The following is a 55,165-nucleotide window of genomic DNA, read 5'->3' as shown; positions in this document are numbered from 1 at the left end:
GGCGTTAGTGCAGGGGTCAGCATGTCCCATACTGTCCTGGAGGTCATGCAGGGTGGAGCCAGCGTCCAGCGCGATAGTGGCTAACGTGTGCCGCAGAATGTGCGGACTGATCTGCCCCTCAATCCCCGCCAGCTTTGCCATCCGTTGTACGGTGCGGAATGCCGGCATCCTCAATCAGCGATTGCCGTTCATAGGCAAGGCCCAAGTAGTAGCGCTTTGTAGCGTTTGGCAGGATCCAAATCGGCGGCCATCTGGAAATAGCCAGTGGCTCCCTGAACACTAGTCTCGATGACTGATGACCGGCTGAGACGGCCGCCGGGCAGCGCGTGTAGCCGTTGCCGCCCGACATGTTGCGGCGGCCCCCAAAGGGGGCGCCCGGGCCTCACCGCAACTCCCGGTTTTCTCATTGCCCCCGAGCCGCCGTCGACGGTCGCCATAGGAAACTGGCGGCGGAAGGCGGCCACGGCGAAGCTTAGAGTTTGTGTGGCGACTTTGTTGCCGTCACGGATCAGGCGGCGGGAACTCTCGCGTCCGGCATCGTGCTGCTGACCAAGCAACGCGCACGTTTCCACGGTTCGAGCTGGATGCGAACTTGCTGCGAACCGCCGACGTTGGGGCTCCCCTAAAGAATCGCAGGATCAGCTGGATGACTGCTGGACCCACCGCCCGGCGTTCCATCGCGTAGGCTGCGGCTCGCCAGGAGTCGGGCGATATGATCGCTGAATGCCACCGCTACCCTGGTCCACGAACCAGCTCAAGAAGCTTGGAATCCGCATCCGGGACGGAGAGACGGTGCCAGACTCTTTACCGGGGTACAACGAGGTCATGTTCTACTTCAACGATGTGGCAGCGGAGACACAAGCGAGAATCGCTGCGTTGGACTGGAGTTCCCTTCTTGAGGACCGAGTGCCGGAGGTGACATCGCGTCCGAAGACGATAGACACGCTCCGTCAAAAGCTCCAGCGTGACAGGGCGACGCCTCTTCCAAGTGTCCAGGACATAGCCGGCGTGCGTTTCGAGGCCGAGATGACACTTGATGAACAGGACGCAGTGGCCCACGCGATTGCAGGCGCTTTCGAGCATGATAGAGAAGGCTGTGAGCGAGACCTCCGTAACAACGCTCACAGCGGCTATCGCGCCGTACATTTGTGGCTGCGGCTCCCCGCTCGCGTGGAAGTCCAAATCAGGACACATCTACAGGGCCAATGGGCCAACACCTATGAGGCAGCGGCGGATGTTCTCGGCCGTGAAATCCGGTATGGTGAACTGCCCGGAGACCGTGCAGGACGTCGTCTCGTTGAATCCCTCCAAGAAGTATCTACAGTAGAGATCCGCGATCTGGAGGAAGGCCGCAACAGGATCCGACGGATGACTCAGCGACTAAGAGAGAGCGACCTGTCGACGCCGGTCGAGCTAGAGACGATCGAGGCCCAGATGGACTCCATGGAGGCTGTGGTTCAACAGATGCTCGGTGAGATCAAGGATCGTTTTGATAAGATGCGAGTTAAGAGAAAGGGGTGAACACATGCCTGGATACGTAATCGAGTACAACCGGATAACCGGCGATCGCGTGGTTATGGAGTTTCCCGGATCGAACGGGCACCGCGAAGCCCTTCTGGAACGGCTGAAGCTTGAGCAGGCGCGGCCGAGTACAGATTGGGAAATCGTCTCACTCAACAGCGATTCTCTAGACACCGTGAAAAAGACCCATTCGCGTTACTTCACTGGTCACACGGTTCCAGCTTTGAGCGCTTAACTCATTTCAAGTTCGCGCATCGGCCCACGATTCCTCGTCCGCGAGGCGTGGGCCGAAATATTCTGAAAGTCTTATGTCGCGCGCCCAAGCTGCGGTCAGGTCACTTCGGTGATTCTCGGCGACCGAAGTCGGTGCATGGGGATATGAGAGCGGCTCACGTCGGCCGTCACTGTGTGTGTTCCGCGGAACCTCAATCAATTTCGTCACTGATTTGGCGCAATCTGCTTATATCCTCCGACGACCAGCCGAGTGGACTGTACATCTGCGGACCGGCGGCCACTCCGCTGAAGTCCAGCCGCCAGAAGTCCTCCAAGATGCGGAAGCAATAGTCTTCACCCCGGCGTCCGCTCGGGAGCCAGGCCGGAGCCGCGGCCGGCTGCTATCTCGTCGATCAGGTTGACCAGTTCGTCTGTGCTTAGCCGCTTCGGGCCTTCGTTGTGCTCGGCCATGGCCATCTTTCTCTCGTGTCCGCTTGTCGACGTTCATCATCTCAACAGCGGGCAAATCGGACGGCCAGGCCGTGACACTAAGCGCGCCTGTCGCCGTAGGCATGTGTCGTGGCGATAACGTCATGGCATGAGCACGTTCAGGATTCCCGCCGACAAGCAGATCGACCCGTCCAAACTGAAGGCGTGGATCCAGATGAACGCGCTCCAGAGGGCGGTCCACTCTCCCGGGCCCGCGTTCGTCTACATCAAGGACATCGAACCAGAGACCGCAGGGCCGGTGGTTGATCCAGTCCGGCTCCAGTCGCTGATCGAGGAGAAGGCTGTCAGGAAAGGCGACCCGACCGCCGGCATTCCGTTCATCCACCTGGACGACCTAATGGATGGTTGTCGGGGGACCAGGCTGGAGCCGGATGAAGTCATCCATGCCGCGGCGATGGAGCGCCACAAGCAGGAGCAGCTGCGCCAACAAAAGTAGCGGACTAAGTGCCCCGCGCAGTATCCCGGCCAGACCGTGAGGGCCGGCGGCACTTACCCGTTGCCCGTAGGCTCGGGGGACCCGCCCCTCGAGGGGCGGCTGAGCTGCAGACCCAGCCGAACCTCGAGGGGCGGGCTGAAGACGTGCACGGAATTGCCAATGCAGATCCGGCAGCGTCTTCTATAAACCGTGCCAGAGCACCCGTCGGTGATGGCGGCCATCCCGTCGGCGACCACCGCGACTCTAACATCTGAGCTACGGAGGCGAACGGTGCACTGGGCGCCTTCGAGCGGGAGACGAGGTTCGAACTCGCGACATTCACTTTGGAAGAGTGACGCTCTACCAGCTGAGCTACTCCCGCATTGGTACTTCGGCGACGGGTCTCGAACCCGCGACGGCAGACTGGCAGACTGCTGTGTTTCCTTCTACACCACGCCAACAGTGCAGGGGTTAGGACCTTAGCGGTGCCCGACACCTGCCCAGGATCACGTTCCTGTGGACGACCGCATGCCTGGGCAGGTTTTCCCTCATCGGTATTGGGGCGCCGTTTCTCCGCACCGGCACAGCACGTCTGCTCTTTAGCCTCATCGCAGCAACGAGAAGGGACGCTACTCCCTTAGTGGCTACTCCCAGGATCGAACTGGGGGCCTCGCGATTTTCAGTCGCGCGCTCTACCAACTGAGCTAAGAAGCCGCGGACACGGGCCTCGGTTGAGGGCCCTGGCGGATCTGTTGCCTGCCCGCCGGCCGACGGCTTCCAGCGTGCCGAAACCTGGGCGCTATGCTCGATGGATCGTCGATTAATGGGGAAGACATGGACAAAATTGAGAAGGCCGTCTGGACAGGAATGGCTGCCCTGTTCGCAGTGGTAGCGGGCTCGTTCCTGAAGAGCGCATGGGATGACGCCGAGAAACAGGCCGAGGAGGCCGCCAACCCGCGGCAGCCGTGGACTGACAAGAACCGCTGGGAAGACTAACAACCCACTCAAGCGACTCCCGTCGGGATGACAGGATTTGAACCTGCGACCCCCTGACCCCCAGTCAGGTGCGCTACCAAGCTGCGCTACATCCCGTTGGCCGGCACAGACCGCGATCCGTGCCGGGTACTGCTCGAGGCGCCAGGTCAGGCCCTTGCCGAGGCGGATGGTGACCTTACCCCGGCTGTTCACTGTGACGGGCCCTGCCTTGCGTGACGCCGAGATCCCCGACTTGGAAACGTTCTGGCGCGTCTTCTTGCCGAGCTTGATGGTCTTGCGGAAACTGAGGCCCACGGGCTGCCCCTTGATAGTTGGTACTGCTAAGTCAACCTCACATGTGCGGCTGGAGGGAGATTTGAACCCACGGCCCGGTTGCCCGGGCGACTGTTTTCGAGGCAGTTGCTCGACCGCTATGCCCTCCCGCCATTGTGTCTGCATCTCTGCAGAGTCGGAGTAACAGGATTTGAACCTCCGACCTCATCGTCCCGAACCACGCGTGCTACCAAACTGCCGTGGTTCGAGACGGCCGTGTGGACGCGTCATGGAGTCCGTTGTGGGCGTTTGCGGCTGGCCGACCGACGACCCTGCAGCTCTGCACAAAGCCCCCGGCAGCATTCTTGAAGTACACGCTTTTTCGTACATGTGCCATCAGTAATCAACTAAAGCGCTACACGGTCAGCCCAAGCCTTCACGCGAAATAGTGATTGAGCTGGCCATCAGGAAGGCCAACGAAACAATAGTGATTCGCTGGCCCCTGACGGGCTATTCGGCTGCCCACAGGCCTACTCAGCATCCAATAGCTTCGTGTGTGCGGTATGGTGAGCGCCGCTCCCCGCCGCAGTTCGTGGGCCGGTATAAGCTCAATCTGGCGCGGACCCGGCCGGGGTCTACACGGGAGAGGGGGATGCATCGTGGGCATTTGGGACAGACTGAAACAGGTCATCAGCGGGGTGGCGGCGAAGACTTCCGAATGGCCGCCTGAGCAAAGCCCTGAGCCACCGGCACAGGCTGTCCCCCAAGGACCGGCTGCCGGTGAGCCCGACCCCATGCAGGGCTACTCTGAGATCTGGGCGAGCGAACTCATCGACGGCGACACCTGCAAGAACTGCGCCTCCCACGACGGCCACGAGTACACATCGATGGCGGACGCCCGGGTCGACTATCCGGAGGGCGAATACCCTGCCGGCGGCTACAAGCGCTGCACGAGCGAGTCGGGCTGCCGCGGAACCCTCGTGATGATCCACAGCGCCTGAGACAGCCAGGCCTACCCGCGTGGCCAGGCGGCATCGCCAGGCGCACTGAAGCTTGAGAGCATCGCCGGGGATGCCGGAGCTTCGCGCGGGGCGGAGAGCTGAGAGGCCCTGTTCGAAGAAAGGACGCCGACATCGCCGGATGGGAAGTGTAAGTCCCTCGTCTCCCCGTGGCCCCACTATCCGGTTTTATCGCCTCGATACGGGACCTACCCCGGCACCCCCGAAAGATGTCCGGTCCGACGGCTTTCAGTCTGTAGGATCACGAAGTGCCAACCGCCTCGTCGGCATTTCCGGCCCGCGGTCGCAACTACTCACACTCCTGGAGAAGCATGCTTTTGAACGTTCCCCCGGTAACGCGAAGTTCCACGTCGCCGAGCCCTGCAGAGACACACATAAGCGGCCAGGGACTGGCGTCGCTGGTGCTGGGTACCTTTGCTGTTGCCGTTTCATTTATCCCGGTTTTGGGCCTGCCGGCTCTGGTCCTGGGGCCGCTTGCCATCATTCTGGCCTACTTCGCTCGCACCGGGCAGCCGCGGGACAGAGTAACAGCCACCGCGGGGCTGATTCTCGGGATCACCGGGACCGTCATCGCCCTGATCGTCGCCGCGATCACCGCCTACGGAATCGCCCAGTACACCGAAAAAATCCGTAACTTCCCCTTCGCCGCGACGACACAAACTCCTGCCGCCTCAGCCACGACGGGAGCGACGGGACCAGGTCGAACAGCGGCAGCCTCTGCGCCGACGCCCCAGGCAGTGCCTTCCGCGCCCGCACCACAGGCAGTGCCTTCCGCGCCCACAACGGGTCAGCCGCCGGGAAAGAATTGCGGTTCGTCCGGCTCTGTCGGAACGAAGGGCGGGCAACCGGTGACATTCATTGTTGAAGGGGAACCCGGAAAGACTTTCAACGTCGATTACGGAACACCCATGGAATACGGCTGCGTCGAAGGCGCAAGCGGCCGGTGGGAGGCCACCATGCTGATGAGTGACCCGAAAGGCGCCGGCATCACGATGTGGTACGACGGCGGCAGCGGGAGTCCCACCTGCCAGATCATCATCGACGGACAAACCGTTGCGCGGGGCCAGGACGGCGGATGCCTCGCCTAGTTCGCCCTAGGGGTTAAGGCGAGGTCTGGAAGCAGCTCCGCCCGGTGCTCTACACCTACTGGGCCTGGGCCCCACGACGGGGAGACCCACTCAGCCGTCCGCACACATACGCGGCATGTCACTTCGCATCCGAAAAGTCCTGGGCTACGCACTGACCGACGTCGTCCCGTCCAACCCCGCATCAACTGGCTTTCACCCCTGCTGACGCCCTTGGAAGACACTGACCTTCGGCGACTTCGTACGCCATCTGGAAGCCACTGGGCCGTTCGACGACCCCGATCTGGAAAACTTGACATGGTGCGGGCCGGGATCGGCGACCAGCTCCCCTACCGCCTCGGCTCCTGCGTCGTGCACTCCTTCGACTACGGACTGCCCAACGTCATGGCCCTCGTCCCGCCCTCCTACGCCTCCACCTGGATCCAGCACGACAACCTCTTCGACTACGTGGAGGCGCACCTCCGTAGTGGGGCCGACACCGGCCCTGCCCTGCACGACGCCCCGGAATAGACCCCTACGACGGGCGGTGGATGGACAAGGAAACCGGGCTGGAGCTGAACCACAACTACGTCCGCGGCTACCGCCGCGCCCTGGCCCTCAACAGCGACACCGGGCAGCACGGCGTGGCCGCGCAGCGCATCTCCGTGGCCGGCCGCCCCCGACCGGAGGAGCCACTGTTCCCCGATGCGGCCACCGCTGCGGAGCGGCTGACCCGGCTGGTGCCCGGCGAGGTTCGGGAACTCGCCCGGCTCGGCAACCTGTTCACCGATCCGTGCACCTGGACGTCCCTTCGGCCGGTCCTCTACACGTACTGGTCGTAGCCAGCAGGCGGCCTTCGCATTTACGATTCTGCCAAGGCGCGCCGCGCACCATCACTGGTTGGGGGTAGTAATGGCAGGTTCGTTCGGGCGCATCGGCCTAGGTGCCGTCGTGGCGGCATTTGCTATCGCATCTTCCGGCTGTGCACCGGCAGCTTCCTTCGCGGGACTGAGCAATGAACGGATGATTGACCTGTTCCCGACGGCGGACGAGATCGAGCAGGTGTACGGACCCGGCGCCCATGTGGGCAGGCCAGTCGTCGCCCCTCCGGCCATCGGCACGGCCTCCCCCGCGCCGACCCTCGCCCCTGGACTACCGGAGGAATGCCGTTCCGCCTACCTCGGTAACGACGAGTCACGCTCCATCGTCATCACCCGCGGCCTCCGGATGATCGGCGACGCCCCGGACCCGACCCGCGTCCTTTTCTGGACACTGGCGCAGATCTCGTCAGCGGACGAGGCCAAGCGAAGCGTGGCCATTACGCGAAGCGCCTATGCACCGTGCCCGGTCGCCAAATCCTTCGACCTCGGCACCGAAAACGGGTTCGGCGCCACAATCCCCCTGGCTGACGGGCACATCTTTTCCGTCGGTCTCCTCGCCGTCGGTGACATAACCATGACCGTCTCGATCCGGGCTGGCGAGGAGCACCAGGACAAGGTCCGGAGGATGTCCGCCATCGTGGAGCGCCACCTCAAAAACGCCAGCAAGTAGCCCGGGGAGGGAATCCGCCCCTCCCGCACACATATGACGAAGCGCAGCCAGCGCCACCGACCTACCCGGGAGCCCCACCATGTTCGCCCTCAGACTCAGCTTCGTCCTCCGCTACCAGCAGGATGTTCCTCGCAGCGCCATCGTCCCGCTGGAGATGCTTCCAGACATCAACCTCGCCGGGGAAGACGTCGCTGAGAAGGTCCTGGTTGCCATCTCTGACGACAACAGCCTCATGCTGGAGCTCTTCGGGGACTTCCTCGACAAGTACCGGGACATGGTCGCCCGCGCTGACATCTACTGGAAAGATTTGATGCGCTTCCGCGAGGAACTCGTAGTACACACGCCAGGCCCTGCGGATCGCCGAGCAACTGCGTGGTAGTCAGCCAGTGTGTCGTCTTCAAGGCTGCGCTCAACGGCCGAATCCAGTTCGCTGACCAGTTTCGGGTCCTGGATGTGCGCCATGCGCAGCGACTCCGGGACGTGCCGGTTCGACGTCGCGGGCGCGGACCGGCGGCCGGTCAGGGACGGGACGGCGTCGCTGTGGCCGTAGGCCTTGAACTCGCCGCCGGCGGGGGTGCCGGCGTCCTGGCGGGGGCGGGTGAACGCTGAAGTGGTCATGCCCGTCTGTGTGCGGCACCGGGCGGGGGATGACGAAAGCCCCGGATCCGTGGAGGAGCCGGGGCTTACGTCATTTGCTGGACTGCGTCAGCGACGTGCTTTCTCCAGGACAATGACGAGAACGGCCAACACGGTTGCTGCGAGAGCAAAAGGCAGGGTGATAACGGGCGCGCCGGGAAGGCCTGTGGTGTGGGAGCTCATGAATCCCAAGCACGCGATCACAACGAGCGCCGCGAAGGAAGCAACAAGCCAGGGCGTTGCCCCGCCGCGCTTGCGCTGCTTGGCAAGGATGACGATGCCGGTGACCAGGGAGCCGACGGATCCGACGATGAGGAAGAAGTTCATCCACCCGTTGAACGGCGTGCTGGCGCCGTACGCGCTCTTCTGGAAGAGGAATGCGCAGGCGAAGAGGATACCCACGACGGCGAGAACGATGGCGACGACACCGGTGCCGACGCGCATTCCGGAAGCTTTCGGCTTCTGCGGGTAGCCGTACCCCGGGTAAGGGTGGGTGCCGTATGCGGCATCTGTGCCGGGATTGGCCGGCGGGCTCATGGGGCCTTCAGTGTTCATGGTTCTCCTGCGGTGCGAGTGACGGATCGGTTGGCGGCCGCGCTGATGCGGACAGGACGGATCGCCGGTGTCAGCTTATGTGGTGCCCCCGCAATCCGGGCCCTGTGACGCGAAGCCCGGGACAGCCCCGGAACGGGCTGTCCTGGGGCTGCTGTGTGCGGCGGGTCCTAATAGTCGATGGCCTTCTGCGCGCCGCCGGATTTCAGGGCCGCGAGGCGGGCTTCGATCTCGGTCTGCTCCCCGAGGTCTTCGAGCGAATCGGACTGGGGCTCCAACGATGACGCGGCGAGTTCCTGCTGGCCGCGGACGGTGGCTTCCTCGCGGCGGATGCGCTCCTCGAACCGGCCCAGCGTGGAGGTCGGGTCGGCGGCGTTCAGGGACTTGAGCGCATCGTTCACCTGGATCTGGGTCGCGGCGACCCGGGCACGCCGGACGATTCGCGGCGGGCGTTGTTCACCGGCGGTGATGCGCAGATCAGGGTCGACGACCGGCAACGACAAAGCGCCCGGCACCGAAACCGGTGCGGGGCGCTTTACGGAGGCTGGTCTACTTCTTGGTGATGAGTTCCCCGCCGAGCAACTTGTGGGCGGAGGCTGCATCTACGCCGGACAAGACCCAGTTCTTGCCGATTACCGCGCTGATGCCCAGCTTCTTGAATAACCCGGTTGTCGTGTCCATGTTCTTAGAGTCCTCATACACGCCGAGGGCGAAGTCGTCGCCACAGGAACCTGACGTTGTCGCCAAGGACGTCTTGTTGTGGGCCTCCCAGTTGTCGCATTTGCCGCCGGCCTTCACTAAAGCCTCCTTGAGCTCCGTGGCGGTCTTGTACGAGCCGCCGTCCGCCGGCGCTCCTCCGCCGCAGCCACTGAGCAGGACGCTAGCCAGGGCCGCGGAGGCCAGAATTGTCGTGGCACGGGAAATCTTCATGGGTGCTGCTTTCTCTCGGAGTGTGTAGGTCCGACGAGTGCTCGCGGTCCCCCGCGCATGAACTTACACGACACCGGGGCGATTACTTGCAGGTGGTGAGGATGCCGGCGATTGCGTCGTGCTCGGCGGGCGTCATCTAGAGCTTGTACTTGGCCTTCACCGCTGGCCCGGTTCGAGCAGGTGCTTGGCGCCGGGCATGTCCAGTTGGTCAAGGACGAAATCCTGTTCCTCCCGGGGCAGCGTTTCGTAGTCCTTGGCGCGGCGGTCGAGTTCGACCATCACCTCGGGCATTGGCGGCCATGGCTGGTCCCTCCTCGCCCCCTTGTCCTGGCGCCGCTGTCAGGTGCCGATCTCCATGCTGGAGCGGGCCCGAACCAGCATGGAGATCGGCACCTGCTGCGGTCTCGTCCAGCGGGGACGACTCCCGGGTCAGGGTGGTGACGCCGGCGGGCTCCGAGTGGATTTCGGGGGTGAAGCGGCTGGCAAAACGGCCGGTCCCGACGCGGTTGCGGTTTTCTACGTTAGTCATGTCAGGCATGTGTACGGCGAATCGAAAACGCAACACGTCGCCGCTCCGCCCGACTAGGACTTACCGGCACCTCTGTCCCGATGGACGCGGGTTCCGCGTCACCATTAGCCGCCCAGTCGCAGGTAGCTCCACCTAAGTTCTTCGCCCTTTGGTAAATCTTTCGACCATAGAGGTTGCCCCCGCCGCGTGTATTCCCGTGCAATGGCATTTCCGGTCAGAGCTGCGCCGACCTCTTCCGTCGTCAGAGCGAATTTCCAGCCACTGTCGCGGATTCGAACCCAGACATCGAACTCCTCGTCGTTGCAGCCGAGGACGAGCGGCTCTCTGTCATAGACCGTGGCGTTGCCTCCGCAGTGTTGCTGGCCGGTAAAAAGGTGACCCTCCAGAGTCCACGTCAGCAGGAGCGAACAGCCCCACCCAAACTCGCGGCCTTCTTCGTTTGTCCATGCCTTGTACGTGGTGTCGAAGATGTCGATCTCAGGCGTATCCGGGTCATTGAAGTCGAAAATTTTTCATCCAGTTCCGGGCTTCCTGGAAAGCGCGTTGGGCGGTGTGCTCCCGGGCTGCACTTTCCACAGTCCCGCTCCTTCCCAGCCACACCGCCCTTGCGGCCTCTTCCGACGCAGCGTTTTCATGCGCTGTACTGACCGTTTTGTCGAAGATACCCATGTAGCCCCTCGATTTGATCGCCGGAATGTCGCAGGGCGAATTCCTCTATGGTGCTCCGAGCGGGACGCATGGACAAGGATCACTCCAGACATATGCGTAACCACAGGCGGCCACCAGCGAAAGTGGCGTGCGCCCCATGGCCGGCCATCGCGGCACACAGACAGGCAAAGAGATCAGAAAGGAAGCCGTCATGGGCCACTGGGAAACCGAACACGGGAGATCATCCTCCCGTCCGCCGAATTCGCCGCCGTCCGCCAGGCCGTGCAGTGGAGCGTGCAAGACCACAAGGCCCGCGTCTTCGGGGAAACCCAGGAGTTCTGGAAGGGCCTGACCGCAAAGAACAGACCTACCCGGCCGCTTACACGGAGGCGCTGCGCAAAGACACGAAGGCCAAGTGGGATGAGCTGTACGCCCACCAGGACCGGCCCTGTCGGAGCCGGGCGGCGAAGCCGGCGTTCACCGAGGAGTTCCTTGACGACGTCGATGGCGGCTCGGACTCCCCCGCGCCGGCAAGCCGTCCGGGTACTGAAGGCGAACCTGCCTTTCCCGCCCAACCGCACCACCAGCTTTCCGGCCGGCGAGGGGTCCGTGGTGTTCGACAAAGACTTCAACACGGTCCGGTTGGAGCACCAGCGAGAACCGCGGTGCCGTGGACCGGGCGCACGCCTCAGTGGCCGGCACCGCCTTCTTCGACCGGCTCAAGACCGTGAACCCGGAACACCGGCGGCGTCATCATGGGCACCAACGAATACGCCCAGGAGGAAGACGTGGAACCATCCTGGCACGTCGCCTACGGCCCGATCGGCGCCATGCAGGAACCGTCCCACTGCCAGGAGTACACCGACTCGAAAGGCAACCGGGTCGGTCAGGCCGAGCTCTCCAGGCTCCAGCAGGAGCTGTGGAATGCCCAGCGGAAACTGCAGCAACGGATGGCTAAGGCCACCGCGGCCACCGGCCGGTGCAAGACCACGGCGGCGTCTGACCGGGCAGCTTCGCCGCCTACTGGCACAGCGAGCCCTCCTTCCGGCTTTACTGACCGGGCACCAGAAAGGCCCCGGTCCGTTCGAACGCGGATCGGGGCCTTTCGTGTGTCAGGGTTCAGCTCGCGCGCATCTCCCGCGACAGGCCCATGCTCATGACGACGATGACGGGGGTCGCCAGGATGACTGTGAACAAGAAAATAGCTCCGCCGGCGAACGGAATCGCCAGGAGGGCCGTCAGCAGTCCGAAACCGGCGAAGCTGATCGAGGTGATGGGGGCGCCGCGGGTCGTGCCTCGTTGCATGGCTAGCAGGACGATGCCTGCCGTGATGTTGCCCGTGGCAGCCACGAGCAAGAGGAACCCGGCAATTACGTTGCCCGAGAATCCAGGCCCGGGCGCGAGCAGAATGAAGAAGCCCAGAACGATGCCGACGATGCCCGCAGCGAGCCGGTAGCCGGAGGACTTCGGTCGTGGCGGCTGGCCCCACTGCGGGGCGGACGGATAGGGCGGATAGTGCGCGTACTGCGGCTGTCCGTACGATTGCTGGCCGTATGGCTGCTGCGTGTGCGGCTGAGGCGGGCCATACGGCGGCTGATTGCCCGGGACGGGACCGTAAGAACCATGGGACGGGTAATTGCCCTGGGCGGGCTGAGGCCAGTTGGCGTGCGGGTGCTCCGGAGCCGGCGGTACCGGGGGATGTTCTCGGTCAAGGTTCCCCAAAGGTAGAAGTGTCGAAGCCAGATTACATGCGCCACGCCGCAAAAACCGTGGCTTCCAATAGCGGCACGTTCCTTTGGCCTGGAACCCCGCCGTAACTAGCTCGTGGCCGCCATGAGGAGGCGGCGGTCAGGGCGGACAAGACGGGTGCGCTCCATGCCGTACTTGGTCGAGAACGTCACGGCCAGCATGTTGTTCTCGGCGGGCTCGATCGCTGTGACGACGAAGACCTCGCGCACCGGACTGTGCGACCACCAGCGCACGTCGACAGCCTCCAGCACGGTGTTGACGACCAGCTCGTCGGCACGGACAGTGGCCTCGGTCGGCAAGGGCGCGGCGCGGGTGGCAAGGAAGTCATTTACCATGGCGGCGACCAGCTCACGCTTTTCGCGCTCGTGCCGCGCAACGCCGGCGAGGGCCTCTTATGTGGGTGCGGCCAGTGGCCGCGGCCGGCTACTGCTTGACCCAGTCCCCGCAGCGGCTCGACTCGAACGTCTGACCCTTGGTCAGCGTAACCATCGGGAATCCGCCGTCGACGCTGTCGTTCTCGATGATGTCCCCGCCGTTGGAGCCGGTCCTGGTGATGGCCCAGTAGCAACTGCAGGTCAGCGCCTCGGCGGTCTTGTAGGTCCCCGGCTCGATGTCGGTCCCGACCGTCCACGTGCCTTGCCCGAACCTCTTGGCCGCGGGAGTCTGTTCGGCGGTGGTGACGGCCGCTTCCCGTTTGGCGACCGCGTCCTCGCGCGCCTTCAGCTTCGCGGCCGCATCAGTTTCCAGCTGGCTGCTGGTCGCCGGCGCAGCCGTGACCGTCACCGTGGGTGCGGGCGTCGGTGCCGCCTGCGGGGCCTTTGCCCGCACCCACGCCGGCGACGCCGGCCACGACGCCGAGCATCGCGCAGACAAGTCCCCCCATGAGGACAGCGGTGGCAATCCCCTGATGGGGCAGGCCTAGCCAGGACCGGCGCTTGAACACCAGGGAGTACACCGCCGTAAAGAGCGCCACGAGCCCGGCGATGACCAGTACGCCCTCACCTTGTCCGGCGAAGGCGTTGATCAGCAGGACCACGGCCAACAGGCTGCCGACGACCCAGAACGATGTTCCAAAGGGGCCCTTTGGGGGGCGCCGGCGTCTGGTGCCGCTGGCCCGGAGGGGGTTCGTACGGGGGCTGCCCGAATTGCTGCGGCCCTGGCTGGGCATAGGGCTGCGGCCCTGGCTGGCCGTACTGCGGCGGAAAATTCGGGTCGGTCATGGTTCCCCCGGGGAAAAGGTTTGGCTCGCGTCTGCGGGCCGTCACAGATTAGCACCACCGGCCCGCAGTCTTGGGGAGCTACGTCGCGGCCGACGCTGCAGCCCTGCAGAAAGCCGGCGGCCTCGTCCGCTTAGTACACGCTTTTTCGTACGCTTCCCATCAGCCGTTGAATTGGCTTGAACAATATATATTTCTCGATCAATCGACCCTTCGGAGAAACTTGCCGCCCCCTGGCATCGAATTTGCGTTTAGCTTTCCTTTGCGTCATGGAAATTGTCGTTCGATTCCAACAGAGCCGCTGCAGCGTCCTCCCATCGTTCAGTGTCAAAATTCCACTCGTGCGAATGGCCAGCGGTGTCGAAGGAAACGACGTGGACTACATCCGGACGAAGATCGCCGACTTGCCGCGACACATGAAAGGGCGTTGAGGGGTCCCCCAGCCCATGCAGGATGAGAACGGGCTTCTTGATCTCTGAAGCTCGGGTCATCCAATCCAGCTGTGTGAGGTCGATTGGATCCTTCAGGGCGGCAACCCACCGCATCTTCGGCGATTTAAGGACACGGAGACCGAGGGCTGTAATTGAGCGTGGAAGTCCGCTTGCGCCGGCGTTCTCGATTAGAGTCGTGGTCCAGTCGATTACAGGCGCATCTAGGACCAACCCGACTATGCGGTCCGAGTGGTCGGACAGATCCGCAAGGCGTAGGGCAATGGACGCGCCAAGAGACCACCCGAAAAGGACAATTTGTTGCGCCCCGTTGTCAACGGCATACTGCACAGCCGCGTCGACGTCGAGCCATTCTGATTGACCAAGGGTGTACCGACCGTCAACGGATGGCGGGGCTTCCCCGTCGTTTCGGAACGAAACAACCAACGACGTGAAGCCCAGCCGCTGGGCCACCGGAACGCCCCTAAGTGCACCACCCCTCTTTCCGCCCATTCCATGGATGTGGATGGCCCAGGCATTTGGCCTTGCCGACGTCTCCGCCGGGTCAAACTTCCACGCCGGCGCTACGCCACCTTCCACCGGTATCTCGACCTCAGAAAAGGGCAACTCGAGTTGTTCGGCCTTCGAAAAAACGTAGGCACTCCAGATCCCTGTTTTTGCGGCACGAAGATCACCCGAATCGACCCGCTCCACGACTCGAGTGACAGTACCGGCGTCAGGATCGTTCGCGACCACTGGTCCTATGCAGGCATGTCCTGAGCCCGTGGCGAACCAAATGCTGTATCGGCCCGGCGCTGTTGTCTGTGACGAGGCCGGAAGTTCAACCAACAGTTCGCCGTCAGTTCCATCGAACACCCGTCGGATAGGAAGGTCCTCCTTCCGTGTCGTCTTAGGCACGACAACCTGGCGTGCGAAGTAGGCAGCACCCAGAAAGGCAGCTGAGGCGCCGACTACCCCGGCTGCCGCCAGCCCTAGCAGGAACCTATGAACCGCCGTCGTCACCCCCACCTCCCAATCGCTCGTCGATTACTTTCCGAAGACGCACCAAGGTCTCCGGGGAGATGCCCTGCAGCTGCCTTGCGGCAAAGTTTCGAACTCGAGCCTCCCGCATTGTGCGCAAGAGTTGCAACTGGGCATCAACCAGATCGGGAACTTCGTCGGTTTGGTCCAACAGGTAATTTGAATCGACGCCGAAGAACTCGGCGAGATTCCTGAGCAGGGCCGCATCGGTCGCCAGTGAGCTGTCGCCGCTGCGCATGTAGGCCCACCGCGAGCGCGACAAGGGCGTCCCGCGCTGAGCCATGTGGTGGTTGATCTGCGGATAGGTCAAAGGCTCTGAACCTTGGGCCTCAAACAAATCAAGCAGGAGGTTGAGCTTGCGAGCGAGTTTGGCTTGGGGCGTCTCGAGTGGCTCGCCAGCTGTGTCCGTCACGAAGTGCGGTCCCCCTTTCGATGTCCCCCAGCTGCCTTCCATGCGGACCCGGGCTTTGGCGAACCACTAAATATTCCTCCACTCGCGCCAGCACCTGAATTTCCCGATCGCTCAATAACCTAGCAAGTGATGGATCAACGAGTAGTGCGTCCTGGGTCTCCACGAGCATTCTATGGAGACGCCACCTCGCGGATTCACGCTCATCGGCAACAATTGCGCCGGATTCAAGCCGAAGCTCCGTCCGAGTCCCCGTGGTCTTTTCCCAGATTTCAGTGAGGTCATTGACCAGGACGGGTTCTGTTTTCGCTCGGGTCCTTCGCCCAATGCGGCGAGCAACCGGCGGCAATGCCAGGCCCGCGCACAGAAAGATCATGGCTCCCAGCACTGCGCCGTCATATACGGCTGAGAGGGCACTCATAGAGTCCACGTCACCAAGCAGATGGAACGTGTCCATTCCAAGGACGGCCAAGACCAGAACAATCGCCAGCGCGCAGCCCACGCCGATCAGAGTGAAGGCAATCCGGAAGTACGGCCTCGTCATGTCTCCACGGAACCTGAAGCACGTGTAGCCCGTGACACCGACGACTACACCGATGTACACAAACTGCACCGCCGAGTAGATAGCCGCCGACCATTGGTCGCCATAGACCCTCATGAAGCCCGTCGATGTTCGGGGAGCATCGACCAAACTAAAGCTGACAACGAGGGCCGCCACCACAACGCCAAGGACCGCCAGACCGAATTTGTAAGAAAGTGCGGGCGCCTCGCTCGCGTCGGCAGCGCGGAGAATCGCTCTCGACAGGAAGTAAATTCCCACCACCATCAGGATGTTCGAGCACAGATCCAGAACGTTGCGACCACCAAAGACTGCATCCCCAGCCAAATACACGGGATCGATGTTCAGTGTCAGCGCGGAAGCTATCGTCACCGCGGCAACTACTATGCTGTGGTCCGTTCGCCGCCTGATCCCTGGCAAGAGGCACAGAACCAGTCCCCAAATGACCGCGGCGGCGATGGCCTGGATCACCCGAATACCCTTTCGAACGACCTGGGTTCTTGAGCGCTATCCCGGATGGCGGCGGCAAAGAGGTCGGCGAGTGTCTCCGCAGCCGCCTCAATCTGATCTACAAAACTGCTCCGCATGAGAACTCGCCGCACCATCTGACCCGGAAGATTGGGGAAGACGCTGCTCGTGTAGTCGACCGGCACGCCCACCTCATCGTGGCGCAGAACCATATGGCCCAGCTCGTGAAGAACGAATTGCTGGCGGTGGAGCGCAGAAGCAGTGGCCGCGTGGAGAATGATTTCTTTCGTATCCGTAGACAGCCAAAGCCCGCAGACGGATCCCCCGTTTAGGCCATCCGCGACGTCTATCTCAATGGGTCGGCGGCGGAGAGATTCCACGATCGAGACGAGCCGTTCGAGAGTCAGATGGTTTGGGAGTCTAAGGGAGCTGAAAGCCTGGGCCGCACTCTCCGCCGGCGTTGAGCCGAGAACGAATGAAGGATTTTCCATTTGCATCCCATCCTTGCAGCGGCCGGCCAACCAAAGCCTCCGCCTGGCGTTTATGGACCGTTCCCCTGGAAGAAGCAGCCCGACGACTAGCCACTATTGAACAGCTCTTGCTCTGGACATGTCCAGAGCAAGAGCGGACTACTTCCCTTTGGCTAGAGCTGAAGCCCCTGTGCAGAGTGTCCGACTCCCGTCGGAACTGACGAATGTCCCTGCGCAGCAGCTCCCCAGTCCTGACCCGGTTGTAAGTCCCGCTGCGCAGGACCTGTGGGGCCGGCAAACACATCGGTGCTCGCCTTGGGAGTTCGCTGAAATGCGACCGTTCCGTAGCGAAGGTCGGGCCCAACTGTGTCGGCAACGATGCGATGCGCCTCGTGCTGCACCCCATCCTTGTCGTAGTGGCGGAATTCCATCTCTCCGCCGATGGCAACGGGGTCCCCCTTTTTTAGGGAATTGGCCACATTCTCTGCCAGCGCACGGAATGCCGACACATTGTGGAAGAGCGGTTCTCCGTCCCGCCAGGAGCCGTCAGGATTCTGCAGTCGCTGATTCACGGCCACGCGTAGTTTCGCGTGGGCAACCCCTGACTCGCCGTAGGTGAGTTCCGGATCGGCGACGAGGTTGCCGGAAATGGAAACCGGGATTCTGGTGCCCATGGTTGGTGCCTACCTTTCTCGTTTCCAGGCGGCCAGTCCGACTGGAAATCTAGGGGATCATGTAGCGCGAAGGCCTGCGGGGGCAGGGCTCGGCGTTACAGCAACGGGATGGGAATCGACACTCGCATCAACTAGCGATGACTGAAGCGCCGTCAGCTTCCCGCCTGCTCCGGCAGGACGAGTGATCTCAAGAATGTCGCGGCACGTTGCAGTCACCCGGCCGAGAGTCGACCGAGCGACATCCATCCGCGTCAAGTGGCCCGCCGGTTCCCCGGTTCCGGACGTCCCGGTCCGTTCAACGTCGATGACTCTGTCGGCCCAGCCAGCTAAATAGCTCGATGACTGAGGCCCACGGTCGATGCCGTGGGCGCGTAGAACCGTGTAAGCCACAGACTCGGCTTCCACCTCGGCGAGTCCACGGTGCTGCAGTCCGCTCCCGTACAGCTTTCCAACCTTGTCGTCGGGGCCGTGGAGATACACATGTCCGAGCTCGTGCGCCAGGACGGCCGCGGCGTCCTCCCTGCCAAGCCACGCACCTACCTGGATCCGGCGATCCGCAAAATCGGCGTACCCGCTCGACATGGACCGCTGGCTGTCCGAAACGTCCACGACGAAACGGCGGCGTTCCGCAGCCTCAACCAGAGCCCCCCAAAGTCCCGCAGGAATATCCGTCATTCCGACGCCGGGACGCGGCACATAGATGGGCTCGCCTTCCGTCTGGGAGACATCGAAGACCGCCTGGCCTCGCCAGCCGACTATCTTCCGGTCAGTTCCGGAATCGGCTACGGGCGGCTCTGCTCCCCTGCCGTCAACCTTGTCGCCCACGGTCCCCTCAGATAACTGGGAGACTTTGCGCGCGGTTCGTGGAGCCAGCACCCACAGCGCGTGCTCCCCTTTGACCACCGTGCGGCCATGCCGTTGCCACTCGCGGTATCCGGCCACCAACGTCGGCGGCTGCAGCCCGAGCATTTCCCGTTGCGCCATCAGCAGGGCCACGTTCCCGCCAGAGTACCGCCACAGCGTGGCCGAAGTATCCAGGAGTTGATGCCATCGGCTAGGCGATGAAATCGCCCCTTCCAGAACGGCGTGCAACTGGTCAGTCAGCTGAACGATGCGGGCTTCTGGGCTCACTTCCACACCACGGCCAGAGCGCCTACGGCTCGTCTCGCCGTCAGGCGCAGCAGCTCTGTTAGGGGCCACGACAGCCACCTCCGTTGCTTCTCAGTCTGTGTCCGCACCTGCTAAGGCCGGACACCTATCCATACGTCGCACCCGGGCTGGTGACATGATCTGACGACACAGTGCGTACTTGGTGCGGCTCGGCAATCCAGGACAGAAACTCAGAACCGGGCTCAGGCATCGCCCGTGGACTGAGCTCCCGGTGGGCCTGCAACCCGACACAACCAATCGCCTTGGTGTGGGTACGGAGGCGCTCGACAGCCAGCGGGATTCGTTCGTGGAACCCCAGCGGCCCGAACCCTGAGTCCGACTCCCCAAAGGACGCCAGCTCCGCCCGCTGCAAGGCGTAGAGTTCCGCAACTAGTTCGGAATGTCTCCACCAGCAGTCTGGTACCACGGACGAAGACAGCCGGTACGTGGAAACGAACCAGCGCACCCAGCGGTCCAACTCCAGCCACGCCGTTCTGACCGTGAGCGGATCAAGGTCACGCCATCTGTGCGTCGGAGTCGTTGTCCCCTGCGGCGCCGGCGCAAGTTCGTCAAAGAGCAGGGCCAGCGGGTCGCCGTCATTATCAAGCTGTCCCATCGGGAGCCTTCTCGACAGGCGCGAGATGGGCGGCATGGCCCAACGCCAGGGCTTCCTCAGCCTCCCGCTTGAACCGTCCCAGGTCTGCCGCATCTTTCCGTTGATGCCAGCCGCGCAGATCCAAGAGGATCGGCCGTGTTCGACGCCCCAACATCAGGGCTGTACCGGGCGGGAGACGGCGGATCTCGTGCAGGGCAATGACAGGCATGTCCCGGATTTGCTCACCAGTCTGCCGTCCTTGAGAGGACCAGGACCGAGTCCTGTAAGTGAACTGCCGCTCCCCAATCAACGCTGCAAGATCCCGCAGGTCGCGTTCGTCGGATCCACCACCGAAAATGACTTTGATGATGGCCGATTCCCAGATGGTGGAGGCTTCCTCGATGGACCAGCCCGAACGTGCTTGGGACAAGGACTGGAGAACGACCATGGTGGAGATTCCGATTCCGCCTCCGTCCGACAAGGTCACCGGTAGACCTGGCCAGGGCGAGAGGTTCGCGATCTCGTCGAGGATGAGCGACAGCGGTGGATCGAGTCTGCCGCCGGCAGCCGTGAAGGCCATTTCTCGGGCTGTCGCGTCGATATCGTCTATGAGGGCCGACAGATACGGTCCTGCGGCGGCCGCTCCGGATTTGGTGCCGATCAGGTAGAGCGTGCCGCGCTCGCGGATGAATGTCCGGGGATCGAATTCGTCCTCCGGATTTGTCGGGTCCAGGGCAGCGAGCACCTTCGGGGACGATAGCGGCGCCACTGCAGCGGAGACCCCGATCCAGGAGTTCGACGTATTCCGCGGGTCGTCCTCGAGGATGCCCATCAGGTCGGACTGCCAGCCCAATGCCGCCTTCGGGCTCTGAAGGACCTCCAACGCCTCTGCAGCGAGCACCGGATTGGATGACCACCGGCGGAAGGCTCTGATTCCCTCGCCGGAGAGAGCCGCTGCATGAAGGAGGGTCTGCAGGACGATCTGGGCACGTTTTTGCCAGGCGGCGTTCTCGCCCGTCATTTGGGTATCGGCCGAGATCACCAGCGCTCGCCGGACGGCTATGTCCGGGTCCTCGCATCCACGGACCGGTGACCAGCGGAGAGTCGAACCGAGCCCTGACATCCCCTGCGGATCGAAGACGGTCACAGGGCGGCCTCCACTGGCGCGGGCTTTCATGGTGACTGCGAGGTTGTCAGCGCGCGTCGACGTTGCTACAACGGCGCCGGGCGCATCGAGAATGGCGTTAACAACCACGAAGAGGCCTTTGCCAGAACGCGGCGCACCTTGAATGACCATTGATTCCTCGGTGGAGACATTGATCTTCACGCCACGTGATGTCCCGAGAGTCCACGACACATCTGCCAGCCGCAGCTGTTGCAGACCGGGCCGCGTCACGCGTCCCCGCCGCAGCGCTGCGCGCCGTCCAAACTCCCGGACGATCTCGGCCCTCTTCGCGATCCCGTCTCTGCCCAGGATTTCCAGCCGAAGCCATGCGCCCGACTGTCGCCAGCTGTGCCACGCAAACAAGAGAGCGACGGCAGAGGCCGCCAAGACGGCGAGCGCCGCACACAGCAGTAACCGGACGAGGACGATGTCGATCGCGCAGCCGTCCGGTATTCGGCCAATGGCGCCTATGTCTCCCGTTACCAGTCCCAGGACAGCCAACGGACCATGAAAGGTCTCCATGCCACGCCCGCATTGCCACTGCGCCACGAAGCTCGTGGCCGACTCCGTCAGCGCGCACGTGGCGGTGTAGCCAGCCAGCAAGAGGAGCCCGAGGTTGAGGAGAGGGATTTCATCCTGATGACTGGATTTCATTCCAGCATCCTGTGGTCAGTGGTGAAGACATCAAGCTCGTCTGTGGTCACACGGTTGGCGACGATGAAGGACCGGCTTCCCACCTTCCACAGACCGACGCCCTTAGGGAGGTTTTCGACTTGTTGGCATTCGGCGGCAGTGAGACCGAGGGCCTGCTTCGTCAGGCTCATGGAATCATGCTTCTGCCGGTAGATAATCCGGGTGTCAGCCTCCGTGAGCAGGCCCAAGGCCTTTTGGCGGTGCCCGCTGGAGCTGTCACCTATTTCATTAAGGTCTGCCACCTTGTGCATGATCAGCAGACTCGCAATGCCATAGGTTCGCGCCAGCCGCCACTGTTCGCTCATCTTGACCAACATGAACGGGTCCGCCAGCATCCGCCAGCCCTCGTCGTACACAACGATCCGCTTGCCGCCATCCGGATTCGTGATGGCCGCCTCCAGCCAGGTGGCGCTGCACGCCGCCGCCAGCGAGAGCGCCTGCTCAGAGGCTCCTATGAGCGCCGAGGTGTCCATCACCATCATCGGAGCATCGGCGTCGAACTTGACCGTTGAAGGCGCATCGAACATTCCTTCGAGATCCCCAGATACGGTGCGCCGAAGCGAGTGCGCAACTGATGTGCCGCCGTCGGGCCCTACCAGCTTGCGCGTTTCCGGGGCAGGATCCAGCAAGCGGTCCAGCACCATGGGAAGCGTAGGGGTCGCGTTGGCTGCTACAGCTTCGGTCAATGCCATGTCCAGCGCGGTGTGTTCGACCGGCAGCATGGGCTCACCCTGACGCATGAGTGACACGAGGGCCACGAGCAGCTGCCGGCGACGCTGCCTCACGACGGCCTGCCACTGGGCATTAGACAGATCGCTCGCCCGAGGTCCGGCGTCCAGCGGGTTAATGCGTGTCCGGCGCCCGGGTCCAACGGAAATCACCTTGCCGCCGACAGCCTGGGCAACTCGCACCCACTCCCCCTTCGGATCCGAGGCAACAGCAGCCTTGCGGCCCAGCGTGATCGAGCGGGCCACAAGCGACTTGCCGCACATCGACTTGCCCGTCCCCACTGTGCCGATCACAACGATGGACGGTCCACTGATCACTCCGCGGTCATAGAGGATCCACGGGTCATACGAGAAGGCCCCTGAACCGAACACGTCCGAGCCGATGTACGTCCCTTCGTGTCCGAGCCCCGACTCAGTGAGAAACGGGTAGGCGGCCGCAAACGTCATTGTGGACGCGCGGTGCGGAGACGGCTGGAGTCGATGCTGACCGGCCATCTCGTGCGGACCACGACGACGGTTCCCGGGTTGCGCATTCAACCCGCCGTCGGTTGGTTCGTCCGTCAGCCGGTGCCAGATTTGCCGCAAAGCGCCGTCATGTCCCTGGCCTCGGCGCCGTATCCGGCGCGCACTCCGCGTTTCACCCGCGGACACGAACTCGACGCTTTTGTTCTGCGGCTTCATTTGAGTCCCCTGCCAAGGGGCAGCGCGCCCGCGATGAACGCCGCCCACTGTTGTCCCACCAGCAGTCGAACGTCGACGAATGCGCTCGCAGCAGCGGACTCCAGTTCCTGTCGGCATCTTGACAGTTCCTCCAGCGTCGCGGCGGTGATGGTTACATACGCGGCCTGGCGGACATCTCCGTGGCCGGCAACGATCTCTTCCTCCCGCTGCTGAACTTCCTGTTCCTCGGCGAGCTGTTCACGGGTTGTTGGGCGGTCGAACTTGGCGTTGATCCGGCGCCTGGTCTCGTGGGCTTCCTGGGCGGACCGGATGTCCTTCAAAGCTCGGTCTGTGGGAACGGCCCTGAGGATCTGCGTAATGGTGTGACGGAAGCCGCCGACATAGACGAGCGGATGAAGGAAGCCCGGAAAGACCTTTTGCCGCGGCCATCCTGCAACCCAGAACGTTTGGTGGAAACCGGTGTCGGTTCGAAGATGTGTCCAGTGTTCCTCCATACCCATTGGTCCGGACTGGGCGGGGTCCATACCCTTGAAGGCGTCTTTCCGTTTCCCGATGACCACGGGCGAAGATGGGTCAAACGCCCCCCTGAAAACTTCCGCGAACTGTCTGTCCGAGAGCCATTCTTCGACGTTCACTCCGTGCGTGTTGAGTCCAGTTGCCAGCGCCTCAAGTTCTGATCGCATAGTCTGCTCGGTCCCGGTAACGCCACCTCCAGCGTCGCGGATCCTCCGGCGAGCGCGCGTGGTGTCGAGTACTAGGGTCACAAGGATGTCGTGGCTGCTCGCAGCCCCGGCTGCCGAAACGAGATCCTTGTAAGAGCGGTCCCCCCACTCAGTACTGGGCGAAGTCGAATTGCGTGCCGCCACCCGCCGGCTGTAGTACTCCCCCAACGCCGAGGCGGGGAACTGGACGGTGTAATCCTGAATCGCGATCCGGGCAACACCCGGACGTTTGGCAAGGTTCGCTTGCACACGGGACCATTCCTGGACGGCATAGGCCTTGTCTTCATCTTCCAGCAAAGCAAAGGCAGTCGCCCGGCACCTCATGACAGCGAATGCTTCCCGCGCCTCGCTGTCGACGACGAAGCACCAACCCTGGGCTGTCTTGTGGATCGTCAATGAAGACAGTCCGCCCGGGAGGACGAGCGACCCCGTAGCCACAGGCGTCTCGGTGGTCGCCAGAAAAGTGGTTTGGTGGGTTGCTATTCGGGCCACGAATCGAGCAGCGGTCAAGATCCACACCGGGTACGGGATCCTGTCGTACTGCAGGAAACCCAGGAACAGAAGGGAGAGCCAGAGCGGACTCGTCCAAAACAGCCGCTGAGGCCCCCCAGAAGCAGAAGCCACGCATGCCGCGAGAACGCCGGCGCCCGCGAAAAGTAGCTGATACCACTGCAGCCCGAGCAGCACTCCGTGGCGTTCCTGCCGCGGAAAGCTGACAGGACTCAGGGCCCTGCTTTCGTCAGTCATTGTGGCCTCCAATCTGTGGTGGGATCACCGTCGTCGGCGTCTCAGGTTTCTGCACGGGTGCTTTTGGCCCGGGAGGGGCAGTACGCGTCTTGGCTGGGAACCGTTTGGCGGCGCCGGGCTCGTATTTAGGCGTCTGCCCGCGGGTTGCAGCTCGGCTGGCAATGGATCCGGCGTCAGCTCGCTCAGACGCACGGGTCGTTGTCGCCCCGGAGCTTGATGGCCCCGAGACCATTTCCAGGGGCGCCGAGCCTCCTTGACCCGGAGATCTCGGGCTGGTGGCGGCCGGCCTGGAGACTCTTGCCATGACTGGCTGTGGAGTTGAGGGAACAAGCGAGGGCCCGGATGCTCTACCGTGTCCCAACGAAAAATGATGGCTACGGATCTGTTGCCCGAGTTGGCGTCCTGAGAAACCGGCCGCCGTGCGGGCGATATGACCTCCACCTGCGGCGCCCGCGGCCGCGGCAAGTTCGCCCCCGGCAAATCCGACCAGCTTGAGCGCCAGCAGAGGGGCCGCGCAGGCAACTGTCATTCCGACTGCGCCTGCGGCGATGCCGGCGAACGATGTCGAATCGGCATACAGCTTTACTGCGACGGCCAGCACCGTGGCGGCAAGTGGCTTGGCCAGCAGCAAGGCAACCACTACTTCGCACCAGCGTGCCATCCATGACTTTGTCTTCTCCCACGGCATCATCATGAGAGCCACGGGAGCAACGGCTCCGAGGACGATGAGGGCAAATGACCGGAATATCATCGAGCACATAAGAATGAAGGCAAGAATCCAGATGATCAGTGTGGCGAAGACGGTAATCAGCAACGTCCCGCTGGCTGCAGCTTGGGTCGCAGGGAGCGTCTCGCTGATGAGCTTCCACTCGCTGGCGGCTCCTGCGGGTGCTCGCTCAAAGCCGAAGAGGCGCATGAAGACGACGTACGGATCGGAGCCCAAGGTTTCCAGAAGGGCTGTTGAGGCTTCGTCGCTCACGTGCGTCAGTGTCTGCATCACGTAGATCGCGGCTCCCACGGCTGGGATTGCCACCAAACCGCCTATTAGCGCTCTCCAGATCCGGCGCGATTGTTGGGCGATGAGACCGGACAGCAGTTGGAGAATCATGGCGACGACGAGGGGTGTCGCCATGACTACGACCCACCAGCCGGTGAGACCTTTGACGGCGGCCCACTGGGAGTCATCGACGTTGGACACTCCGAACGCGCCGGAGATGAAGGACCACAGCCAGGTGGCGATACACGCAAGGATGCCGGCCAGAAAGTCGTTGAACGCGGCGATGGCGCTGTTCTGAGCTTGTGAGACCAAGCCGCAGCCCGGCGGCCACCAGCTCCCGGGCTCACATAGATTCGGCAGCACGGTGGCGCCCTAAAACCCGAGTTGAATAGCGCTCTGAGACCACAGGATGTAGCCGTTGATGCCGCCAAGGATTGCGGCCACGGGTCCGGTCCATAAGAGGATCATTCCCCCGCCCGATGCCAGGCGTGATGACTGACTGAGTTTGCCGGCCAGAAGCATGGCTGCGCCGATGACGGCGACGATCGCAATGACGATGAACGCCCCGACGAGGATGCCACCACCGATCTGCCTCAAGGACTGCAAGAACGGGAAATCGGTGTTGGGGACGATTCCAGGGTCCACTGCTAAATACTTCATGACTTTTGCTCCTCTTAGGTTTGTAACCAGGGCGGCAGACCTGCCCCTTGGTTCTCCATGGCCGCGTTCGGTCCGCCGTGCATGACCTGCGACGCCTTCGTGATTTGGGTCAGCGGATTTAGCCCAGGAGTCTGAAGAATCGGCTGCCGGGGTTCCAGTCGACGGGATGGAGCAGCGTTCCGACGCTGGGGTTTAGGGCGCTGTACATCAACCCGCCGCCCGCGTATATCCCCACGTGGCCCCAGTGGTCCGGGCCATCGGGGTTCTGCACCACCAGATCACCGGGCAGAGGCGCCGTCGTCGGTGTGCCCACAACCCATTGATCGACGCGCGGAAGTCGTTTACCGATCTGGGCGTAGACCCACATCACGTAGCCGGAGCAGTCCCAGGCCCTGAAGGCGGTCCCTCCCCAGACGTAGCGTCCGGTGAGTCCCTGTTGGGCGAATCCCAGGATGGCGCGCCGTTGGTCATCCAGGTCTGGCGGAATCACTGGCGCTGGACGGCCATTGTCCTGTTTGGGACTTTCGCACGACGGAACGCTGCCCTCGCCGCCCAACGAGGAGATGATTGATGCGGCAACCGGCTCCCACCTGTCGTAAAGCTCTGGGAATGCCGAGACCTGCACGGCTTGGGCGGCCGCGCCGAGGGACATCCGATCCCAGCCCCCAATGTCCAGCAGTCCACGCGGTGAGCCGCGATTGGGACCCCTGGCGCCGCCGAAGAATGCGGCAGCGTTGTACTCGGGACGCATGAGATCCTGCACGCGTCCCCATCCGGCGCTGGGCCGCTGCTGGGCTGAGCCGATGGAGTCGTGATCGTAGCCCAAACCATCGTTGGGAAAGTCCAGGGACTCCGGAACTGCAGGGTTCGCAAGCATCCGCAGTCCCGATTCCTGAAGGGCCGTCATGATTGAAATCTGGATTCCTTGCCCGGACGCGTTGAGGGCACGCCCGACCGAGATATAGGCCCTGGCGACCTCCTGCTGCCGCATGCTGAGGGTCATCGGTGTCCCGCTGGGGCCCGAGACCGTCAGAACTCCGCCGATGCGCCCGTGGAGAGCCGTGGCATTCCCACCATCGGATGGATCCGGCCAGATGCAACCATCCCCCGCACCCGAGATTCCAGAGCCGACGAGAGCGAGCGATCCGCTGACAAGTGCCGCCGAACCCATCAGTACAACCAGCGTGCCGGCCGCTATCGATCGCGCGATGAGCCGGACACCTACTGTCTTCCGGATGCCCATCAGTAGACGATCCTGGCGGAATCGGTGTAGAAGGCGACCAGCGCGCATCGGTCTCCGGGAGCGGATTCTGCAGGCGGACAGTTGGCAACGACGCTAACGGGCACCGTGTAGGGCGTGGATCCCGTGTCCGACGTCGATCGATCAGTCACGCTGACGGTCACGGTGCAGACGTGGAGGCCCTGCCAGGGAGCCGGATGCTCCACGTACTTGGTGAGTTCGCTGTCGCACTTGGTCTCCACGACGCGCGACGTTCGGTAGGCCTTTCGGGAGGTCAGGTGTGCGAATGCTGCCGCATCGATGCCCGTCCCCTCGAACTGCGCCGTGTATAGGCTCAGAGGATTGGACCCGTCGTCGAGCACCATCCACCAGCCACGCACGCGGGCGTATACGTCCGTATATGCCGAGGTCCGCGTATCCCACGTGTAGAGCGCTGTTGCTGTCGACTCTGCCAGGGACCGATGGTCAAGCGTGTGGGGGCCTTTGTCCGAGCTTGGAGTGTCGCTTATGGTCGGTGCCGCTGAAGATGTGGTTGGCGTCTCTGACCGTCGGGCGGCCTGAGTCGCTACCACAGCCACGCCTGCGTCTACTGGTTCCTGGCTTGGAATCAGCAGAAGGGCGGCAACCACTGCGGTTAGGACCACGACACCGCAGACTAGAATCCACAACCGTGTGGTTGTTAGGTGTCGGACATGATGGTTGGTGTGCTTCACAGTGCACCTCCTTCAGTGGTCCATGGCGACCGCGCGTTTAGACGACATGACGCACGCGCTTCACAGGTCGCGCCAAGTGGGGCTTTGGCATTGGTTGGAGGATCGGGGAAGTAATTTCTGTGGCGGCCAGATACAGTTGGCGCGCCCTGCCTATCTGCACTTCGACGTACCGCCGACTGACACCAAAGTCAGATGCGATCACCGCAATCGCCTCCGCCCTTTCCTGCTTGTGCAAGTCCAGCCGTACAACGTCCTGTGCAATCTGCTGCAATAGCGGAGTTGGCAGGCATCGCGCCGCGAACGTCGTCGGATCCCCGATGTCGCGGCCCTCGGCATCAACAGCAGCCAGAGCCTCCCGCACCGTGATTGCCGTTTGCCGGACGAATGAGAGTTGCCGGTAGGCCCGACGGTTTGTGGTTGAGTCGGCACAGACCCGCCCTTCCGCGAGCAGCAAGGACATCGCGGCACTCCACGCAAAATCGCCGACATGGCGTCTTGTTGTCTGGAGGATGCAGAGGGCCCACTCCCTTTCCGCTACTCCTTCTGGCCCGAAGAGCTCGAGTTGCCCGCCAACCTCCCGCGGCTGGCAGTCCGCCTGATCAACAAGGAGCGGCAGCGCATCTTTCGAATGGGCCCTGGACAGGTAGGCCGAGCAAATATGGGCAGCGATCCCCTGGACCCAGGCGCCAAATCGGATCCCGGGAATCTGCCGGTAATGGCCGTCCGCCACTCCTCGCCAGACCGCAATATGGATGTCTTGAAGAGCATCCTCAACGTCACAGCCGTGTCCCGAGCGGGACAATCGCGATCTTACGTATCGCGATACCTCGTGGATGGCTGATGTCATCTGTTCCATCGAGATGGCTGGCGGATGCGCTTGTTGCTCACTTCGACCGTCTACGACACTTGCGACGTCCGCGCTATGGCCTTTGAGAGAACGAGTCGTCATGACAACTCCCGAGCAGAGAATTTCAGTGATGTTGTGAGAGGTCTGGCCTCCACCCTTCGGCAGTGAAGGTCGATCTGCAGAGAGAATACTTTAACTATTCTCAACACTCACTAAAATAGAGTCAAGAGCGCATCGCTGGCGATTCGAGACGCTTAGCGCAAGAATGAAGGCATGCCGAGAATCACGCAGCCCGAAGACGAAGCCTGGTCGCCCGACGTCGAAGCGGCCATCGCTACCTTCGGCAACAGGTCCCGAAATGAGATCCTGCGCTTCTTGGCAGCCAATGGCCCTTCCACTCGGGGGGACATTGTCGACGCAGTCAGCGCTACCGAGCCAAGCGTGGCAAAGCATTTGCTCGCATTAGAAGAAACCGGCGCTATCCGCGCGGATTTGGAGCCTGGACGGCGGCATGGCCGCTCGCCGCGCTACTCGGTAGATGACGCGCGCGTCAAGGCTCTACTGGCGGCCCATCTGGACTATCTACTGAACCGCTAGCAGCGGACGACTCCCCGGACGGATGCCTGGCAATGTCCTGGTTGAGATACTCGGTAATGGCCCGAAGGGTCTCCGGGGAAACGTCGCCCAGAGTCCGCGCGGCGAAGGTCTTCACCCTCGCGGCGCGCAGGGACTTCACGAATTCCAGCTGCGCGTCTATGCGCTCGGGAACTTCCGCCCCGTCGCTGCCCAGGAGATAGCTGGGATCGACTTGGAAGAGTCCGGATAGAGCAGTTAGTAGCTTGGGATCGGAGACCATTCGGCCAGTGCCGTCCTTCATGTAGAACCACCGCGCGCGGGAAAGGTTCACACCCTGCTTGGCCAACGCCTCGCTCACCTCACGGTATGTCAGGGCCACTCCTCGCTCGGCAACAACGGTGTCGAGTAAGAGGTTCAGTTTTCGGGCGAGCTCCGCCTGCGGCGTGCGAACCCCGCCGCCGTTCTTCCGTACACCTTCATTCGCTTCCACTTGTCGCCGTTCTGATAATTCGGTTGCTGTTCCCCAACAGCTATCCATGCGAGACCAGCGCCTTGGGTACAAGTATTGCTTTCGCTACGCGCCCCAACAAGCCTTTCAACCCTGACGGCCGACGCATCTAGTCAACGTATTTACTTAGGCGTACATTATGGTCATTGCAGACGGGTCTACACCTTCCAACGCTCCCAGGTCTCAAACGGAAGTGCCAGCGATGACGAACCTTCTCATGAATAGGACGCGGAGCCGGCTCCTGCACTTCCTCGGCAAGAACGGACCGTCGACCAGCACTCAGATTGCCGCCGGCATTGGACTCAGCCCAAGCGCAGTCCGCAAGCACTTGTCGGTCCTCGTTTCGAGCGGCTGCGTCGAGGTGTCAACGGGTGGTGGGCATGCACGCGGCGCCGCAGCTACGTACTCCGCCAACGCTTGGAGGATCAATGAACTAAGTGAAGCCGCCCATCTTGTTATCGAATGAACGAATGCTTTCCGGACGTTAGTGACGCCAGGTCCAACCGACGGGAAACACGGCAACTGGCCCCAGCATGACGCCAATATGGCCGCGCAGGACAACTCCGATATTCGGCGCCGGGCTTGTCGACGATCTCGAATCCGTGGGGCAACAAATCGTTTGTGCCTTCATCGACGAGGGTACCTTCTGCCCGGGATTCCAGTCCCTCGCTGGTGGACAACTCCACACCCGACGGTCGTATTCCCTTTCAGCGTGCTATCCAGCTACAAGTGCCCCACAACTGCTTCACTTGTCTGGATGGTCGCTCCGTCCAGGGAACCGCCCAGGTCCCGCGCCGTTGACCTCCTACGGCACGGTTCATCTTCGTTGCTTCGCGCCCAAAAACCTTACTCCGCGGCACTCCTGAACTTGATCGAGCAGGTTTCGAGAACAGTCAGGAACCTGCTAATTTCAGTCACTCGACAGAGCATAGTCCAGCAACCCACGCTCGTAGTCAGTGAGCTCCGGAAGGTTGTCGTAGTCCAGGGTTCTAAGTCCCCAGATAAGAGAGTCAAGACTGTCTCGCTTTGGGATATGTCTAAGGAGCTTCCTGGAAACCTGCGAAGGTATTCCAAACTCCTCGGCAGTCAAGAGCAGGGGCTGCTGGAACCCGGCTTCTGTCCTTGCGGCGTACGCCTCGAAACTGCCAGGTTCAATGGAGCGCTTAGGGAGAATCTCCTTGGCTATCGCGTCTAGAGCCCGCAGGCGTGCTGGGAGATTGTGGTCGACCCAGAACCGTAGGAAATTGAAGCTCTCCTCCACCTTTGCGTCGTAGTCATCATCCTCTACGGCTCGTTCAGCGACCTTGGCGATGAAACGCGATACGTCCCCGTTCATGATGGCCAGTTGGTTCACCATGAAGGTCAGTTGCTTCGCGGACTTTGCCAAATGGTTTGTGAGGCCTCGGGGAGGCAGATGGTCCCAAATGAGGTTTATGACCGCCGAAAGTTGCTCGTAGGTCGGAGCTGGGCGGGTCCAGAGCAAGTCCCGGAGCTCCCGTACTTTGACGGTGGACAGGTGCCTTGCGAGTTCTATTTGTGCCTCCGGGTCAACACCTGGATTCTTTCGCATTGTCTCAACGGACAGAATGGACTGCTCCAGAACGTCACGCAGGCGTTCCTGAGTTGCCGGCGTCCGGTCGGTATCGTCCAGGGACAACAGGAGGCTGTCTGATGCGGCTTCACTCTGGCTAAGGCCCGGCATATCGATGCTGGGCAGAATCTCCGGCGGCGGCGGATTGAACATGAATATCCTGCCTATGAAGTGCTTCAACATCCGCCCGCCCCGGCCCTTGATGTTCGCGAAAGTGAAGTAGTTGTAGGCGGAGTTGGCGATACGGTTGTCCAGAATGATGATGTTTTTTGCCCGGGTGTTCACTCCCTCAATTAATGAGTTAGTACAGACTAGAACGCCCACGTTTCCCTCATCAAACGCCTTGATGATGAGCGGGCCGAGCCACCGGGGCAGCCTTCCATGGTGAGATCCGATGCCGAGGCGGAGGGCTTTCGGCAGGCTCCAGCGGGAACTGATATTCGTTTCAAGCCACTTGGCCGTGTGGATCATTCCCGCGCCGTACCCGCCCTCGGGAGCGTCCTCCTGTAGCCAACGTGACACTGTCCTAACTCTGTTTGGGGATTTGCAAAAGACGAGCGTCGGACCATCGACCTCAGAGAGAATGCGTTTGATTTCGCGGCGTTCTTCCTCGTCGGTGTCAGCCCTCACGGCGATGGTGTCGGCAGCGACAGTGGCAAAGTCAGTCACTATAAGGCTGGCTCGAAGCTCGGCGGGCAGCTCCTCCGAGAGTGCCTGAATCATCGGGGCCGCCAAGTAGAACTGGGCTCCTGTCTTTCTTAGGCGGTAGAGGGCGTGGTTGAGCAATTCGCTCCGGTCAGTGGCGTCATCGAGCTTGTAAAACTCATCGATGAAAAAGAAATCCGGCGTGGGCATCTCCTCTATCGCAAGGTACCGCTCCTGCGTAAGTACAAACAGGTTCCTGTCCGTGCGGGCTTGGCCCGGATGACTGATAAGAGTGAAGTCGTTGAACCGCGCCAGTCTCCTTCGCAGCTCGTCAATGAGGGCGATGGTCGGCACGATGATGACGATGTTGTTGTACTTACCGGAAGCGATGAGAGCGTCCAGGATGACGGTCTTGCCGAAACTCGTGGGCGCCGACAGGATGACGTTCTCACCCGCCATCAGCTTGCGGTAAACCTCGGTCTGGACACGATGAAAAACAACGCCCTCAAGATTGTCCGGCCGGTTCATCTCAAGGGCGATGAGGTCAGCTAGAGGCAGCATGCTTGGGGCGATGCTTTCCACATATGGGAACAGCCCGTGATCCCGTGCCAGCGACATAAGGAGAGACAGCTCGGCCTGAAATTCCGTCGCCCGGTCCAAAGCCCGAATGACAAGTTCCTGAACATCGCGATTCGGAGCCTCAGCAGCCTTCAGGGCAGCAATGTCCGCCAGTATGGAGAATCCGCCCTCCAGAGCTGGAGCAGCCAGGGCTTCCCTTACGGCCTCGACGCTAGCAGCCATGCCTTGAGCCTTTCATCAAATGCCTCGAGTAGGTCCTTCTTTGTGGCCATAGGGAGCAGGATGAGGTGAACTTTGATCTCCCGGGGCATTGTCCGCCGTTCAAACCGCCTGCGGAATGACGCCCACTCCCGCTTCATATGGGCTGTGATCTCGTCGACGTATTCCTGCGTGGATTGGCTATGCCGGCCGGTGATATCACTGTCGAACGTGATGAAGACGGGGATGACGACTCGTTGGAACACCTGGTCGAGGGAGATTTCCTGCCGCAGTAACGCTCTCACCTTGTCGGCGTGTGCCCAGTTTGATTCCACTTTGTCTGAGATGGCCGCAAACTCTGACCGCAGGTACTGCGTGTCGAGATGAAGCTCCAACTCATCCAGCACTGCACCGATGGCCCGTGAACTGTCTTTGAAAAACTTGGATTCGCCAAGCCAGAGCTCCAGTTCATCCTCGGCGACGCCTCCGCCGGGGACTGAAACGATGTGGCAGGCGTCAAAACCCTTCACGGTGTCATTAGCGGCATCTTTGAAGTAGATGCGTGAAATGGCTCGCTCACTGTTCAGGAACCGCCGGAGGATTATGTGCAGCAGGAGTTCGCCAATTTCGCCGCGCAATTCAGTATCGGCGGTCTTGTAAATCCTGCTGATTGCTTTGGCCATGAGTCGCCATGCGTTCGCGTATGAGAGTCCAGCCAATTCATTGTGGGGCAGAATCCAGTCCATTGCCCAAGACATTAGGTCCTCGGAAAGGGCCCGGTGTCGCCACATGCTGTCCTCGTGGCCGGCGCAGACGCCGAGCAAGGAGATTGCTTCATCGAATTCCTGAACAACGATGTTCAGAACTGTTGGCGGAAGTTCGTCCCGTGCCTGCACAATCCCCCGTCCGTTCCATTCCAGACTTGGATGCCTTTGAGACCAACTCTAGGAATGTGCTTCTTGCGTCAAAGCTACACGGTGGGATGTCGTTTCCACGAAACTTGCTCATGGAGGCAGGGATGGTCCCATCGCCGGTTTCTTCCTCGCAAAGCAATATCAGGCTGCTGCCCTCTCACAACAGGCTACTTCCTCGATCGGGATACCATACGACTTGTGACCCTATTCCGCGAGCCAGAATAAGTGAATGACCTGAGCGGAACCCAACCATCCACGTGACCAGCAGTCCCTTTGGTCCATACGCACTTGTTCGAAACGCTCTTGACTCGGCAGCGTGCGCCATGTGGCCTCTCGACCCGTGAATTCAAAGCTAAGGATCAAGCGAAGGATCCAAGCCCAGATGGCGGAGATCCACACCCCTCTGCAATTCAGAGAGGAGGCGAATTTACCTTCTCGCGGATGGGCGCAGAACTACCAACGCAGAACGCAGGAAGTCGCAGACGAGTCCGGCATCGGCACCCTCGAGGCTCGGAAGCTTAAGATGCCTACGACGACCAACGTTCTCAGATCTATTGAACGCCACAACGGCGACCCCAACCTTCCTGGCTCGCGGCCTGGCAACTATGCAGTGCATACGCGCACGGAAAGCATGGGCATCCATCATGACCCATGAACTTCAGCAGCTCGCGGGCACAGCAACTGAGATGCGAGCCGAATACAAAGTGACAGTTAGCTACCGATCTCTCGCGCTGGTTTTGCACGCAGCTTGGCAATTGATGCGCGTTGTTTGTCAGAGATACACAACGCTTGCCATACCCTTACAGCGGCTGGGTCCAATCACTTTGGGCTGGGCTCGTAGGAAGTCCCGACAAGGAGATCACCCAGGATAGCGGGGGTCCTGGGAAACGGAATGCGTTGGCAGCCGCTCCTCGGCTTCTGGACGAGGAGGCTCCATCTGCGGTGAATGGTCCCAGCTATGCCGCTTGCGACGGACGAGGTCCGGTGCTTTCGGCGTTACACCGCGGGAACGCGCGAATGTCTAGGACAAATCATGACCTGGCTGACTGAACGCTGCATGAATGTCCAAGCGAACCACGCGACATGGGAGTTCCAATGGACCTTGAGTTTTACGAGCCGGCAGAGGCGGCGGCCCTCATGCGGTGCACGGAGGCCTGGCTCCGGGAGGGCGCGGCCAGCGGCCGATTCCCGCACGTCTGCTGGGGCAAGGGAAAGATCATCTTCACCTCAGAGCACATCGCGGCGATCGCCCGCCTGCGCGAGGTCCCGGTGCACGCCGGGTCAACCCAGCAGGAACGGCTGATCGGCACAAGGGCGCGACGCCGCCTGACGCCGGTCAGCAACCAACAGCCCTGACCGCGACAGGGACAAAAGTCCAGTGTCAGCGCGTGAACCCCGTAATCGACCTCTCGGTGGCGTCAGCGCCGGCCTGCAGCGCCTCCGGCATCAGATGGCCGTAGACCTGCTCCGTAGTCCGGGTTGAGGCATGGCCAAGGCGTCGCGAGATCGTAAACAGAGACACACCGTCCTGGATCAGCCAGGACGCATGCGTGTGCCGGAGGTCATGGATGCGCGGCGACTTCTTCAGTCCATGCGCCTGAGCCGCCTGGACCGCAGGAACCCAGTAGCCGTGCCAATAGAGCTTGTGGACAATCCGCTCTCCCTTGGGCGTCGTAAACAACAGCTCATCACCGGGGCGGCTTGCCACGAGCGGTACCAGAAGTTCGACCAGTGCCGGGTTGAGACCGATGGTCCGCTTACCCGCGCCGGTCTTGGTGGCGCCGATGTAGTACTGCGACTGGCCGTCGCGTTTCCAGGCCTTGTTGATCCGCACCGCGGGCGGCTTGGAGAGCAAATCGACGTCGGCCACTTTGAGTGCCGTCGCTTCCCCGAATCTGGTTCCTGTCATGACCAGGAAGTTCGTGAAGGTCTTGTACCGCTCCCCCATGACTTCAAGAATCATGTTGTACTCGGCGTGAGTGAGGAACATGGCTTCGTCCTCAGCCTTGTCGATACTCGGCAGCTGAACACCACGGCACGGATTCCGAGGGATATAGCGCAGCATTTCTGCAGTGTTCATCGCTGCGGATATGAGGCCATGAACGTTGTGGATCGTCTTCGGGGACTTGCCCTTCGCCATCATCGACTTAGCCCAATGGTGGAGGTGCCGATAGTCGAGTTTGTCCACGGGAATGTGGCCAATGACGTTCCTGATGTGAAGGTCCAGCATCACCTGGTACGTCCTGACGGTTCCGCTAGACGGCCGGATCAGCAGGTCGATGTGTTCCTGGACAACCTCGGCGACCGTGGGAACCCTGGCCTGGTTGGAAAGTATGGCCTGCTGGGCAATCACGAAGGACTGCTCGTTCGCATCCAGCAAGCGCTTGAGGGTTTCGGCCTCCGCCTGCGTTGCGACAGTCAGGCCCTGATTCTTACGAGTTCCGGGATCACGCCAGCGCACCATGAACGACTTGGTGCCGTCTTTTTTCACGCGCGTGCTGATGCTGGCCACAGCAAAATGCTACGCCGCTGTACACACTTTTTGTAGTTTTGTACACATTCAGCGGCCCAAAGGCCGCTGAACAGGGAAAACACTGTGCCCGAGGTGGGACTCGAACCCACACACCTTTCGATACCGCATTTTGAGTGCGGCGCGTCTGCCAATTCCGCCACTCGGGCGCGGAGTACACCGGTGTAACAATCAGCCTGCCACAGTGCTGTGAGCAACGCGATCGCTTCCAGTGCGCGAAATTACTCTACATGCAGATAGGCTGAATTCCAGAATCGCGCCAGTGACGCCGCATCGAACCAAACCGGTCCAAGTACATTGGCGGACAAAACCTATGATGGTTGAGTTCCCGCCGTACCTTTCCAAGGAGTTCCCGTGTCAGAACAGACGGAGTCAACCCCCACTTCCCAGCCGGCGCGCCGCGTTGTCGTCGCCGAGGATGAGACCCTCATCCGCCTGGACATCATCGAGATCCTGCGGGGCGAAGGCTACGACGTCGTCGGCGAGGCGGACAACGGCGAAAAGGCCGTCCAGCTTGCCGAGGAGCTCAAGCCCGACCTGGTCCTGATGGACGTCAAGATGCCGGTCATGGACGGCATCTCGGCCGCCGAGAAGATCGTCAAGGCCCGGATCGCCCCCGTGGTCCTGCTCACCGCGTTCAGCCAGAAAGAACTCGTGGAGCGCGCCCGCGACGCCGGCGCCATGGCGTACGTGGTCAAGCCGTTCACCCCGGCGGACCTCATCCCGGCTTTGGAGATCGCGCTGTCCCGCCACGAGGAAATCAAGGCCCTCGAGAGCGAGGTCACCGATCTGCAGGAGCAGTTCGCCACCCGCAAGCTCGTGGAGCGCGCCAAGAGCCTCCTGACCACCAAGATGGGCCTGACGGAACCGGAAGCCTTCCGCTGGATCCAGAAGACCTCGATGGACCGCCGCCTCAGCATGCGCGAGGTGGCCGAAACCATCATCAACCAGGTCAACTAGCGGCCGGCGGTTCCGGCCGCGCTCCGCGGCCGCCAGCCGCGCACTCGAAGCACCAAGCACCAAGCACCAAAAAGGGAGGATCCCCGCCAACCGGCGGGGATCCTCCCTTTTTGCATTCAAGCTTTCAGAACTAGGCCTGGACCCGGTTCTTCTTCTTCTTTTCCGGCCACGGGCCGAGCTTGTCCTTGGCCACGGCCGCTTCGCCCTGGCCGCCGATGTCAGCGAGGTCGCCCACCTTGTGGACCTTCAGCAGGTTCGTCGAACCGGCCTTTCCGGGAGGCGAACCGGCGGCGATGACCACCAGGTCGCCGTCCTCGACGACGTCGAGTTCCAGCAGGCTGCGGTCAACCTGGGCCGTCATCTCGTCGGTGTGGCCCACCATCGGGACCAGGACCGGCTGGATCCCCCAGGTCAAGGCGAGCTGGTTCCAGACGTGCTCCACCGGGGTGAAGGCGAAGACCGGCTTGATGGGGCGCAGCCGGGAGAGGCGGCGTGCAGAGTCACCGGACTGGGTGAAGGTACAGATGTACTTCGCATCCAGCTGGTCGGCGATCTCGACGGCGGCCCGGGTGATGGCGCCGCCGCGGGTCTTGGGCTTGGTGCCGAGCGGGGGGACGCGCTCCAGGCCGTGCTCCTCGGTGGACTCGATGATCCGGGCCATGACCTTGACGGTCTCGATCGGGTACTTGCCCACGCTGGTCTCGCCGGAGAGCATGACCGCGTCGGCGCCGTCGAGCACCGCGTTGGCGCAGTCGGAGGCCTCGGCGCGGGTCGGGCGCGGGTTGTCGATCATGGACTCGAGGACCTGCGTGGCCACGATGACCGGTTTGGCCCAGCGGCGTGCCAGTTCGATGGCGCGCTTCTGCACGATCGGCACTTCCTCGAGGGGAAGTTCCACGCCCAGGTCGCCACGGGCCACCATGATGGCGTCGAAGGCGTCGATGATCTCGGGGAGCTGCTCCACGGCCTGCGGCTTCTCGATCTTGGCGATCACCGGCACGCGGCGGCCTTCTTCGTCCATGATCTCGTGCACGCGGACGATGTCCGAGGCATCCCGGACGAAGGACAGGGCAACCATGTCCACGCCGCGGCGCATGGCCCAGCGCAGATCGTCCTCGTCCTTTTCGCTCAGCGCCGGAACGTTGACAGCAACGCCGGGCAGGTTGATGCCCTTGTTGTTCGATACCCAGCCGCCAACGATCACCTGGGCGACCACCTTGACGGCGTCGACGTCGATCGCGCGGAGGGCGACCTTGCCGTCGTCGATCAGCAGGGCATCACCGGGGTTGACGTCCTCTGTCAGGCTCTTGAGGGTCGTGGAGCAGATGTCCTTGGTGCCGGGAACGTCCTCGGTGGTGATCGTGAACGTGTCACCGACTTCCAGGAGGTGGGGACCGTCGACGAAACGTCCGAGGCGGATCTTCGGGCCCTGCAGGTCGGCCATGATGGCCACGGCCTTGCCGAGCTGTCCCGCAGCCTTGCGGACGTTCTCGTAGGTGTTGTCGTGCACGGAGTAATCGCCGTGGCTCATGTTCATGCGTGCCACGTCAACGCCGGCTTCCAGCACGGCCAGCGTGTTGTCAAAGCTTGCGATTGCCGGTCCGAAAGTGGCCACGATTTTAGCGCGTCTCATATACCTACCCTACTGGTGTGTTGCATGGATTAAGTTGAAGTGCGGATGAATCCCGGAGGTCCTGTGGGACTACAGAACAGCCATCGCACGGTCGGTCGGCGCCACGGGTGCCGGCAGAATGGTGCTGCCCATCAGGAACTTGTCCACCGCGGCCGCGCAGGCGCGCCCTTCGGCGATGGCCCAAACGATGAGCGACTGGCCGCGGCCGGCGTCGCCCGCGACGAAGATGCCTTCAGTGTTGGTCATGTAGTAACCGTCGCGTGCCACGTTGCCGCGCCCGTCGAAGTCGGCCTGGACCTGGTCGGTGATCCCGGCCGGCTCGGCGCCGGTGAAGCCCAGGGACAGGAAGACGAGGTCCGCCGGAATGATCCGCTCGGTGCCGGCCTTCGGCAGGCGCTTGCCGTCGACGAATTCCGTCTCCGCAACCTTGACGCCCGTGAGTTTGCCGTTTTCCCCGACGAACTCCACGGTGGAGGCGAGGTAGGTGCGTTCGCCGCCTTCCTCGTGCGCGCTGGCGACCTCGAACAAGGTGGGGAATGTCGGCCAGGGCTGGTGGCCGGCCCGCTCGACGGGCGGCTGCTTGCCGATCGCCAGTGTGGTCACGGACGCGGCCTGGTGACGGTGCGCGGTGCCGAGGCAGTCGGCGCCGGTGTCGCCGCCGCCGAGGATGACCACGTGCTTGCCCGCGGCATTGATCTGGTTCTCCACGGTCTCCCCCGCCACCACCCGGTTGGCCGGCACGAGGTAGTCCATGGCGTAGTGGACGCCGTCGAGGTCGCGGCCCGGGATCGGCAGGTCACGCGGGACGGTGGCCCCGGTGGCGATGACGACGGCGTCGTACCGGCGGCGCAGCTGCTCCCACGTCACGTCGGTGCCGACGGCCACCCCGGTGCGGAACCGGGTGCCTTCGGCCTTCATCTGCTCCAGCCGGCGGTCCACCTGCTCTTTTTCCATCTTGAAGTCGGGGATCCCGTAGCGCAGGAGGCCGCCGATCTTGTCGTCGCGCTCGTACACGGCCACAGTGTGGCCCACCCGGGTCAGCTGCTGGGCGACGGCGAGCCCGGCGGGGCCGGATCCGACGACGGCGACCGTCTTGCCGGTCAGGCGCGCCGGCGGCAGCGGGTTGACCCAGCCGTTCTCGAAGGCCTGGTCCACGATGGACACCTCGACCTGCTTGATGGTCACGGCGGGCTGGTTGATGCCGAGTACGCAGGACGCCTCGCAGGGGGCGGGGCACAGCCGTCCGGTGAACTCGGGGAAGTTGTTGGTGGCGTGCAGCCGCTCCATCGCTTCCTCGCCCTTGTCCCGCCAGACGAGGTCGTTCCATTCCGGGATGAGGTTGCCCAGCGGGCAGCCCTGGTGGCAGAACGGGACGCCGCAGTCCATGCAGCGGCCGGCCTGGCTCTTCAGGACACCCTTTTCCTGGGCCTCGTAGACCTCTTTCCAGTCCATGATGCGGACCGGGACGGGACGGCGCGGCTGGGTTTCACGCTGACGTACTTTCAGAAATCCGCGTGGATCAGCCACCGGTCACCTCCAGGATTCGAGACCAAACTTCTTCGCCGTCGGGGTCCAGGCCCTCTTCGATGGCGTCAAGACGGGTTTGCAGGACGGCCGCGTAGTCGCGCGGCAGCACCTTGGTTATGCGGGCTGCGGTGTCATCGAAGTTCTCGAGGAGCCGTGCCGCGAGCAGCGACTCGGTTTCCTCGAGGTGCTTGACGAGCAGCCCGTGGACGATGTCGCGGTCCTCGGCGTCGAGCTCGCGCAGCTGCAGCTCGCCTGACTCGAGGGCCTGCTTGTTGACGCGCTCGGTCTGCAGGTCCAGCACGTAGGCCGTGCCCCCGGACATGCCGGCGCCGAAGTTGCGGCCGGTGCGGCCGATGATGAGCGTCTGGCCGCCGGTCATGTACTCGCAGCCGTGGTCCCCGATGCCTTCGACCACCGCGGTGGCGCCGGAGTTGCGGACCAGGAAGCGTTCGCCGACCTGGCCGCGGAGGAACATTTCACCGCTTGTGGCGCCGTAGCCGATCACGTTGCCGGCGATCACGTTGCGCTCGGCCGGGAACACGTTGGTGCGGTCCGGCCGGACGATGATGCGGCCGCCGGAGAGTCCCTTGCCGACGTAGTCGTTGGAGTCGCCGAACATGCGCAGCGTGATGCCGGCCGGCAGGAACGCCCCGAGCGACTGGCCCGCGGTGCCATTGAGCGTGATGTCAATGGTGTCCGTGGCCAGGACGTCGGTGCTGAAGGTCTTCGTCACGACGTGGCCGAGCATGGTGCCGACGGAGCGGTCCGTGTTGATGACGTTCACGGAGATCTTCACCGGTGTGCGGTCGCTCAGCGCTTCGGCCGCCATGGCGATCAGGCGCTGGTCGAAGTGCTTGTCGAGTTCGTGGTTCTGGCCGGTGAGGTTGCGCAGCGGCGCGTCGTTGTCGAACTCGAGCCCGTGCAGGATCGGATCCAGGTCCAGCCCTTCGGCCTTCCAGTGGTTGATCGCGTCGCGGGAGTCGAGCATCTCGGCGTGGCCGATCGCCTCCTCGATGCTGCGGAAACCCAGCTCGGCGAGGATTTCGCGGACTTCCTCGGCAAGGAATTCGAAGAAGTTCACCACGAATTCGGGCTTGCCGTTGAACCGGGAGCGCAGCTCGGGGTTCTGGGTCGCGACGCCCACCGGGCAGGTGTCCAGGTGGCAGACGCGCATCATGATGCAGCCGGAGACCACCAGCGGGGCGGTGGCGAAACCAAACTCCTCGCCGCCGAGCAACGCGGCGATCACGACGTCGCGGCCGGTCTTGAGCTGGCCGTCGACCTGCACCACCACACGGTCGCGGAGGCCGTTGAGCATAAGCGTCTGCTGCGTCTCGGCGAGGCCGAGTTCCCACGGGACACCGGCGTGCTTGAGCGAGTTCAGCGGCGAGGCGCCGGTACCGCCGTCGTGCCCGGAGACCAGCACGACGTCGGCCTTCGCCTTGGTGACGCCGGCCGCCACGGTGCCGATCCCGACCTCGGAGACGAGTTTGACGTGCACCCGGGCCGAGGGGTTGGCGCGCTTGGCGTCATAGATCAGCTGCGCGAGGTCCTCGATCGAGTAGATGTCGTGGTGCGGGGGCGGCGAAATGAGGCCGACGCCGGGCGTCGAGTGCCGCGTGCGGGCCACCCAGGGGTAGACCTTCTGCGCCATCAGCTGGCCGCCTTCGCCGGGCTTGGCACCCTGGGCCATCTTGATCTGGATGTCGTCCGCGTTGGACAGGTACAGGCTGGTGACGCCGAAGCGGCCGGAGGCGATCTGCTTGACCGCGGAACGGCGGGTGGGATCGAGCAGCCGGTCCACGTCCTCGCCGCCTTCACCGGTGTTGGACTTGCCGCCCAGCCGGTTCATGGCGATCGCGAGGGTCTCGTGGGCTTCCTTGGAGATGGAGCCGTAGCTCATGGCGCCGGTGGAGAACCGCTTGACGATGCTGGAAACCGGTTCGACTTCCTCGAGCGGCACGGCGGGACGCGAACCGGCCTTGAACTTCAGCAGACCGCGCAGGGTCATGAGGTTCTCGGACTGGTCGTCAACGCCGCGGGTGTAGGCCTTGAAGATGTCGTAGCGGCGTTCACGCGTGGCGTGCTGGAGCCGGAAGACGGTCTCGGGGTTGAACAGGTGGGGTTCGCCGTCGCGGCGCCACTGGTATTCGCCGCCGCCGAGCAGGGGCTGGTGCGGCAGTTCGATGCCGTTCTCGGGGTAGGCCATGCGGTGCCGGGCCAGGACTTCGGCGGCAATGACGTCGAGGCCGACGCCGCCAAGCTGGGAGTGCGTGCCGGAGAAGTACTCGTCCACGAGGTCCTGGCCGAGGCCGAGGGCTTCGAAGGTCTGGGCACCGGTGTAGGAGGCCACGGTGGAGATGCCCATCTTGGACATGATCTTCAGGACGCCCTTGCCCAGGCCCTTGATCAGGTTGTAGACGCCGTCCTGCGGGGTGACCCCCACGACGTCGCCGGAGGCGATGAGCTGTTCCACGGATTCCATGGCCAGGTACGGGTTCACGGCGGAGGCGCCGTAGCCGATGAGCACCGCGACGTGGTGGGTCTCGCGGACGTCGCCGGCCTCCACCACGAGCGCGGTTTTGGTGCGGTTGGCGCTGCGCAGCAGGTGGTGGTGCACGGCGCTGACCAGCAGCAGGGACGGGATCGGGGCCCACTGGGCGTTCGAGTCGCGGTCCGAGAGCACCACGTACTGCACGCCGCGGTTGATGGCGCCGGAGACCTGTTCGCAGATTTCGGTGAGCCGGGCCCGGAGGGAGTTCTCGCCGCCTTCGGGGCGGTAGAGTCCGCGGACCTTCATGGCGACCTTGCCGCCGTCGGCGCTCTCGATGTTCGCGATCTTGGCGAGCTGGTCGTTGTTGATCACGGGGAACGGCAGCGAGACCTGCGGCTGCCGGACCTGCTTGGTGTCCAGCAGATTGCCGTTCGGGCCGATTGCGCACGTCAGGGACGTGACGAGCTCTTCACGGATGGCGTCCAGCGGCGGGTTGGTGACCTGCGCGAAGGACTGCACAAAGTAGTCGAAGAGCAGCCGCGGGCGCTTGGACAGCACGGCCACCGGGGTGTCCGAGCCCATGGCACCGAGCGGTTCGGCGCCAGTGCGGGCCATCGGGCCCAGCAGGATTTTCAGTTCCTCGGTGGTGTAGCCGAAGGTGCGCTGGCGGATGTTGACCGAGGCGGCGGTGTGCACGACGTGCTCGCGTTCGGGCAGGTTCTTGAGGTCGATCAGGTTGTCCTTGACCCATTCGGCCCAGGGGTTCGCCGCGGCAACCTCGGCCTTGACCTCGGCGTCGTCGATGATCCGGCCGGCCCCGGTGTCCACCAGGAACATCTTGCCCGGCGAGACGCGGCCCTTCTTGACCACCTTGGAGGGTTCGACGTCGATCACGCCGACTTCGGAGGCGAAGACGATCAGGCCGTCCTCGGTGATCCAGTACCGGCCCGGGCGCAGGCCGTTGCGGTCCAGCGTGGCGCCGACCAGGTTGCCGTCCGTGAAGGAGACGGCCGCCGGGCCATCCCACGGCTCCATGAGCATCGAGTGGTATTCGTAGAAGGCGCGGCGGGCCGGATCCATGGTGGCGTGGTTTTCCCACGCCTCCGGGATCATCATCATGATCGAGTGCGTGATGGGCCGGCCGGAGAGCCAGAGCAGTTCGGCGACCTCGTCGAAGGAGGCCGAGTCCGAGGCGCCCGGGGTGCAGATCGGGAACAGCTCTTCGGGTGAGTCCCCCAGCAGCGGGCTGGCGAGCTGGGACTGCCGGGCCCGCATCCAGTTGCGGTTGCCCTTGACGGTGTTGATCTCGCCGTTGTGCGCGATGGTGCGGAACGGCTGGGCCAGCGGCCAGGACGGGAACGTGTTGGTGGAGAAGCGCGAGTGGACGATCGCGAGCTTGGTCTTGAAGCGCTTGTCCGACAGGTCCGGGTAGAACGGCTCGAGCTGCGCGGTGGTGAGCATGCCCTTGTAGACGATGGTCCGGGAGGAGAGCGACGGGAAGTACACGCCAAACTTGTTCTGGGCGCGCTTGCGGATCCGCCAGGCGCGGGAATCGAGCTCGTTGCGCTCGAGGGTTTCCCCGGTGCTGGAGGCGAAGAACGGCTGGGAGAAGTACGGCATGCAGGCCCGGGCCATGGCCCCGACCAGGTCGGCCACGATCGGGACTTCACGCCAGCCCAGGACGGTCAGGCCCTCGTCCGCGGCGAGGCCTTCGATGCCGGCGCGGGCGGCGTCGGATTCGCGCTGCTCGGCGGGCAGGAACGCGGTTCCCACGATGTACTGGCCGGGGGCCGGAAGTTCGAAGTCCGTGACTGCGCGGAAGAATTCGTCCGGCACCTGCATCAGGAGGCCGGCGCCGTCGCCGGTACCTTCATCGGCGCCCACGGCACCGCGGTGCTCGAGGTTGCGCAGGGCGGTCAGGGCGGCGTCGACGATGTCGTAGCCAGGCTCACCGCGGAGCGTGGCGATGATGGCCAGGCCGCAGGCGTCCTTCTCGTTTTCCGGGTTGTAGAGTCCGGCAGCGGCCGGAATCGCCGCGAAGCGGCTGAAGGGTGACGCGGCAGCCGAGGGCTGGCCCGGATCGGACCAGCTGGGGCTGTGAAGAGTTTGGGTCATTGGAGACGTCCTTCCTCCTGATCGTGCGTATGGGAGGGACAACATTGGCCCCACTCGGCACGCCGGTGTGTGACGGGCGCAACAGAGTGTTTTTCTAACTGGAATTGTAGGCCAGCCCGGCCTCCTGTACTAACAGTTACGCAGGTGCTGGCCCGGGCTTGCATGGACAGCTTCGATCTGCTGTCCACGGCAAGCCCTCTTGCCACGACGCTGTGGAGTCGGGTCCGGTGAGCGGTGGCTCCGGTCAACCCGAAGTGCCGGCGCTGAGCTACTTGGTGCCCTCAGCCTCCGGCGCGGTTCCAGTTCCCTGGCGGCCGGAAACTCCGGCTGCCGGAGCTCCATTGGCGGGCGCGGTGCCGCCCGTGGAGTCCCTGCCCGCATCCTCGGATGCGCGAACTGGTCCGCTTTGGTTATTCCGGAGATTAGCACGGGATTCACTATCTGAGACAGCGGCGTCCGAATGGCGGATGGTTGCCGCGTCTGCGGGGACGGTGGCGCGGTCAGCGTGGGCCGCACTGTCGGCGTCGGTGGTGCGGTCAGCGCTGGTGGCCTCGGTCGCGTCGGCGACCGGCTTTGACTCTGCCGACTTTGCCTCCGCCGACTTTTCCTCAGCCGGCGTAGTCTCCACCGGCTGGGTCCCTGCCGGCGTAGTCTCCACGGGCGCGCGGCCGGGGAGGAACGGGGTGTCCGGCTCGGAGCGCTTGCGCAGGCCGAGGAGGATGAAGGCGAGCAGGGCTCCGGCGAAGACGATGATGCTGGTCCAGACATTGAGCCTGGTGGTGAGCCCGAAGAGGGTGATCTGTTCGGCGTCGTCGATCCGCATGGCCTCGATCCAGACGCGGCCCAGTGTGTAGTACATGGCGTAGACGCAGAAGAGACGGCCGCGGCGGAAGCTGAATTTGCGGTCGAGTGCCAGCAGGATCAGCACGCCGGCCAGATTCCACAGCGACTCGTAGAGGAACGTCGGGTGGAAGAGCGTGTCCGTCGGCATGCCGGCGGGGAAGTTCGGGTTGTTGGGATCGATCTGCAGCCCCCACGGAAGCGTGGTGGGGCCGCCGAAGAGTTCCTGGTTGAAGTAGTTGCCCCACCGGCCAATGGCCTGGGCCAGCAGCAGCCCGGGGGCCGCGGCGTCCATGAAGGCGCTCAGCTTCACCCCGGCACGCCGGCACCCGATCCAGGCGCCCACGGCGCCGAGCACGACGGCGCCCCAGATGCCCAGGCCGCCGCGCTGGATCTGCGGAATCAGGGACAGGTCCCCTGTGCCGTCGAATCCCGGGCCGAAGTAGGCGTCCGGAGAGGAGAACACGTGGTACAGCCGCCCGCCGATAATGCCGAACGGGATGGCCCAGATGGCGATGTCCCAGACGCTGCCCTCGGGGGCGCCGCGGCGTGCCCAGCGGACCGAGGTCAGCCACAGGCCGGCAATAATGCCGGCGAGGATGCACAGGGCGTAGGCGTGGATGCGCAGGGACCCCCACGGCAGCGGGATGTCGAATCCGGACCAGGTGGGGCTCGGAATGCTCGCGGGAATCATCGCCGCCGCGTGGAGGACTGACTGCATTGCTTAGGCTTCTTCCTTGGTAAGGCCGGTGCTGAGGTCTTTCGTCAAGGAGGCTACCGCATCCACGCCGCCGTCCCGGATTGCCGCGACGAGGGCGGTGCCGACAATCACGCCGTCGGCGTACTCGGCGATCTCGCGGACATGGCTGGCGGTGGAGACGCCGAGGCCCACGCAGACGCGCTCGGCGCCCGCGGCGTGCGCTGCGGCGACGACGTCCCTGGCCGCGGAGCTGACCGAGGTCCGGGCGCCGGTGACGCCCATGATGGAGACGGCGTAGACGAAGCCGCGGCTCGCGTCGACCGTGCGTTTCATGCGTTCGGGCGAGGACGAGGGAGCCACGAGGAACACCCGGTCCAGGCCGTACTTGTCCGAGGCCGCCATCCATTCGGCGGCCTCGTCCGGAATGAGGTCGGGCGTGATGAGCCCGGCTCCCCCGGCCTCGGCCAGGCGGCGGGAGAACTCGTCCACGCCCATCCGGACCACGGGGTTCCAGTACGTCATGACCAGCACGGCGGCGTCGGTCTTGCTCGTAATGCCGCGGACGACGTCGAAGACCTCCCGGACGTGGAAGCCCTTCGCGAGGGCCTCCGTCGTGGCGGCCTGGATGACCTGGCCGTCCATGACCGGGTCCGAGTACGGGATGCCGATCTCGATGAGGTCGGCGCCGTTCTCGGCCAGGGCGATGCCGGCGGCAATGGTGTCTTTAACGCTCGGGTAGCCGGCGGGCAGGTAGCCGATCAGGGCCGCCCGGCCCTGGGCGCGGGCGCGGTCAATGGCCGCGGCCGACTTACTGGCGTGCTGGGTGCCGTCCTGGCTGGTGCTCACAGCTGTTCCCCCTCTTTGGCGATTTCGGCTTCAGGTGAATCCTTGTCCAGCAGGTCGAACCATTCCGCGGCCGTGGCCACGTCCTTGTCGCCGCGGCCGGAGAGGTTCACGATCACGATTTTCTCTGAGGCGTCTGTTGCCTTGCCTGCGGCCGCGTCAGCGGCGAGCCGCTGGCCCACCTTGATGGCGCCGGCGAGGGCGTGGGCGGACTCGATGGCGGGGATGATGCCCTCGGTGCGGCACAGGAGGCGGAAGGCCTCCATGGCCTCGCTGTCCGTGATGGGCTCGTAGCTGACCCGGCCAATGTCGGCCAGGTAGGAGTGCTCGGGGCCGACTCCGGGGTAGTCCAGGCCCGCGGAGATCGAGTGCGACTCGATGGTCTGGCCGTCGTCGTCCTGCATGAGGTAGGAGCGGGCGCCGTGCAGCACGCCGGGCTTGCCGAGGGTGATGGTGGCTGCGTGGCGTCCGGTTTCGACGCCCTCGCCGCCGGCCTCGAACCCGTAGATCTTGACCGAAGGGTCATCGAGGAAGCCGTGGAAAATGCCGATCGCGTTGGAGCCGCCGCCGATGCAGGCACAGACGGCATCCGGCAGCCGGCCCGTCTGGTCCAGGATCTGGGCGCGGGCTTCCTCGCCGATGACCTCGTGGAAGTAGCGGACCATCGCCGGGAACGGGTGTGCTCCGGCGGCGGTGCCCAGCAGGTAGTGCGTATTGCCCACGTTGGCCACCCAGTCGCGCAGGGCCTCGTTGATGGCGTCCTTGAGAGTCTGGGATCCGTTGGTGACCGGGATGACCGTGGCCCCAAGGAGCTCCATGCGGGCCACGTTGAGGGATTGCCTGCGGCAGTCCTCGGCGCCCATGTAGACCACGCATTCCAGGCCCAGCAGGGCTGCGGCCGTGGCGCTGGCGACGCCGTGCTGGCCGGCGCCGGTTTCGGCGATGACGCGGGTTTTGCCCATCCGCTTGGCGAGCAGCGCCTGGCCCAGGACGTTGTTGATCTTGTGCGAGCCGGTGTGGTTGAGGTCTTCGCGCTTGAGGAAGATCCGCACCCCGCCGGCGTGCTCGGCGAAGCGCTTGGCCTCGGTCAGCAGCGACGGCCGGCCTGAGTAGTTCTTGTTCAGTTCGGCGATCTGGGCTGTGAACTCCGGATCGGCCTTGGCCTTCTCGAAGGTGTCCTCGAGCTCGTCCAGGGCCGCGATGAGCGACTCTGGCATCCACCGGCCGCCGTAGTTCCCGAAGTAGGGCCCCGGGGCGTGGCGCAGGGACGGTTCGCCCTGCGCGGGATGCTCCGCGGGGCGGCCGCCCTGCAGGAACGCGTCCACGGCACTTTCGTCAGAGCCGGCTGCTGGTGCATCGACCATCAGTCTCACCATCCTGTTCCACTGCTAGCTTTGGGGATCTGCTGATGAGATCCGCTCATTGGTCCGGGAAAAATTGCGGGCCCGGCACCGCTCACGGTCCGGACGGAGGCGCCAGGACCGGCCGGCCTCAGGCGCGCGCGGCGATTGCCGTCGCGCCGGCAGCCATGAATTCGGCGATCCGCTCCCGGGGCGTCGCGTCACTGACCAGCGCCTCGCCGACCAGGACCGCGTTGGCTCCGCGGGCCGCGTAGTGCTTGACGTCCTCGACGTCGCGCACACCGGACTCGGCGACCACGAGCGCACCGGCGGGAATGCCGCCGGTCAGCGCCGCGAAGACGGAACGGTCGACGTCGAGCGTCTTGAGGTTGCGTACGTTGACGCCGATGATCCGGGCCTCCGCGGCGACTGCGCGCTCGATTTCCTCCGCCGTATGGGTCTCGACCAGCACGTTCATGCCGAGCTCGCGGCTGAGGGCCGTGAACTCACGCAGCTGGGCGTCCGAGAGCGAGGCCACGATCAGCAGGATCAGGTCGGCACCGTGCGCCCGGGCCTCCCAGATCTGGTACTCGTCAACCATGAAGTCCTTGCGCAGCAGCGGAATATCCACGGCTGCCCGGACGGCGTCGAGATCGGCCAGGGAGCCGCCGAAGCGGCGCTCCTCGGTCAGGACGCTGATCACGGCGGCCCCGCCGTCGGCGTACTGCGCGGCGAGGGACGCGGGATCGGCGATGTCCGCGAGCTGGCCCTTGGACGGGCTGCGGCGCTTGACCTCGGCAATCACCTTGAGCTGGTCCCGGCTGCTTGAGGTCCCGCCGAGGGCGGCCCAGGCGTCACGGGCGGGCGCCGCCGCGGCGGCACGCTCTTTCAGCTCCGCGAGCGTAACCAGACGCTGGCGCGCCTGCATATCCTCCCTGACACCGGCATTGATGTCGTCGAGAACGCTCACGCTCAGTGGCCGGAGTTCTTCAGCTTGCTGCCGCCGACGCCGTAGCCGGCCTTGCGCATGGCCCAGCCGGCGAGCAGGCCGACCACCATGACCGCCGCACCTGCAACGAAGATCGGGGTGTTGGCGATGACGAAGGCGATGGACGCAATGAGGGCGCCGATCAGCATCACGATCACGCAGGTCCACGCGGCCGGGCTGTTGCCGTGACCCTGGGGTTCGCTGTGGTCGACGTCGTCGTAGACGCCCTTCGGCGCAGCGGACGTGGATGCGGAAACAGTGGCTTTGCTCATTGAAATCTCCTCAGGATGAATACTGCTTACATTCTGCCATTTTTTGCTGTGTTATTTGGCCGCGTTGCCGGGCCGCCTTACTGGTCGCGTTGCCGGTCGTGCCCGCGGCATCGGCTCAGGTGGGGTCGTCACCGCGGGACAACCGGTCCCAGCTGTCAATCTCGTCCGCGGGGGCGGCCGGCGCATGACCGCCGGCTGCAGTTCCGCCGGCGGCGGGCCCGGCGGCGGCCGCGTCATATTTGGTGCGGGTCTTCCAGTAGCGGCCGGCCGGCACGATCGCGAGGGCGCTGAGTCCCAGCAGGGCTCCGGCGACGACGGCGAGGACGGGGAACACTGTTACGTCCACCTGTACGCTGCTGCCGCTGATTCCGGTGGCGGCCGCGATCGATCCCTGCGCCGCGGCCAGCGGGTCCGCCAGCACGACGGCTGCCGCGGCGACGATGCCCGCGGACGCGAGGAGGATGATCGCCGTGATCACCCAGCGGGCCACGCGGCCGGCGATGGAGGCCGCGAGGCCGCCGGCGAGGGCCACAAGCGCCAGGGCTGTCACGGTGGTGGCAGCCTTGCTGCCCTGGACCTGCAGGCCGTCCTGGCTGGCCACGGCCGCGCCGAGCTGCGTGGGATCGAGGTGCACGGTGAGCCAGGTCTGGGTGGTAGTCCCGAACACGGCAAGGGCCAGGGCAGCGATCACCAGGACCAGGGTGGACTTGCGGGCCCAGCGCGGGACGGCGGCCCCCCCGGCGCTCTTCACAGTGCTCTTCCCAGTGGTTTTCACAGTGCCCTTCACGGTGTTCTTGGCGGTGGCTTCCGGCTCCCCCATCAGGACTCGGCTCCTGTGTCGGGCGCTGCGTCAGTGACTGCGTCAACGGTGATGTTGTGCAGCGACCTGGCGGTGTGCACGGCGCGCAGCGGGGCGGCGGCCTTGTTCACGGTTTCCTGGGCCTCGGTCGGGTTCACCGAATCTGCGACGATCCCGCCGCCGGCCTGGACGTACGCGCGTCCTTCCCGGAGCAGGGCCGACCGGATGGCGATCGCCATGTCCATGTCCCCGGCGAAGTCCAGGTACCCCACCACGCCGCCATAGATGCCGCGTCGGTGCGGTTCAAGTTCGTCCAGCAGGCGCAGGGCCCGCGGCTTCGGGGCGCCGGAGAGGGTGCCGGCCGGGAACGTGGCCTTGAGCACGTCGTAGGCCTTGGCTGCCGGGGCGAGCTCTCCGACCACGGTGGAGACCAGGTGCATGATGTGGCTGAAGCGCTCCACTTCCATGAATTGCGTGACGTCGACGGATCCTGCCACGCAGACCTTCGAGAGGTCGTTGCGGGACAGGTCGACCAGCATCAGGTGCTCGGCGCGTTCTTTCTCGTCCGCCAGCAGTTCCTCGGCCAGGGCCTTGTCCGCCTCGACCGTCTTGCCGCGCGGGCGTGAGCCGGCGATGGGGTGGGTGATGACTTCGTCCCCGGTCACGGTGACGAGGGCCTCCGGCGAGGAGCCGACGATCGTGTATTCGCGGCCGGCGGCGTCCTCGAAGCTGAAGAGGTACATGTAGGGGCTGGGGTTGGTGTTCCGCAGGACCCGGTAGACGTCGAGGGGGTCGGCGCCGCACTCCATTTCGAAGCGGCGGGAGATCACCACCTGGAAGACCTCACCGTCCACGATCGCCTCCTTGCCGCGGTCCAGGGCGGCCAGGTACTCGGTTTCGTCCCAGCGCTCCTGCACACTGGACGCGAAATCCAGGGCGGCCGTCTCCAGCACGGAGACCGGCTGCTCCACGGGGCGGCTGATCTTTTCGAGCAGGGCTTTGACGCGGGCGACGGCGTCATGCCAGGCGTCGTCGACCCGTTCGGTGCTGTTGTCGAAGTTGATGGCGTTGGCGATCAGCAGGACGGTGCCGTCCATGTTGTCGTGGACCGCCATGTCGGTGACCAGGTTGAGGGCCATTTCCGGCAGTTGGAGGTCGTCCTCCGGCGGGCTGGTCAGTTTCTCCCAGTGCCGGACGGTTTCCCAGCCCAGGAACCCGACCAGGCCCGAGGTGAACGGCGGGAGGCCGTCGAAGCGCTCGGTGCGCAGCGCCGCGACGGTGTCGCGGATGGCGTCCACGGGGTTGCCGTCCAGGGGCACACCGACCGGGGGCTCGCCCAGCCAGTGCGCGCTGCCGTCCTTGGTGGTCAGGGTGGCCCGGGAGCGGGAGCCGATGAAGGAATAGCGCGACCAGGCGCCGCCGACCGCCGCCGATTCCATCAGGAACGTTCCGGGCTGGCCATGGGCGAGCTTGCGGTAGAGCCCGATCGGGGTTTCGGCGTCAGCCAGCACCTTGAGCCGGACGGGGATGACACGGCTGTGGCCTGCGAGTTCGCGGAACTCTTCGAGGCCGGGGCTGATGATTCCAAGGTCCTGCATGGCTGTGCTTTCCGCCTGTTCTTTAGGTGGACCTGCGACCGGATCCGGTCATGGGATCCTGCCTGGGGTCCGGTTCGTGAAGCTGTGGAAGCGCCGGGGCGCTCTGCCGGTGTGCCGGGCGCCTAGCCTCCGTGGCCGACGACGGCGTCGAGCTCGCGGCCGTCGAAGCACGTCCGGGTTCCGGTGTGGCAGGCCGCGCCGACCTGGTCGACCCGCACCAGCAGCGCATCGCCGTCGCAGTCCATGGCGAGCGACTTGACCCATTGCACGTGCCCGGAGGTGTCTCCCTTGCGCCAGTACTCCTGGCGGGAGCGCGAAAAGAACGTCACGCGCCCGCTGGTCAGGGTGCGGTGCAGCGCTTCGTCGTCCATCCAGCCCAGCATCAGCACCTCGTGGGTGTCGAATTGCTGGATGATGGCGGCCACCAGGCCGGCGCTGTCGCGCTTGAGCGCGTCCGCCAGTCCGGCCGGGAGGGGGCTGCCGCTGACGGGACTGCGATCGACGGCGCTGCCGTTAATGGCGCTGCCGTTGGTGGGGCTGGGGGCGGAGGCGGGCTGCTCAGACATCAGATCAAGTCTAGTGCCTCCGGGCCGGTCGCCGGCCTGCGGACAGGTCCCGCCGCTTAATACTGGCGCGCCAATCGGCCCGGCGCCGCGGTCCGGCCCTGCATCATGCGGCCGGGCGCGGTCGCGGCGGCGATTCCTGTGCCCACGCACGGCCGTCTCGTGCTAGTTTCACAAGTGATGCATTTCGTCGAACCGTCCCGAGAAGTCCTGGCCGAAACCCTGCTGGCGGCCGGCCCTGATGCCGCCACGCTCTGCACAGGTTGGCTCACCCGCGATCTTGCCGCGCACCTGTACCTGCGCGAGCGGAAAATCGCCGTGGGACTGGGCCTGCTGATCAAGCGCCTGTCCAAGGCCTCGGACCAGGCGACGGCCGAACTGGCGGGCACCCTGAAGACCACCGAGGATTACGCCAAGCTGGTCAACGACTTCCGGGCCGGTCCCCCGGCGCTGTCCCCGCTGCGGATCAAGGCGCTGGACGAAAGCTCCAACCTGATCGAGTACTTTGTGCACACCGAGGACGTCCGCCGCGCCGTGGACCGCTGGGCCCCGCGCGCCCTGGACCAGGCCTACTCGGACGCGCTGTGGGACGAGCTCGTCAAGCGGGCCGCGATCCTGTACCGCGGCGTGGATCTGGGCATCGTGCTGGTGAGCCCCTCGGGTCCGCGGCATGTCGCCAAACGCGCCCCCGTGTCCGTGGCCATCGTCGGCGAACCGGGCGAGCTGCTCATGCACGCCCACGGCCGGACCCGCCATGCCCTCGTGACCTTCGAAGGCCAGCCGGACGCCGTCGCGCTCCTGCAGTCCGCCGAAGTCGGCCTCTAATCCCCACCCGCTCCCTAAAAAAATAAAGCAACGCGGGGTCACTTACGGCCCATAATCCCGTCCGGGATGGGCGGTAAGTGACCCCGCGTTGCTTTAAGCGGTGGGGACTAGCGGACTTCGAAGCCTGCGTCGCGGATCGCGGCCTTGACCTGCGCGATCATGTCCAGCGGGCCGAAGTGGAAGACCGAGGCCGCCAGGACGGCGTCGGCGCCCGCTGCCACGGCCGGCGGGAAGTGCTCCGGCTTGCCGGCGCCGCCGGAGGCGATGAGCGGGACCTTGACCCCCGCCCGCGCCAGGCGGATGAGTTCCAGATCGAAGCCGTCCTTGGTGCCGTCGGCGTCGATCGAGTTGAGCAGGATTTCACCCACTCCGCGGTCGGCCGCTTCGCGCGCCCAGGCGATCGCGTCGATTCCGGTCCCCTGCCGTCCGCCGTGCGTAGTGACCTCGAAGCCTGACGGCGTAGGCTGCGAGCCCGGACGGGTCCGGCGCGCGTCGAGGGAGAGCACCAGGACCTGGGAACCAAAGTGCCGGGTGATCTCGTCGATCACGTCCGGCCGGGCCACGGCTGCGGTGTTGATCGCAGCCTTGTCCGCGCCGCAGCGCAGGAGCTTGTCCACCTCGGCCACGCCGCGGACGCCGCCGCCGACCGTCAGCGGAATGAAGACTTCCTCGGCGGTGCGGCGGACGACGTCGAACGTGGTCTCCCGGTTGCCGGAGGACGCCGTGACGTCAAGGAAGGTCAGCTCGTCGGCGCCGCTGTTGTCGTAGCGGTGCGCCAGTTCCACCGGGTCCCCGGCGTCGCGGAGGCCCTCAAAGTTGATGCCCTTGACCACGCGGCCGGCATCGACGTCGAGGCACGGGATGACGCGCACGGCAACAGTCATGACTTCTCCTGGTACTTGCAGGCGGGTAATTGCTGCAGGGTGATTGCTGAAGGTGTTCCTGGCGGGAACCGGCGGGGCGGGGCGCCTAGATGCGGCAGGCGTGGATGCTGCTGACCAGGATGGCGCGGGCGCCGAGGTCGTAGAGCTCGTCCATGATCCGGTTGGTTTCCCGCTTGGGCACCATCGAGCGGACGGCCACCCAGTCCGAATCGCGCAGCGGCGACACGGTGGGCGACTCCAGGCCGGGGGTGAGCCCGGCGGCCTGCTCGACGAGTTCCTTGCGGATGTCGTAGTCCATCAGCACGTACTGCCGGGCCACGAGGACGCCCTGGAGCCGGCGGATCAGGACCTCCGTGGCAGGATTCTGCTCGCCCTTGCGGCCAATCAGCACGGACTCCGAATTCAGGATCGGCTCGCCGAAAATCTCCATGCCGGCGGCCTTGAGCGTGGTGCCG

55 protein-coding genes, 5 tRNA genes and 2 pseudogenes (2 of these 62 only partly in view) are annotated in these 55,165 nt (G+C 64.0%); 16 read left to right on the top strand and 46 right to left on the bottom strand.

The window, feature by feature from the left end; all coding sequences use genetic code 11:
- Positions 1–168, bottom strand: the 5' portion of a protein-coding gene (locus tag AC1DKN_RS05755; RefSeq protein WP_476870769.1) for a tyrosine-type recombinase/integrase. The gene continues 132 nt to the left of window position 1, outside the view; 168 of the gene's 300 nt are visible here — the first part of the coding sequence; its start codon is at positions 166–168; its stop codon lies beyond the left edge, outside the window.
- A gap of 555 nt (positions 169–723) precedes the next feature.
- Between AC1DKN_RS05755 and AC1DKN_RS05750 the strand changes: the two genes are divergently transcribed.
- The 3 genes from AC1DKN_RS05750 to AC1DKN_RS05740 all read left to right on the top strand — a co-directional run bounded on the left by AC1DKN_RS05750 (position 724) and on the right by AC1DKN_RS05740 (position 2,680).
- Positions 724–1,521, top strand: coding sequence for a hypothetical protein (locus tag AC1DKN_RS05750; protein ID WP_476870668.1), 798 nt, complete (start codon positions 724–726; stop codon positions 1,519–1,521).
- A gap of 4 nt (positions 1,522–1,525) precedes the next feature.
- Positions 1,526–1,756: a hypothetical protein gene (locus AC1DKN_RS05745; protein ID WP_476870667.1), complete on the top strand. Its 231-nt coding sequence runs from the start codon at positions 1,526–1,528 to the stop codon at positions 1,754–1,756.
- A gap of 576 nt (positions 1,757–2,332) precedes the next feature.
- The gene (locus AC1DKN_RS05740) at positions 2,333–2,680 is read left to right on the top strand and encodes a hypothetical protein (RefSeq protein ID WP_476870666.1); all 348 of its coding nucleotides are present in this window, start codon (positions 2,333–2,335) and stop codon (positions 2,678–2,680) included.
- 288 nt (positions 2,681–2,968) lie between these two features.
- Here the strand turns inward: AC1DKN_RS05740 and AC1DKN_RS05735 are convergent.
- The 3 genes from AC1DKN_RS05735 to AC1DKN_RS05725 all read right to left on the bottom strand — a co-directional run bounded on the left by AC1DKN_RS05735 (position 2,969) and on the right by AC1DKN_RS05725 (position 3,373).
- A tRNA-Gly gene (locus AC1DKN_RS05735) sits at positions 2,969–3,041 on the bottom strand.
- A gap of 2 nt (positions 3,042–3,043) precedes the next feature.
- Positions 3,044–3,115 (bottom strand) — tRNA-Gly (locus tag AC1DKN_RS05730).
- 185 nt (positions 3,116–3,300) lie between these two features.
- A tRNA-Phe gene (locus AC1DKN_RS05725) sits at positions 3,301–3,373 on the bottom strand.
- An 87-nt stretch (positions 3,374–3,460) separates the two neighbouring features.
- Between AC1DKN_RS05725 and AC1DKN_RS05720 the strand changes: the two genes are divergently transcribed.
- The gene (locus AC1DKN_RS05720) at positions 3,461–3,655 is read left to right on the top strand and encodes a hypothetical protein (protein WP_476870665.1); all 195 of its coding nucleotides are present in this window, start codon (positions 3,461–3,463) and stop codon (positions 3,653–3,655) included.
- 22 nt (positions 3,656–3,677) lie between these two features.
- Here AC1DKN_RS05720 and AC1DKN_RS05715 read toward each other — a convergent pair.
- Together AC1DKN_RS05715 and AC1DKN_RS05710 are read right to left on the bottom strand one after the other, a co-directional pair.
- Positions 3,678–3,751, bottom strand: a tRNA-Pro gene (locus AC1DKN_RS05715).
- Between the two features lie 54 nt (positions 3,752–3,805).
- Positions 3,806–4,093 (bottom strand): annotated as a pseudogene (locus AC1DKN_RS05710) (DUF4236 domain-containing protein); the annotation flags it as partial.
- 608 nt (positions 4,094–4,701) lie between these two features.
- Here AC1DKN_RS05710 and AC1DKN_RS05705 point away from each other — a divergent pair.
- From AC1DKN_RS05705 to AC1DKN_RS05675, 7 genes are all read left to right on the top strand, one after another.
- The gene (locus AC1DKN_RS05705; RefSeq protein ID WP_476870664.1) at positions 4,702–4,908 is read left to right on the top strand and encodes a hypothetical protein; all 207 of its coding nucleotides are present in this window, start codon (positions 4,702–4,704) and stop codon (positions 4,906–4,908) included.
- Between the two features lie 419 nt (positions 4,909–5,327).
- Positions 5,328–6,014, top strand: coding sequence for a hypothetical protein (locus tag AC1DKN_RS05700; protein WP_476870663.1), 687 nt, complete (start codon positions 5,328–5,330; stop codon positions 6,012–6,014).
- Positions 6,015–6,308: 294 nt separating this feature from the next.
- A complete protein-coding gene (locus AC1DKN_RS05695) occupies positions 6,309–6,521 on the top strand; it encodes a hypothetical protein (RefSeq protein ID WP_476870662.1) in 213 nt (70 codons plus the stop codon).
- A 20-nt stretch (positions 6,522–6,541) separates the two neighbouring features.
- Positions 6,542–6,832, top strand: coding sequence for a hypothetical protein (locus tag AC1DKN_RS05690; RefSeq protein WP_476870661.1), 291 nt, complete (start codon positions 6,542–6,544; stop codon positions 6,830–6,832).
- Positions 6,833–6,941: 109 nt separating this feature from the next.
- Complete coding sequence (locus tag AC1DKN_RS05685; RefSeq protein ID WP_476870660.1) at positions 6,942–7,541, top strand: hypothetical protein; 600 nt, start codon at positions 6,942–6,944, stop codon at positions 7,539–7,541.
- Positions 7,542–7,620: 79 nt separating this feature from the next.
- Complete coding sequence (locus AC1DKN_RS05680) at positions 7,621–7,920, top strand: hypothetical protein (RefSeq protein WP_476870659.1); 300 nt, start codon at positions 7,621–7,623, stop codon at positions 7,918–7,920.
- 9 nt (positions 7,921–7,929) lie between these two features.
- A complete protein-coding gene (locus tag AC1DKN_RS05675; RefSeq protein ID WP_476870658.1) occupies positions 7,930–8,091 on the top strand; it encodes a hypothetical protein in 162 nt (53 codons plus the stop codon).
- 155 nt (positions 8,092–8,246) lie between these two features.
- On the opposite strand, the gene AC1DKN_RS05670 is transcribed toward AC1DKN_RS05675, so the two are convergent.
- The 22 genes and pseudogenes from AC1DKN_RS05670 to AC1DKN_RS05565 all read right to left on the bottom strand — a co-directional run bounded on the left by AC1DKN_RS05670 (position 8,247) and on the right by AC1DKN_RS05565 (position 28,788).
- Positions 8,247–8,732, bottom strand: a complete 486-nt coding sequence (locus tag AC1DKN_RS05670; RefSeq protein WP_476870657.1) for a hypothetical protein — start codon at positions 8,730–8,732, stop codon at positions 8,247–8,249.
- A gap of 167 nt (positions 8,733–8,899) precedes the next feature.
- Positions 8,900–9,160, bottom strand: a pseudogene (locus tag AC1DKN_RS05665) (PspA/IM30 family protein); the annotation flags it as partial.
- A gap of 118 nt (positions 9,161–9,278) precedes the next feature.
- Entirely contained in the window at positions 9,279–9,659 is a 381-nt protein-coding gene (locus AC1DKN_RS05660) for a hypothetical protein (protein WP_476870656.1), read from the bottom strand.
- Between the two features lie 156 nt (positions 9,660–9,815).
- Complete coding sequence (locus tag AC1DKN_RS05655; protein ID WP_476870655.1) at positions 9,816–9,950, bottom strand: hypothetical protein; 135 nt, start codon at positions 9,948–9,950, stop codon at positions 9,816–9,818.
- Positions 9,951–11,955: 2,005 nt separating this feature from the next.
- Complete coding sequence (locus tag AC1DKN_RS05650) at positions 11,956–12,558, bottom strand: hypothetical protein (protein WP_476870654.1); 603 nt, start codon at positions 12,556–12,558, stop codon at positions 11,956–11,958.
- A 95-nt stretch (positions 12,559–12,653) separates the two neighbouring features.
- Positions 12,654–12,920, bottom strand: a complete 267-nt coding sequence (locus AC1DKN_RS05645) for a hypothetical protein (RefSeq protein ID WP_476870653.1) — start codon at positions 12,918–12,920, stop codon at positions 12,654–12,656.
- Positions 12,921–13,008: 88 nt separating this feature from the next.
- Positions 13,009–13,368, bottom strand: coding sequence for a hypothetical protein (locus AC1DKN_RS05640; RefSeq protein WP_476870652.1), 360 nt, complete (start codon positions 13,366–13,368; stop codon positions 13,009–13,011).
- A complete protein-coding gene (locus AC1DKN_RS05635; RefSeq protein WP_476870651.1) occupies positions 13,322–13,621 on the bottom strand; it encodes a hypothetical protein in 300 nt (99 codons plus the stop codon). The genes AC1DKN_RS05640 and AC1DKN_RS05635 overlap by 47 nt, the downstream gene beginning before the upstream one ends.
- 432 nt (positions 13,622–14,053) lie before the next feature.
- A complete protein-coding gene (locus AC1DKN_RS05630) occupies positions 14,054–14,986 on the bottom strand; it encodes an alpha/beta hydrolase family protein (RefSeq protein WP_476870650.1) in 933 nt (310 codons plus the stop codon).
- A 247-nt stretch (positions 14,987–15,233) separates the two neighbouring features.
- Entirely contained in the window at positions 15,234–15,581 is a 348-nt protein-coding gene (locus tag AC1DKN_RS05625; RefSeq protein ID WP_476870649.1) for a hypothetical protein, read from the bottom strand.
- Positions 15,582–15,609: 28 nt separating this feature from the next.
- Positions 15,610–16,710, bottom strand: a complete 1,101-nt coding sequence (locus AC1DKN_RS05620; protein ID WP_476870648.1) for a hypothetical protein — start codon at positions 16,708–16,710, stop codon at positions 15,610–15,612.
- The gene (locus tag AC1DKN_RS05615) at positions 16,707–17,198 is read right to left on the bottom strand and encodes a hypothetical protein (protein WP_476870647.1); all 492 of its coding nucleotides are present in this window, start codon (positions 17,196–17,198) and stop codon (positions 16,707–16,709) included. Before AC1DKN_RS05615 ends, AC1DKN_RS05620 begins: the two co-directional genes overlap by 4 nt.
- A gap of 152 nt (positions 17,199–17,350) precedes the next feature.
- Entirely contained in the window at positions 17,351–17,851 is a 501-nt protein-coding gene (locus AC1DKN_RS05610; RefSeq protein WP_476870646.1) for a single-stranded DNA-binding protein, read from the bottom strand.
- A 57-nt stretch (positions 17,852–17,908) separates the two neighbouring features.
- The gene (locus AC1DKN_RS05605) at positions 17,909–18,982 is read right to left on the bottom strand and encodes an ArdC-like ssDNA-binding domain-containing protein (RefSeq protein WP_476870645.1); all 1,074 of its coding nucleotides are present in this window, start codon (positions 18,980–18,982) and stop codon (positions 17,909–17,911) included.
- Positions 18,983–19,602: 620 nt separating this feature from the next.
- Positions 19,603–21,414 carry a type IV secretory system conjugative DNA transfer family protein gene (locus tag AC1DKN_RS05600; RefSeq protein WP_476870644.1) on the bottom strand — a complete coding sequence of 604 codons (1,812 nt, stop codon included), beginning with the start codon at positions 21,412–21,414 and terminating at the stop codon, positions 19,603–19,605.
- Positions 21,411–22,862: an ATP-binding protein gene (locus tag AC1DKN_RS05595; protein ID WP_476870643.1), complete on the bottom strand. Its 1,452-nt coding sequence runs from the start codon at positions 22,860–22,862 to the stop codon at positions 21,411–21,413. Before AC1DKN_RS05595 ends, AC1DKN_RS05600 begins: the two co-directional genes overlap by 4 nt.
- Positions 22,859–24,331: an SCO6880 family protein gene (locus AC1DKN_RS05590; protein ID WP_476870642.1), complete on the bottom strand. Its 1,473-nt coding sequence runs from the start codon at positions 24,329–24,331 to the stop codon at positions 22,859–22,861. The genes AC1DKN_RS05595 and AC1DKN_RS05590 overlap by 4 nt, the downstream gene beginning before the upstream one ends.
- Complete coding sequence (locus AC1DKN_RS05585) at positions 24,324–25,640, bottom strand: type IV secretion system protein (RefSeq protein WP_476870641.1); 1,317 nt, start codon at positions 25,638–25,640, stop codon at positions 24,324–24,326. The genes AC1DKN_RS05590 and AC1DKN_RS05585 overlap by 8 nt, the downstream gene beginning before the upstream one ends.
- Before the next feature lie 60 nt (positions 25,641–25,700).
- Entirely contained in the window at positions 25,701–25,988 is a 288-nt protein-coding gene (locus tag AC1DKN_RS05580; protein WP_476870640.1) for a hypothetical protein, read from the bottom strand.
- A gap of 118 nt (positions 25,989–26,106) precedes the next feature.
- Positions 26,107–26,895, bottom strand: coding sequence for a C40 family peptidase (locus AC1DKN_RS05575; RefSeq protein ID WP_476870639.1), 789 nt, complete (start codon positions 26,893–26,895; stop codon positions 26,107–26,109).
- A 335-nt stretch (positions 26,896–27,230) separates the two neighbouring features.
- Positions 27,231–27,593 (bottom strand): hypothetical protein, encoded by a 363-nt coding sequence (locus AC1DKN_RS05570; RefSeq protein ID WP_476870638.1) that lies wholly within the window; start codon positions 27,591–27,593, stop codon positions 27,231–27,233.
- Between the two features lie 385 nt (positions 27,594–27,978).
- Positions 27,979–28,788, bottom strand: a complete 810-nt coding sequence (locus AC1DKN_RS05565) for a hypothetical protein (protein ID WP_476870637.1) — start codon at positions 28,786–28,788, stop codon at positions 27,979–27,981.
- Between the two features lie 273 nt (positions 28,789–29,061).
- Between AC1DKN_RS05565 and AC1DKN_RS05560 the strand changes: the two genes are divergently transcribed.
- Positions 29,062–29,385 carry an ArsR/SmtB family transcription factor gene (locus tag AC1DKN_RS05560; protein ID WP_476870636.1) on the top strand — a complete coding sequence of 108 codons (324 nt, stop codon included), beginning with the start codon at positions 29,062–29,064 and terminating at the stop codon, positions 29,383–29,385.
- On the opposite strand, the gene AC1DKN_RS05555 is transcribed toward AC1DKN_RS05560, so the two are convergent.
- The gene (locus AC1DKN_RS05555) at positions 29,339–29,854 is read right to left on the bottom strand and encodes a hypothetical protein (protein WP_476870635.1); all 516 of its coding nucleotides are present in this window, start codon (positions 29,852–29,854) and stop codon (positions 29,339–29,341) included. The two genes, AC1DKN_RS05560 and AC1DKN_RS05555, sit on opposite strands and share 47 nt — an antisense overlap.
- A 157-nt stretch (positions 29,855–30,011) precedes the next feature.
- Here AC1DKN_RS05555 and AC1DKN_RS05550 point away from each other — a divergent pair, with 157 nt between their 5' ends.
- Positions 30,012–30,338 carry a helix-turn-helix domain-containing protein gene (locus AC1DKN_RS05550; protein ID WP_476870634.1) on the top strand — a complete coding sequence of 109 codons (327 nt, stop codon included), beginning with the start codon at positions 30,012–30,014 and terminating at the stop codon, positions 30,336–30,338.
- A 444-nt stretch (positions 30,339–30,782) separates the two neighbouring features.
- Here AC1DKN_RS05550 and AC1DKN_RS05545 read toward each other — a convergent pair whose 3' ends face one another.
- A complete protein-coding gene (locus AC1DKN_RS05545) occupies positions 30,783–32,909 on the bottom strand; it encodes a DEAD/DEAH box helicase (protein ID WP_476870633.1) in 2,127 nt (708 codons plus the stop codon).
- Positions 32,885–33,781, bottom strand: a complete 897-nt coding sequence (locus AC1DKN_RS05540) for a HamA C-terminal domain-containing protein (RefSeq protein ID WP_476870632.1) — start codon at positions 33,779–33,781, stop codon at positions 32,885–32,887. Before AC1DKN_RS05540 ends, AC1DKN_RS05545 begins: the two co-directional genes overlap by 25 nt.
- 1,113 nt (positions 33,782–34,894) lie before the next feature.
- Here AC1DKN_RS05540 and AC1DKN_RS05535 point away from each other — a divergent pair.
- Positions 34,895–35,155 carry a hypothetical protein gene (locus tag AC1DKN_RS05535; protein ID WP_476870631.1) on the top strand — a complete coding sequence of 87 codons (261 nt, stop codon included), beginning with the start codon at positions 34,895–34,897 and terminating at the stop codon, positions 35,153–35,155.
- A 25-nt stretch (positions 35,156–35,180) separates the two neighbouring features.
- Here the strand turns inward: AC1DKN_RS05535 and AC1DKN_RS05530 are convergent, their stop codons facing one another.
- Together AC1DKN_RS05530 and AC1DKN_RS05525 are read right to left on the bottom strand one after the other, a co-directional pair.
- The gene (locus AC1DKN_RS05530; protein WP_476870630.1) at positions 35,181–36,311 is read right to left on the bottom strand and encodes a tyrosine-type recombinase/integrase; all 1,131 of its coding nucleotides are present in this window, start codon (positions 36,309–36,311) and stop codon (positions 35,181–35,183) included.
- Between the two features lie 85 nt (positions 36,312–36,396).
- Positions 36,397–36,478, bottom strand: a tRNA-Leu gene (locus tag AC1DKN_RS05525).
- Positions 36,479–36,683: 205 nt separating this feature from the next.
- Between AC1DKN_RS05525 and AC1DKN_RS05520 the strand changes: the two genes are divergently transcribed.
- Positions 36,684–37,289, top strand: a complete 606-nt coding sequence (locus AC1DKN_RS05520; protein WP_018772478.1) for an ANTAR domain-containing response regulator — start codon at positions 36,684–36,686, stop codon at positions 37,287–37,289.
- Positions 37,290–37,419: 130 nt separating this feature from the next.
- Here AC1DKN_RS05520 and pyk read toward each other — a convergent pair whose 3' ends face one another.
- The 11 genes from pyk to hisI form a co-directional block, all read right to left on the bottom strand.
- Complete coding sequence (gene pyk, locus AC1DKN_RS05515; RefSeq protein ID WP_476860263.1) at positions 37,420–38,922, bottom strand: pyruvate kinase; 1,503 nt, start codon at positions 38,920–38,922, stop codon at positions 37,420–37,422.
- 69 nt (positions 38,923–38,991) lie between these two features.
- Positions 38,992–40,449: a glutamate synthase subunit beta gene (locus AC1DKN_RS05510; RefSeq protein ID WP_028277049.1), complete on the bottom strand. Its 1,458-nt coding sequence runs from the start codon at positions 40,447–40,449 to the stop codon at positions 38,992–38,994.
- A complete protein-coding gene (gene gltB, locus AC1DKN_RS05505) occupies positions 40,442–45,058 on the bottom strand; it encodes a glutamate synthase large subunit (protein WP_476870629.1) in 4,617 nt (1,538 codons plus the stop codon). The genes AC1DKN_RS05510 and gltB overlap by 8 nt, the downstream gene beginning before the upstream one ends.
- 268 nt (positions 45,059–45,326) lie before the next feature.
- Positions 45,327–46,619, bottom strand: coding sequence for a prolipoprotein diacylglyceryl transferase (gene lgt, locus AC1DKN_RS05500; protein ID WP_476870628.1), 1,293 nt, complete (start codon positions 46,617–46,619; stop codon positions 45,327–45,329).
- Positions 46,620–46,622: 3 nt separating this feature from the next.
- A complete protein-coding gene (trpA, locus tag AC1DKN_RS05495) occupies positions 46,623–47,444 on the bottom strand; it encodes a tryptophan synthase subunit alpha (RefSeq protein WP_476851526.1) in 822 nt (273 codons plus the stop codon).
- Positions 47,441–48,805, bottom strand: a complete 1,365-nt coding sequence (gene trpB, locus AC1DKN_RS05490; RefSeq protein WP_476857176.1) for a tryptophan synthase subunit beta — start codon at positions 48,803–48,805, stop codon at positions 47,441–47,443. The genes trpA and trpB overlap by 4 nt, the downstream gene beginning before the upstream one ends.
- Positions 48,806–48,932: 127 nt before the next feature.
- Positions 48,933–49,751, bottom strand: coding sequence for an indole-3-glycerol phosphate synthase TrpC (gene trpC / locus AC1DKN_RS05485; RefSeq protein ID WP_476860260.1), 819 nt, complete (start codon positions 49,749–49,751; stop codon positions 48,933–48,935).
- A 2-nt stretch (positions 49,752–49,753) separates the two neighbouring features.
- Entirely contained in the window at positions 49,754–50,041 is a 288-nt protein-coding gene (locus AC1DKN_RS05480; RefSeq protein ID WP_476851523.1) for an HGxxPAAW family protein, read from the bottom strand.
- A gap of 115 nt (positions 50,042–50,156) precedes the next feature.
- A complete protein-coding gene (locus AC1DKN_RS05475) occupies positions 50,157–50,861 on the bottom strand; it encodes a Trp biosynthesis-associated membrane protein (RefSeq protein ID WP_476870627.1) in 705 nt (234 codons plus the stop codon).
- Positions 50,861–52,438, bottom strand: a complete 1,578-nt coding sequence (locus AC1DKN_RS05470; protein ID WP_476870626.1) for an anthranilate synthase component I — start codon at positions 52,436–52,438, stop codon at positions 50,861–50,863. The genes AC1DKN_RS05475 and AC1DKN_RS05470 overlap by 1 nt, the downstream gene beginning before the upstream one ends.
- A 122-nt stretch (positions 52,439–52,560) precedes the next feature.
- Positions 52,561–53,004 (bottom strand): phosphoribosyl-AMP cyclohydrolase, encoded by a 444-nt coding sequence (gene hisI / locus AC1DKN_RS05465; protein WP_476851520.1) that lies wholly within the window; start codon positions 53,002–53,004, stop codon positions 52,561–52,563.
- A gap of 177 nt (positions 53,005–53,181) precedes the next feature.
- On the opposite strand from hisI, the gene AC1DKN_RS05460 reads away from it, so the two are divergent.
- Complete coding sequence (locus AC1DKN_RS05460; protein WP_028277041.1) at positions 53,182–53,826, top strand: TIGR03085 family metal-binding protein; 645 nt, start codon at positions 53,182–53,184, stop codon at positions 53,824–53,826.
- A gap of 107 nt (positions 53,827–53,933) precedes the next feature.
- Here AC1DKN_RS05460 and hisF read toward each other — a convergent pair whose 3' ends face one another.
- Both hisF and hisG read right to left on the bottom strand, forming a co-directional pair.
- Positions 53,934–54,710, bottom strand: a complete 777-nt coding sequence (hisF, locus tag AC1DKN_RS05455; RefSeq protein ID WP_026536975.1) for an imidazole glycerol phosphate synthase subunit HisF — start codon at positions 54,708–54,710, stop codon at positions 53,934–53,936.
- Positions 54,711–54,795: 85 nt separating this feature from the next.
- Positions 54,796–55,165, bottom strand: partial view of an ATP phosphoribosyltransferase gene (gene hisG / locus AC1DKN_RS05450; RefSeq protein WP_028277039.1) — the 3' portion only. 473 nt of this gene lie beyond the right edge of the window; the window shows 370 of its 843 coding nt (coding positions 474–843); its start codon lies beyond the right edge, outside the window; it ends in the stop codon at positions 54,796–54,798.

Source organism: Arthrobacter sp. 01N444, assembly GCF_056399305.1.
This window is presented reverse-complemented; position numbering and strand designations above follow the sequence as displayed.

What these genes read in the sequence shown, in the direction of transcription:
- AC1DKN_RS05690 (WP_476870661.1), top strand. Translation starts at nt 6,542, where the DNA reads ATGGACAAGGAAACCGGGCTGGAGCTGAACCACAACTACGTCCGCGGC.
- AC1DKN_RS05610 (WP_476870646.1), bottom strand. Translation starts at nt 17,851, where the DNA reads ATGGGCACCAGAATCCCGGTTTCCATTTCCGGCAACCTCGTCGCCGAT.
- AC1DKN_RS05745 (WP_476870667.1), top strand. Translation starts at nt 1,526, where the DNA reads ATGCCTGGATACGTAATCGAGTACAACCGGATAACCGGCGATCGCGTG.
- AC1DKN_RS05545 (WP_476870633.1), bottom strand. Translation starts at nt 32,909, where the DNA reads ATGGCTGCTAGCGTCGAGGCCGTAAGGGAAGCCCTGGCTGCTCCAGCT.
- AC1DKN_RS05575 (WP_476870639.1), bottom strand. Translation starts at nt 26,895, where the DNA reads ATGACGGCCCTTCAGGAATCGGGACTGCGGATGCTTGCGAACCCTGCA.
- AC1DKN_RS05595 (WP_476870643.1), bottom strand. Translation starts at nt 22,862, where the DNA reads ATGAAGCCGCAGAACAAAAGCGTCGAGTTCGTGTCCGCGGGTGAAACG.
- AC1DKN_RS05705 (WP_476870664.1), top strand. Translation starts at nt 4,702, where the DNA reads ATGCAGGGCTACTCTGAGATCTGGGCGAGCGAACTCATCGACGGCGAC.
- AC1DKN_RS05660 (WP_476870656.1), bottom strand. Translation starts at nt 9,659, where the DNA reads ATGAAGATTTCCCGTGCCACGACAATTCTGGCCTCCGCGGCCCTGGCT.
- AC1DKN_RS05590 (WP_476870642.1), bottom strand. Translation starts at nt 24,331, where the DNA reads ATGACTGACGAAAGCAGGGCCCTGAGTCCTGTCAGCTTTCCGCGGCAG.
- AC1DKN_RS05460 (WP_028277041.1), top strand. Translation starts at nt 53,182, where the DNA reads ATGCATTTCGTCGAACCGTCCCGAGAAGTCCTGGCCGAAACCCTGCTG.
- AC1DKN_RS05470 (WP_476870626.1), bottom strand. Translation starts at nt 52,438, where the DNA reads ATGCAGGACCTTGGAATCATCAGCCCCGGCCTCGAAGAGTTCCGCGAA.
- gltB (WP_476870629.1), bottom strand. Translation starts at nt 45,058, where the DNA reads ATGACCCAAACTCTTCACAGCCCCAGCTGGTCCGATCCGGGCCAGCCC.
- AC1DKN_RS05695 (WP_476870662.1), top strand. Translation starts at nt 6,309, where the DNA reads ATGGTGCGGGCCGGGATCGGCGACCAGCTCCCCTACCGCCTCGGCTCC.
- AC1DKN_RS05570 (WP_476870638.1), bottom strand. Translation starts at nt 27,593, where the DNA reads ATGGTGCTCGACGACGGGTCCAATCCTCTGAGCCTATACACGGCGCAG.
- AC1DKN_RS05720 (WP_476870665.1), top strand. Translation starts at nt 3,461, where the DNA reads ATGCTCGATGGATCGTCGATTAATGGGGAAGACATGGACAAAATTGAG.
- AC1DKN_RS05645 (WP_476870653.1), bottom strand. Translation starts at nt 12,920, where the DNA reads ATGGTAAATGACTTCCTTGCCACCCGCGCCGCGCCCTTGCCGACCGAG.
- AC1DKN_RS05600 (WP_476870644.1), bottom strand. Translation starts at nt 21,414, where the DNA reads ATGAAATCCAGTCATCAGGATGAAATCCCTCTCCTCAACCTCGGGCTC.
- pyk (WP_476860263.1), bottom strand. Translation starts at nt 38,922, where the DNA reads ATGAGACGCGCTAAAATCGTGGCCACTTTCGGACCGGCAATCGCAAGC.
- AC1DKN_RS05535 (WP_476870631.1), top strand. Translation starts at nt 34,895, where the DNA reads ATGGACCTTGAGTTTTACGAGCCGGCAGAGGCGGCGGCCCTCATGCGG.
- AC1DKN_RS05740 (WP_476870666.1), top strand. Translation starts at nt 2,333, where the DNA reads ATGAGCACGTTCAGGATTCCCGCCGACAAGCAGATCGACCCGTCCAAA.
- AC1DKN_RS05475 (WP_476870627.1), bottom strand. Translation starts at nt 50,861, where the DNA reads ATGGGGGAGCCGGAAGCCACCGCCAAGAACACCGTGAAGGGCACTGTG.
- hisI (WP_476851520.1), bottom strand. Translation starts at nt 53,004, where the DNA reads ATGTCTGAGCAGCCCGCCTCCGCCCCCAGCCCCACCAACGGCAGCGCC.
- trpB (WP_476857176.1), bottom strand. Translation starts at nt 48,805, where the DNA reads ATGGTCGATGCACCAGCAGCCGGCTCTGACGAAAGTGCCGTGGACGCG.
- AC1DKN_RS05550 (WP_476870634.1), top strand. Translation starts at nt 30,012, where the DNA reads ATGGTCATTGCAGACGGGTCTACACCTTCCAACGCTCCCAGGTCTCAA.
- AC1DKN_RS05750 (WP_476870668.1), top strand. Translation starts at nt 724, where the DNA reads ATGCCACCGCTACCCTGGTCCACGAACCAGCTCAAGAAGCTTGGAATC.
- AC1DKN_RS05580 (WP_476870640.1), bottom strand. Translation starts at nt 25,988, where the DNA reads ATGAAGTATTTAGCAGTGGACCCTGGAATCGTCCCCAACACCGATTTC.
- AC1DKN_RS05560 (WP_476870636.1), top strand. Translation starts at nt 29,062, where the DNA reads ATGCCGAGAATCACGCAGCCCGAAGACGAAGCCTGGTCGCCCGACGTC.
- AC1DKN_RS05680 (WP_476870659.1), top strand. Translation starts at nt 7,621, where the DNA reads ATGTTCGCCCTCAGACTCAGCTTCGTCCTCCGCTACCAGCAGGATGTT.
- AC1DKN_RS05670 (WP_476870657.1), bottom strand. Translation starts at nt 8,732, where the DNA reads ATGAACACTGAAGGCCCCATGAGCCCGCCGGCCAATCCCGGCACAGAT.
- lgt (WP_476870628.1), bottom strand. Translation starts at nt 46,619, where the DNA reads ATGCAGTCAGTCCTCCACGCGGCGGCGATGATTCCCGCGAGCATTCCG.
- AC1DKN_RS05480 (WP_476851523.1), bottom strand. Translation starts at nt 50,041, where the DNA reads ATGAGCAAAGCCACTGTTTCCGCATCCACGTCCGCTGCGCCGAAGGGC.
- AC1DKN_RS05655 (WP_476870655.1), bottom strand. Translation starts at nt 9,950, where the DNA reads ATGCCCGAGGTGATGGTCGAACTCGACCGCCGCGCCAAGGACTACGAA.
- AC1DKN_RS05565 (WP_476870637.1), bottom strand. Translation starts at nt 28,788, where the DNA reads ATGACATCAGCCATCCACGAGGTATCGCGATACGTAAGATCGCGATTG.
- hisF (WP_026536975.1), bottom strand. Translation starts at nt 54,710, where the DNA reads ATGACTGTTGCCGTGCGCGTCATCCCGTGCCTCGACGTCGATGCCGGC.
- AC1DKN_RS05615 (WP_476870647.1), bottom strand. Translation starts at nt 17,198, where the DNA reads ATGGAAAATCCTTCATTCGTTCTCGGCTCAACGCCGGCGGAGAGTGCG.